At 59.4% G+C, this 53699-nt stretch carries 53 protein-coding genes; 12 read left to right on the top strand and 41 right to left on the bottom strand.

Features of this window, described 5'->3' with window-relative positions:
* The 4 genes from B3797_RS15980 to lrhA all read right to left on the bottom strand — a co-directional run.
* Positions 1-873, bottom strand: an 873-nt coding sequence (locus tag B3797_RS15980) for an NADH-quinone oxidoreductase subunit C (RefSeq protein ID WP_311791576.1), incomplete at its 3' end; no start/stop codon positions are given.
* Positions 874-990: 117 nt separating this feature from the next.
* Positions 991-1668, bottom strand: a complete 678-nt coding sequence (locus B3797_RS15975) for a NuoB/complex I 20 kDa subunit family protein (RefSeq protein WP_033750488.1) — start codon at positions 1666-1668, stop codon at positions 991-993.
* Between the two features lie 15 nt (positions 1669-1683).
* Positions 1684-2121 carry an NADH-quinone oxidoreductase subunit A gene (locus B3797_RS15970; protein WP_311782664.1) on the bottom strand — a complete coding sequence of 146 codons (438 nt, stop codon included), beginning with the start codon at positions 2119-2121 and terminating at the stop codon, positions 1684-1686.
* Positions 2122-2783: 662 nt separating this feature from the next.
* Positions 2784-3707, bottom strand: a complete 924-nt coding sequence (gene lrhA, locus B3797_RS15965) for a transcriptional regulator LrhA (protein WP_033791641.1) — start codon at positions 3705-3707, stop codon at positions 2784-2786.
* Positions 3708-4667: 960 nt separating this feature from the next.
* On the opposite strand from lrhA, the gene B3797_RS15960 reads away from it, so the two are divergent.
* Together B3797_RS15960 and yfbR are read left to right on the top strand one after the other, a co-directional pair.
* Entirely contained in the window at positions 4668-5885 is a 1218-nt protein-coding gene (locus tag B3797_RS15960) for a pyridoxal phosphate-dependent aminotransferase (protein WP_120453076.1), read from the top strand.
* 68 nt (positions 5886-5953) lie between these two features.
* The gene (gene yfbR / locus B3797_RS15955) at positions 5954-6553 is read left to right on the top strand and encodes a 5'-deoxynucleotidase (RefSeq protein ID WP_311782665.1); all 600 of its coding nucleotides are present in this window, start codon (positions 5954-5956) and stop codon (positions 6551-6553) included.
* Positions 6554-6581: 28 nt separating this feature from the next.
* Here the strand turns inward: yfbR and B3797_RS15950 are convergent, their stop codons facing one another.
* From B3797_RS15950 to yfbV, 3 genes are all read right to left on the bottom strand, one after another.
* Positions 6582-7241 (bottom strand): sugar phosphatase, encoded by a 660-nt coding sequence (locus tag B3797_RS15950; RefSeq protein ID WP_311791575.1) that lies wholly within the window; start codon positions 7239-7241, stop codon positions 6582-6584.
* A gap of 12 nt (positions 7242-7253) precedes the next feature.
* Complete coding sequence (locus tag B3797_RS15945) at positions 7254-7748, bottom strand: YfbU family protein (RefSeq protein ID WP_311791574.1); 495 nt, start codon at positions 7746-7748, stop codon at positions 7254-7256.
* Positions 7749-7893: 145 nt separating this feature from the next.
* The gene (yfbV, locus tag B3797_RS15940; RefSeq protein WP_120453069.1) at positions 7894-8346 is read right to left on the bottom strand and encodes a terminus macrodomain insulation protein YfbV; all 453 of its coding nucleotides are present in this window, start codon (positions 8344-8346) and stop codon (positions 7894-7896) included.
* 340 nt (positions 8347-8686) lie between these two features.
* On the opposite strand from yfbV, the gene ackA reads away from it, so the two are divergent.
* The 3 genes from ackA (at position 8687) to gabT (ending at position 13516) form a co-directional block, all read left to right on the top strand.
* Positions 8687-9889, top strand: a complete 1203-nt coding sequence (gene ackA / locus B3797_RS15935; RefSeq protein WP_311782668.1) for an acetate kinase — start codon at positions 8687-8689, stop codon at positions 9887-9889.
* Between the two features lie 66 nt (positions 9890-9955).
* Complete coding sequence (gene pta, locus B3797_RS15930; RefSeq protein WP_311782669.1) at positions 9956-12100, top strand: phosphate acetyltransferase; 2145 nt, start codon at positions 9956-9958, stop codon at positions 12098-12100.
* Between the two features lie 153 nt (positions 12101-12253).
* Positions 12254-13516, top strand: a complete 1263-nt coding sequence (gabT, locus tag B3797_RS15925; protein WP_311791573.1) for a 4-aminobutyrate--2-oxoglutarate transaminase — start codon at positions 12254-12256, stop codon at positions 13514-13516.
* 104 nt (positions 13517-13620) lie between these two features.
* On the opposite strand, the gene yfcD is transcribed toward gabT, so the two are convergent.
* Positions 13621-14139: an NUDIX hydrolase YfcD gene (gene yfcD, locus B3797_RS15920; RefSeq protein WP_311791572.1), complete on the bottom strand. Its 519-nt coding sequence runs from the start codon at positions 14137-14139 to the stop codon at positions 13621-13623.
* Between the two features lie 113 nt (positions 14140-14252).
* Complete coding sequence (yfcF, locus tag B3797_RS15915) at positions 14253-14894, bottom strand: glutathione transferase (RefSeq protein ID WP_311782671.1); 642 nt, start codon at positions 14892-14894, stop codon at positions 14253-14255.
* 172 nt (positions 14895-15066) lie between these two features.
* On the opposite strand from yfcF, the gene B3797_RS15910 reads away from it, so the two are divergent.
* The gene (locus B3797_RS15910) at positions 15067-15987 is read left to right on the top strand and encodes a TIGR01777 family oxidoreductase (RefSeq protein ID WP_311791571.1); all 921 of its coding nucleotides are present in this window, start codon (positions 15067-15069) and stop codon (positions 15985-15987) included.
* A gap of 36 nt (positions 15988-16023) precedes the next feature.
* Here B3797_RS15910 and hisP read toward each other — a convergent pair whose 3' ends face one another.
* From hisP to B3797_RS15835, 15 genes are all read right to left on the bottom strand, one after another.
* Complete coding sequence (gene hisP / locus B3797_RS15905; protein WP_120453059.1) at positions 16024-16797, bottom strand: histidine ABC transporter ATP-binding protein HisP; 774 nt, start codon at positions 16795-16797, stop codon at positions 16024-16026.
* Between the two features lie 8 nt (positions 16798-16805).
* Entirely contained in the window at positions 16806-17522 is a 717-nt protein-coding gene (locus B3797_RS15900; protein ID WP_120453058.1) for an ABC transporter permease, read from the bottom strand.
* The gene (locus B3797_RS15895; RefSeq protein ID WP_311782673.1) at positions 17519-18205 is read right to left on the bottom strand and encodes a histidine ABC transporter permease HisQ; all 687 of its coding nucleotides are present in this window, start codon (positions 18203-18205) and stop codon (positions 17519-17521) included. The genes B3797_RS15900 and B3797_RS15895 overlap by 4 nt, the downstream gene beginning before the upstream one ends.
* A 126-nt stretch (positions 18206-18331) precedes the next feature.
* Positions 18332-19114 (bottom strand): lysine/arginine/ornithine ABC transporter substrate-binding protein ArgT, encoded by a 783-nt coding sequence (gene argT / locus B3797_RS15890; protein WP_311782674.1) that lies wholly within the window; start codon positions 19112-19114, stop codon positions 18332-18334.
* Between the two features lie 270 nt (positions 19115-19384).
* On the bottom strand, positions 19385-19954 hold the full coding sequence (locus B3797_RS15885) for a UbiX family flavin prenyltransferase (protein ID WP_311782675.1): 570 nt from the start codon (positions 19952-19954) through the stop codon (positions 19385-19387).
* A 112-nt stretch (positions 19955-20066) separates the two neighbouring features.
* Positions 20067-21584 carry an amidophosphoribosyltransferase gene (purF, locus tag B3797_RS15880; RefSeq protein WP_120453053.1) on the bottom strand — a complete coding sequence of 506 codons (1518 nt, stop codon included), beginning with the start codon at positions 21582-21584 and terminating at the stop codon, positions 20067-20069.
* Positions 21585-21620: 36 nt separating this feature from the next.
* Positions 21621-22106, bottom strand: a complete 486-nt coding sequence (cvpA, locus tag B3797_RS15875; RefSeq protein ID WP_021509181.1) for a colicin V production protein — start codon at positions 22104-22106, stop codon at positions 21621-21623.
* A gap of 252 nt (positions 22107-22358) precedes the next feature.
* Positions 22359-23138, bottom strand: a complete 780-nt coding sequence (gene dedD / locus B3797_RS15870; protein WP_311782676.1) for a cell division protein DedD — start codon at positions 23136-23138, stop codon at positions 22359-22361.
* Entirely contained in the window at positions 23128-24402 is a 1275-nt protein-coding gene (gene folC / locus B3797_RS15865) for a bifunctional tetrahydrofolate synthase/dihydrofolate synthase (protein ID WP_311791570.1), read from the bottom strand. Before folC ends, dedD begins: the two co-directional genes overlap by 11 nt.
* An 86-nt stretch (positions 24403-24488) precedes the next feature.
* Entirely contained in the window at positions 24489-25400 is a 912-nt protein-coding gene (gene accD, locus B3797_RS15860) for an acetyl-CoA carboxylase, carboxyltransferase subunit beta (protein WP_311782678.1), read from the bottom strand.
* Between the two features lie 150 nt (positions 25401-25550).
* A complete protein-coding gene (locus B3797_RS15855; RefSeq protein ID WP_311791569.1) occupies positions 25551-26213 on the bottom strand; it encodes a DedA family protein in 663 nt (220 codons plus the stop codon).
* 28 nt (positions 26214-26241) lie between these two features.
* On the bottom strand, positions 26242-27045 hold the full coding sequence (gene truA, locus B3797_RS15850; protein ID WP_120453044.1) for a tRNA pseudouridine(38-40) synthase TruA: 804 nt from the start codon (positions 27043-27045) through the stop codon (positions 26242-26244).
* The gene (locus B3797_RS15845) at positions 27045-28055 is read right to left on the bottom strand and encodes an aspartate-semialdehyde dehydrogenase (protein ID WP_311791568.1); all 1011 of its coding nucleotides are present in this window, start codon (positions 28053-28055) and stop codon (positions 27045-27047) included. The genes truA and B3797_RS15845 overlap by 1 nt, the downstream gene beginning before the upstream one ends.
* A gap of 104 nt (positions 28056-28159) precedes the next feature.
* Entirely contained in the window at positions 28160-29293 is a 1134-nt protein-coding gene (gene pdxB / locus B3797_RS15840) for a 4-phosphoerythronate dehydrogenase PdxB (protein WP_311791567.1), read from the bottom strand.
* Between the two features lie 58 nt (positions 29294-29351).
* On the bottom strand, positions 29352-30131 hold the full coding sequence (locus B3797_RS15835; RefSeq protein WP_311791566.1) for an AraC family transcriptional regulator: 780 nt from the start codon (positions 30129-30131) through the stop codon (positions 29352-29354).
* A gap of 94 nt (positions 30132-30225) precedes the next feature.
* On the opposite strand from B3797_RS15835, the gene B3797_RS15830 reads away from it, so the two are divergent.
* Positions 30226-31122, top strand: coding sequence for a DMT family transporter (locus tag B3797_RS15830; protein WP_311791565.1), 897 nt, complete (start codon positions 30226-30228; stop codon positions 31120-31122).
* Between the two features lie 100 nt (positions 31123-31222).
* Positions 31223-32254, top strand: coding sequence for a flagella biosynthesis regulator Flk (gene flk / locus B3797_RS15825; protein WP_311791564.1), 1032 nt, complete (start codon positions 31223-31225; stop codon positions 32252-32254).
* Position 32255: 1 nt separating this feature from the next.
* Here the strand turns inward: flk and B3797_RS15820 are convergent, their stop codons facing one another.
* The gene (locus B3797_RS15820; protein ID WP_311791563.1) at positions 32256-32699 is read right to left on the bottom strand and encodes a rhodanese-like domain-containing protein; all 444 of its coding nucleotides are present in this window, start codon (positions 32697-32699) and stop codon (positions 32256-32258) included.
* An 87-nt stretch (positions 32700-32786) separates the two neighbouring features.
* Between B3797_RS15820 and B3797_RS15815 the strand changes: the two genes are divergently transcribed.
* Positions 32787-34223: a PLP-dependent aminotransferase family protein gene (locus tag B3797_RS15815; protein WP_311791562.1), complete on the top strand. Its 1437-nt coding sequence runs from the start codon at positions 32787-32789 to the stop codon at positions 34221-34223.
* On the opposite strand, the gene B3797_RS15810 is transcribed toward B3797_RS15815, so the two are convergent.
* Both B3797_RS15810 and fabB read right to left on the bottom strand, forming a co-directional pair.
* Positions 34195-35370, bottom strand: a complete 1176-nt coding sequence (locus B3797_RS15810; protein ID WP_311782687.1) for an arabinose transporter — start codon at positions 35368-35370, stop codon at positions 34195-34197. The two genes, B3797_RS15815 and B3797_RS15810, sit on opposite strands and share 29 nt — an antisense overlap.
* A 95-nt stretch (positions 35371-35465) precedes the next feature.
* Positions 35466-36686, bottom strand: coding sequence for a beta-ketoacyl-ACP synthase I (fabB, locus tag B3797_RS15805; protein WP_311791561.1), 1221 nt, complete (start codon positions 36684-36686; stop codon positions 35466-35468).
* Between the two features lie 156 nt (positions 36687-36842).
* On the opposite strand from fabB, the gene mnmC reads away from it, so the two are divergent.
* Complete coding sequence (gene mnmC / locus B3797_RS15800; protein WP_311791560.1) at positions 36843-38855, top strand: bifunctional tRNA (5-methylaminomethyl-2-thiouridine)(34)-methyltransferase MnmD/FAD-dependent 5-carboxymethylaminomethyl-2-thiouridine(34) oxidoreductase MnmC; 2013 nt, start codon at positions 36843-36845, stop codon at positions 38853-38855.
* Positions 38856-38886: 31 nt separating this feature from the next.
* On the opposite strand, the gene B3797_RS15795 is transcribed toward mnmC, so the two are convergent.
* The 6 genes from B3797_RS15795 to prmB are packed head-to-tail and all read right to left on the bottom strand — an operon-like array spanning position 38887 to position 43477.
* A complete protein-coding gene (locus B3797_RS15795) occupies positions 38887-39168 on the bottom strand; it encodes a YfcL family protein (protein WP_311782690.1) in 282 nt (93 codons plus the stop codon).
* 31 nt (positions 39169-39199) lie between these two features.
* A complete protein-coding gene (locus B3797_RS15790; RefSeq protein ID WP_126690023.1) occupies positions 39200-39745 on the bottom strand; it encodes an elongation factor P hydroxylase in 546 nt (181 codons plus the stop codon).
* Between the two features lie 50 nt (positions 39746-39795).
* On the bottom strand, positions 39796-40593 hold the full coding sequence (locus tag B3797_RS15785) for a sulfite exporter TauE/SafE family protein (RefSeq protein WP_311782691.1): 798 nt from the start codon (positions 40591-40593) through the stop codon (positions 39796-39798).
* 9 nt (positions 40594-40602) lie between these two features.
* The gene (gene mepA / locus B3797_RS15780) at positions 40603-41427 is read right to left on the bottom strand and encodes a penicillin-insensitive murein endopeptidase (RefSeq protein ID WP_311782692.1); all 825 of its coding nucleotides are present in this window, start codon (positions 41425-41427) and stop codon (positions 40603-40605) included.
* A gap of 4 nt (positions 41428-41431) precedes the next feature.
* Complete coding sequence (gene aroC / locus B3797_RS15775) at positions 41432-42517, bottom strand: chorismate synthase (protein WP_120453013.1); 1086 nt, start codon at positions 42515-42517, stop codon at positions 41432-41434.
* 27 nt (positions 42518-42544) lie between these two features.
* Positions 42545-43477 carry a 50S ribosomal protein L3 N(5)-glutamine methyltransferase gene (gene prmB / locus B3797_RS15770; protein WP_311791559.1) on the bottom strand — a complete coding sequence of 311 codons (933 nt, stop codon included), beginning with the start codon at positions 43475-43477 and terminating at the stop codon, positions 42545-42547.
* Between the two features lie 160 nt (positions 43478-43637).
* On the opposite strand from prmB, the gene smrB reads away from it, so the two are divergent.
* Complete coding sequence (smrB, locus tag B3797_RS15765) at positions 43638-44186, top strand: endonuclease SmrB (protein WP_081140321.1); 549 nt, start codon at positions 43638-43640, stop codon at positions 44184-44186.
* A gap of 33 nt (positions 44187-44219) precedes the next feature.
* On the opposite strand, the gene sixA is transcribed toward smrB, so the two are convergent.
* The 4 genes from sixA to B3797_RS15745 form a co-directional block, all read right to left on the bottom strand.
* On the bottom strand, positions 44220-44702 hold the full coding sequence (gene sixA / locus B3797_RS15760; protein ID WP_120453009.1) for a phosphohistidine phosphatase SixA: 483 nt from the start codon (positions 44700-44702) through the stop codon (positions 44220-44222).
* A gap of 204 nt (positions 44703-44906) precedes the next feature.
* Positions 44907-47021: a fatty acid oxidation complex subunit alpha FadJ gene (fadJ, locus tag B3797_RS15755; protein ID WP_311791558.1), complete on the bottom strand. Its 2115-nt coding sequence runs from the start codon at positions 47019-47021 to the stop codon at positions 44907-44909.
* Complete coding sequence (fadI, locus tag B3797_RS15750) at positions 47021-48331, bottom strand: acetyl-CoA C-acyltransferase FadI (protein ID WP_311791557.1); 1311 nt, start codon at positions 48329-48331, stop codon at positions 47021-47023. The genes fadJ and fadI overlap by 1 nt, the downstream gene beginning before the upstream one ends.
* Before the next feature lie 160 nt (positions 48332-48491).
* On the bottom strand, positions 48492-48788 hold the full coding sequence (locus B3797_RS15745) for a YfcZ/YiiS family protein (protein WP_311782696.1): 297 nt from the start codon (positions 48786-48788) through the stop codon (positions 48492-48494).
* 360 nt (positions 48789-49148) lie between these two features.
* Between B3797_RS15745 and fadL the strand changes: the two genes are divergently transcribed.
* On the top strand, positions 49149-50420 hold the full coding sequence (fadL, locus tag B3797_RS15740) for a long-chain fatty acid transporter FadL (RefSeq protein WP_271152853.1): 1272 nt from the start codon (positions 49149-49151) through the stop codon (positions 50418-50420).
* A 236-nt stretch (positions 50421-50656) separates the two neighbouring features.
* On the opposite strand, the gene mlaA is transcribed toward fadL, so the two are convergent.
* Genes mlaA through B3797_RS15720 form a run of 4 tightly spaced genes read right to left on the bottom strand, consistent with a single transcriptional unit; the run spans position 50657 to position 53662 of the window.
* A complete protein-coding gene (mlaA, locus tag B3797_RS15735) occupies positions 50657-51421 on the bottom strand; it encodes a phospholipid-binding lipoprotein MlaA (protein WP_311782698.1) in 765 nt (254 codons plus the stop codon).
* A gap of 35 nt (positions 51422-51456) precedes the next feature.
* A complete protein-coding gene (gene ccmI, locus B3797_RS15730; RefSeq protein WP_311791556.1) occupies positions 51457-52668 on the bottom strand; it encodes a c-type cytochrome biogenesis protein CcmI in 1212 nt (403 codons plus the stop codon).
* Entirely contained in the window at positions 52665-53123 is a 459-nt protein-coding gene (locus B3797_RS15725; protein ID WP_120452996.1) for a cytochrome c-type biogenesis protein, read from the bottom strand. The genes ccmI and B3797_RS15725 overlap by 4 nt, the downstream gene beginning before the upstream one ends.
* Complete coding sequence (locus B3797_RS15720) at positions 53120-53662, bottom strand: DsbE family thiol:disulfide interchange protein (RefSeq protein WP_311791578.1); 543 nt, start codon at positions 53660-53662, stop codon at positions 53120-53122. Before B3797_RS15720 ends, B3797_RS15725 begins: the two co-directional genes overlap by 4 nt.
* Positions 53663-53699: the final 37 nt, after the last annotated feature.

Here is a 53699-nt window from a genome sequence, read left to right as displayed (position 1 = left end):
TTCCACCGCCAGCACGTAAGGCATTTCGTTTACGCAGCCGCCGAGGTACTCCACGCGATCGGTATAGGGGATATAGCTGTGCCATGACTGGCGCTCGCCCATCTTCTCCGCGCCGCGGTGGTGATAGCCGATATCCGGCACGCAGTCGACGATCTCTTCGCCGTCCAGCTGCAGAATAATACGGAAAGCACCGTGTGCCGACGGGTGGTTCGGACCCAGGTTGAGGAACATAAAGTCCTCACTGTTGGTGCTGCGCTTCATGCCCCAGTCTTCTGGCTTGAAGGTCAGCGCCTCCATCTCCAGATCTTCTTTCTGTTTGGTAAGCGTGAAGGGGTCGAACTCTGTGGCGCGCGCCGGATAATCTTTACGCAGCGGGTGCCCTTCCCAGGTCTGCGGCATCATGATGCGCGTCAGGTGCGGGTGGCCATCAAAGGTCACGCCGAACATCTCCCAGGTTTCGCGCTCGTACCAGTTGGCGTTCGGGAAGATTTTGGTCAGCGTCGGCAGGTGCAGATCGTTCTCCGACAGCGCCACCTTGAGCATGATGTCGCGGTTACGTTCGATCGACAGAAAATGGTAGAAAACGGAAAAATCCGCGGCGGGCAGACCGGCGCGGTGGGTACGCAAACGCTCATCCATGCCATGCAGGTCATAGAGCATGACGTAAGGTTTTGGCAGTTTACGCAGGAAAGCTACGATCTCCAGCAGCTGCTCGCGCTTTACCCAGACCACGGGAAGGCCCGTACGGGTAGGCTGAACGGTAAAGGCATCCGGCCCAAAACGGTTACGCAGCTCGCCGATCACCGGGTCATCCAGGTGATCCCGGGTTTGCCATGCAGGCTGAGCGAGATCGTGCGTGGTTAAATCTGTCATACGTTACTCACCATTCCGGCCTGTCGCCAGGCACTCAAAAGAAGGCGTCAGGATGGGGCCGCGCATTAAGTTGTGGTGTTTTGCCGCGGCCGTGGAATCCATCCATGTACGGTGTTCTTACACTTCGTCAGGCGTGCGAAGATTCGTGACGGCGATGCGCTCGCCGCGTTTTCTTTCACGTTCCGACTGCATATTGGCGCGATAAACGCCCTGATCGCCAACGACCCACGACAGCGGACGGCGCTCTTTACCGATCGACTCGCGCAGCAGCAGCAGCGCCTGCATATAGGCTTCAGGACGCGGCGGGCAGCCGGGAATATAGACATCCACCGGCAGGAACTTGTCCACGCCCTGCACCACGGAGTAGATGTCGTACATGCCGCCTGAGTTAGCGCAGGCGCCCATGGAGATCACCCACTTCGGCTCCAGCATCTGGTCGTACAAACGCTGAATCACCGGCGCCATTTTGGTAAAGGGCGTACCGGCGATTACCATAAAATCCGCCTGACGCGGCGAGGCGCGCATAACTTCCGCGCCAAAACGCGCCACGTCATGCACGGCGGTAAAGGAGGTGGTCATCTCTACATAGCAGCAGGACAGACCAAAGTTATAGGGCCACAGGGAGTTTTTACGGCCCCAGTTCACCATGTCATGCAGGGCATGCTCGAGCTTGCCCATGTAGACGCTGCGATGAACGTGCTGCTCAAGGGGATCGGCTACGATCTCCTGTTTTTGCAGAGGGTAACGGTCGTTCTCACCACCGTTGGGGTCTATGCGGGTGAGCGTATAGTCCATCAGATTGCCTCGCTTTTACTGCTTATGAGGGTTGGTGTGACCGATCGGGCTGGATTTGACCACCACGCGACGGCGTGCAGGCGCCCAGTCCAGCGCGCCGATACGCACCAGATAGACCAGCCCCGCCAGGAGCACCAAAATGAAAATTGCGGCTTCGACAAAGCCGACCCAGCCGCTTTCACGGATAGAGGTCGACCATGCGTATAGAAAGAGCGCTTCAACGTCGAAGATGACGAAGAACATGGCGACGAGGTAGAACTTCGCCGACAGGCGGATATGGGTGTCGCCAACGGATTCGATACCAGATTCGAACGGCGTCTCTTTATGGCGAGCCTTAGCACGGCCACCTAAGAGCCATCCTCCGGCAAGCATAAAGGCGCAAAGGCCGAACGCGATAATGACAAATATGATAAACGCCCAGTGGTGAGCGACGACTTCGGTGGCTGTTGACATACTCTTTGCTTACTCATCAAAAGTGGCGATGGCATCCTGCGCAGGTCACTTGCAGCAAACGCACCACATCGATTTAAGGGAAGGAAAAAAACCTTATAAATTATGCTGTCATTATCAATTAGGCAGCAATTTTATGGGGTCTTTTACTCCTTTCTATAACCTTTTGTCAACTTTGACAAAAGTATCCAAACATTATTTTACACGCGCATCAAAATTTTAACATATGATGCGCGCGATGCCAGCTAAATCGCTTCAGTCTGTATGGGCTTTTAGAATATAGCTGGAATGCAAATGCATGGATCGTGCATTTATCCGACGTATTCTGGCAGGCTTTAACGAATTTTCCTTCCCCTTATCAGGGTTATTTTTTTGATCCAGGACACAAAACCTGCCTTTTTGTCCCTTTTTTCAGCAAATGTTACACAGATACGGAACAACCCTTTCAAATTTTTAGTGCGGAAATTCCATTCCTTACTTGACTGAAACGCGGTTTTGTTTTTGGAGGGATAAGAGAGAGGCTAGCAGGTAAAGTGGAAGTAAGCGTTCGTTTTAAACGAATAAAAAAAGCCCTTCGGATGCGTAAGCGTAACGAAGGGCTTTTTTATTACAGTTTGACGAACTGGCAACGTGATCAACAAGAAACCGACAATGTTATCTGCCGGTTACTCTTCATCATCGAGCAACAGCGTCCCGTCCGGGTTAGCACTCAGATTATAGGGATCGTTGGTGGACTGCATGGCGTTAAAAATCGCCAGCGCCAGCTCGTTATCGCTGTCAGGATTGCGGCACAGCAGATATTGCGTATCCGGCAGCACAGGCAGGCCTTCCGCCGCGCCCATTACGCGCAGTTCAGGACTCATCATCTCTACCGGACGCGCAGTAACGCCCAGCCCCGCTTTCACCGCGGCGCGTACCGCAGCAAGCGTAGAGGCGACGTAAGAGATACGCCACGGAATGCCCGCCTCGTTGAGGTGATCGATCGCCATATCGCGGTACGGGCTGGGCTCATCCAGCAGCACCAGAGGAATCGCTTCGCCGCGCTGAAAAATATAGTCTGCCGCGCAGTACCACAGCGTCGGCGACGTACGCAGCACCTGATGGGTAAAGCTGCCGGGGCTGGAGGTCGTTACAACCAGATCGACTTCGCCCTGGTTCAGCATCTCCATCATAAAGGGGTTACGCTTAACACGAACGTCGATTGCCAGCTTCGGATAGACCGAGGTCACGCGGTTCAGCAGAAACGGCAGGATGGTGTCAGAGGTATCATCTGAAGCGCCGATGGTCAGTACGCCCTGGATGTTGCTGTACATCAGCGATGTGCAGGCCTCGTCGTTAAAGCGCAGAATTTTCCTGGCGTAGCCTAAAAGCTGAATACCGTGCTCAGTTAATAATTTATTACGTCCATGTCTGGCAAACAGCTCTTTACCTACCAGTTGTTCCAGACGTTGCATCTGCTGGCTGACGGCAGACTGGGTTCGGCACACAGCGGCAGCGGCGGCCGCAAAAGTGTTCAGGTCCGCAACGGCAACAAACGTTCTCAGCAGATCGAGGTCGAGATTCAGTATCGGACGATTTGCATTAGTCATGTTTTCTTCACTTATAAGATTTTTAAAAAACTACTACCCTGGTGTTATTACGCTACTTATCAAAGAGATAAGCGGTAATGATGCTCATTGCCGGCCCTGTGTTAGACCGCCAAAGAAATTCGTGTCAGACGTATACCGACAAACGCGCATCCCGAATAGCGGGAAAGCAGCGTTAAGTAGACAGAAACAACTTCTGGACCGACAGCGCGGGAGCGCAAATGCAGGAAGCTGCGTTGGTGTCTAGGGTTCCGTACCTTCAGAGGACGGAAAAAAGCCAGCTACCGGATTATGAATTGCGTAGCGGCTAAATGCGACAAATAATAAATTATACTTAATCATTTTTACGTTCAAAATGGAAATGATTTTGTGAAAAGCATCGTAATTTTTGACCAGATCGCATTTCAAGTCCATCCTGGCATATCGCTGCGCAATTTTTAACCTCCCTGTTTCTGAAAAGCGAGATAAAGTGCGAAGATAGGCCTTAAATACCTTTTATTGGGTAAGCACTGGACCTTTCGCACAGGGAACTTTTCCGGCTATTTACAGCTATGAACGTGCCCCGGCAGGCCTGTTCGCTTCCGGGTTGGCTTATCCGTCGATCAGGCCGGACGTTTTTTTAAGCATTTATGTAAAATAGCTTAACTATTTCCTTGTTCATCTACCTGCGTTTCGGGTGCGAATCCAGCTTAAAACTTCTTGATCGCTTGTTAGCGCAGCGGACAGCGGGGTTTACAGCTAAAAGCGCGTCTCGTAGAGAAAAATATCGGCTGGAAACTTAAAATCAGTTTTTGTAACCAGCTAATTGCAAAGAAATTATGCATTCCGCTATAGCTGCCGTAAAAAGATGGCAAAGACGCCAAAACCTGCCGCTGCCCTTCTTTTGTCGCCAGGAGGAGAGTACATTGTGCTGGTTTGATTTCTGCGGCAGCAAAAGGATTCTGCCCACAAAGGCGATTAAAAATGACTTTTCAAATTGATAAATCCGGCAAGCTGGAAAACGTCTGTTACGACATTCGCGGGCCGGTACTTAAAGAGGCTAAACGTCTCGAAGAAGAAGGCAACAAAGTCCTCAAGCTTAATATCGGCAACCCCGCCCCTTTCGGCTTCGAAGCGCCGGACGAAATTCTGGTCGATGTGATCCGCAACCTGCCGAGCGCTCAGGGCTACTGCGACTCAAAAGGCCTCTATTCCGCGCGTAAAGCCATTATGCAGCACTACCAGGCGCGCGATATGCGCGACGTCACGGTTGAAGATATCTATATCGGTAACGGCGTTTCAGAACTGATCGTGCAGGCGATGCAGGCACTGCTGAACAGCGGCGACGAGATGCTGGTGCCCGCGCCCGACTATCCGCTCTGGACGGCGGCGGTGTCGCTCTCCAGCGGCAAGGCGGTGCACTATCTGTGCGACGAATCTTCAGACTGGTTCCCGGATCTCGACGATATTCGCAGTAAGATCACGCCACGCACGCGCGGCATCGTCATCATTAACCCGAATAACCCCACCGGCGCGGTTTACAGTAAAGAGCTGCTGCTGGAGATCGTGGAGATCGCGCGTCAGCATAATCTGATCATTTTCGCCGACGAGATTTACGACAAGATCCTGTATGACGAAGCGCAGCACCACTCGATCGCCGCGCTGGCGCCCGATCTGCTGACCATCACCTTTAACGGCCTCTCGAAAACTTACCGCGTGGCGGGTTTCCGTCAGGGCTGGATGGTGCTTAACGGGCCGAAGAAGCACGCCAAAGGCTATATTGAAGGACTGGAGATGCTGGCGTCCATGCGTCTGTGCGCCAACGTGCCGGCGCAGCATGCGATCCAGACTGCGCTGGGCGGCTATCAGAGCATCAGCGAATTTATCGCGCCCGGCGGTCGCCTCTATGAGCAGCGCCAGCGCGCCTGGGAGCTGATCAACGATATTCCCGGCGTCAGCTGCGTGAAGCCGAACGGCGCGCTCTATATGTTCCCGCGTATCGACGCGAAAAAATTCAACATCCACGACGACCAGAAAATGGTGCTGGACTTCCTGCTGCAGGAAAAAGTGCTGCTGGTTCAGGGCTCCGCCTTTAACTGGCCGTGGCCGGATCACGTACGCATCGTCACGCTGCCGCGCGTCGACGATCTGGAGATGGCGATCGGTAAATTTGACCGTTTCCTGCAAGGGTATCGCCAGTAAAACCTGCCGCGTATACTGACAGCATTTGGGGAAGCGCGACGCTTCCCCCGTTGCTGACAGGATAACGCATGACCCGAAGCCACTTTTTCGCCCATCTTTCCCGCCTTAAACTGATCAACCGCTGGCCGCTGATGCGCAACGTGCGCACTGAAAACGTCTCTGAGCACAGTCTGCAGGTCGCGATGGTGGCGCATGCGCTCGCCGTGATTAAAAACAAAAAGTTTAACGGTAACCTTAATGCCGATCGCATTGCGATGCTGGCGCTTTACCATGACGCCAGCGAGGTGCTGACGGGCGATCTGCCGACGCCGGTTAAGTATTACAACGCGCAAATCGCCCATGAGTACAAAAAGATAGAGAAGATCGCCCAGCAGAAGCTGATCGAGATGCTTCCCGAAGAGCTGCAGGAGGTTTACCGTCCGCTGCTTGATGAACATCAGCACAGCGAAGCAGAACAGTCGGTGGTCAAACAGGCGGACGCGCTCTGCGCCTATCTGAAGTGCCTGGAGGAGCTATCCGCAGGCAATAATGAGTTCCTGCTAGCCAAGGCGCGTCTTGAGAAAACCCTGCAGCAGCGCCGTTCGCCGGAAATGGACTATTTCGTCGAGGTGTTTATTCCCAGCTTCAGCCTGTCGCTGGACGAGATCTCGCAGGATTCGCCGCTGTAGCGCGGCGGCTTGACGCCGCCGTCTGGCTTTAGCTTTTCAGGCGCAGGGAAAAGCCGCCCTGGTCGTGCGGTGTAACCTGCAGTGACGCCAGCGAGTTAAGCTGCATCAGAGTTTCCGTCAGGTGCGGCGTATCGGCGGGTGCATTGACCGCGATAACCGCGCAGCGGGCGTTCAGGCCAGAGAGGATCCCGGCTGGCGCGTCCTCCACCACCACGCACTTCTCCGCCGCCAGCCCCAGCTTTTGCGCCCCTAGCAGATAGGGATCCGGCGCTGGCTTGCCCTTCTCGACCTGTTCGGCGGTAATAAAGATCGACGGCATCGGCAGACCCGCGGCTTGATGGCGCGCCTGCGCCACCGGCTTTGTGCCGGACGTTACGATAGCCCAGGGGATTTGCAGCGCATCTAAATGTGTCAGCAGCGCGTGCGCCCCCGGCAGCGCGTGCACGCCGTCGGTGTCCTGCGCTTCAGCTTGCTCCAGCGCGCGAAACTCCGCCTGAATGACCGCCTCCGGCTGACCCGCCATAAAATGGCGCAGCGAGGCGATCGCCTGCTTGCCGTGAATAAAATTCAGAATTTCATCGGCTGCGATGCCGTGTCGCGCTCCCCAGTTGCTCCAAGCCCGCTCTACGGCAGGCAGAGAGTCCACCAGCGTGCCATCCAGATCAAACAAAAAACCGCAATAGGTCACAGGCTACTCCCGTCAGGCGTTAATAATCTGCGCGATTTCAGTCGCGCTCAGGTGATACTGACGCGGACAAGTGTGCCATACCGCTCGCATACGTTGATACTTTTCCCACATCGGCGTCTGCGCATTAAAGCCGTGGGTGCCGGAATCGAAGTGGGTATAACGCCCTTCGGTATTCACCATAAAGCGTACGTAGCCGAGAAAGCGCGCTTCGGTGGCGGCATCAAAGCCGAGGAAAGCGAGCCGACGCTCATCCAGCGAGGCTTTATCGCCAAGATTGGCAAAGGAGACATGCAGCGCATGGTGCATCTCCATAATGTCGATAATGGTACGACAGGTTTCTTCCGTCAGTTCACCGAACTCTTTATCCAGCTCGCGCATCTGCAGCCCGTAGCCGCGCTCGATTATGGTCTGATAACGACGATAGCGCTCGGCGTTATCCGGCTCCAGCATCGCCATAATCTTGTACTGGTTAGAGAGAATCAGACGCTGTGCGTGGGTCATTTCCATCGAAGGCTCCTGGGCCGAATGGCCGCTCAAGAATTAGACGGGAAATGATGGCATAAGGCGGGTGATGCGGGTACGCCCGCATCACTTTTCTTTGATTTGACCCCGGCTGAGCGGCAAATTCTCTCAGCGGGAAAACGGCTGTCGATCAAAGATCGTCAAGGAAGGTGCGATCCAGCTGCTTAAATGCCCGCTTGAGCAGATCGGCAAGCGCCTGATAGGTCGGCTTACCCTCGACCGGCGCAATTGCCTGTCCAGCTTCTTCCAGCCGGGCGCGCACCTCATGGAACCAGTGCAGCAGCGTAGGCGGCAGCGGCGTCACCGAGCGCTTGCCGAGCCACCACAGACCCTGCATCGGCAAGCTACAGGCAAAGAGCGCGGTAGCCACAGCCGGCCCCAGCTGTCCGCCCAGCGCGATTTGCCAGCTCAGCGTAAAAACAGCCAGCGGCGGCATAAAGCGGATCGCAAAACGGGTCACGCTCGATACGCGGTTTTCAGGAAAGACAGGCGCGAGGCGTTTGTCATTCGGCCAGGTCTTCATATAGTGCTGGCCGTTTTGAAAAATACGGAACCAGCCAGTAGTGCCAGAATCATTCGCCATGGCGGACCTCAACTAAAACAGCAAAAAATAAAATTATTTTATAACTACACAACTTTACGTGACATCCTTCAAAAATTTTTGTCTTTAAAGGGGACTCTCGCTATTCTGACCCAGCCTCAATAACGTACTGGAAGCGGGTAAGAAGGTAAACGACAAACGTAACGGCCAGCTTTCGCTAAGCATTTCTCAAAAATTTGCGTAAAATTAACGAAATTTTTTTGCGGAGAAGCAACATTTTGACTACCGCAACGGGGTTATCATTAATCTCCCCCGCTTTCATGGGCTACGCTGATAGTCTGATTGCCTTATTTTTAGCCACTTTTAACAAATAGGTACTTCCATGTCGAGTAAGTTAGTACTGGTTCTGAACTGCGGCAGCTCTTCACTGAAGTTCGCCATCCTGAATGCCGCCAGCGGAGAGGAATACCTGTCCGGTCTGGCTGAATGCTTCCACCTTCCGGAAGCGCGCATTAAATGGAAACTGGACGGAGAAAAACACGAAGCCCCTCTTGGTGCCGGCGCCGCTCACAGCGAAGCCCTGAATTTCATCGTTAAAACTATTCTGGCACAAAAACCAGAGCTTTCGGCACAAATTGCTGCAATTGGTCATCGCATCGTTCACGGCGGTGAGCAACTGACTGAATCCGTTGTTATCACCGATGCTGTGGTGCAGGGGATTAAAGACAACGCCTCTTTCGCGCCGTTGCACAATCCGGCGCACCTGATCGGCATTGAAGAAGCGATGAAAAACTTTCCGCATCTTTCCGATAAAAATGTGGCGGTTTTCGATACGGCGTTCCATCAGACTATGCCGGAAGAGTCTTATCTCTATGCCCTGCCCTACCATCTTTATAAAGAGCATGGCGTTCGCCGCTACGGCGCACACGGCACCAGCCACTACTATGTGACGCACGAAGCGGCCAAAATTCTGAACAAGCCGGTCGACGAGCTGAACATCATTACCTGTCACCTTGGCAACGGCGCGTCAGTCGCGGCGGTGCGCAACGGTAAGTGCGTCGATACCTCAATGGGTCTGACGCCGCTCGAAGGTCTGGTCATGGGCACCCGCAGCGGCGACATCGACCCGGCTATCGTCTTCTATCTGCACGACACGCTGGGCATGAGCGTCGACGCCATCAATAAGCTGCTGACTAAAGAGTCTGGCCTGCTGGGTCTGACCGGCGTCACCAGCGACTGTCGCTACGTTGAAGACAACTACGAAACCAAAGAGGACGCGAAGCGCGCCATGGATGTATTCTGCCATCGTCTGGCAAAATATATCGGCAGCTACAGCGCCATGATGGAAGGCCGACTGGATGCGGTGATCTTTACCGGCGGCATCGGCGAAAACGCGGCGATGGTGCGTGAGCTGTCGCTGAAAAAGCTCGGCCTGCTCGGCTTCGAGGTTGACCACGAGCGCAACCTGGCGGCGCGCTTCGGCAAATCCGGCTTTATCAATAAAGAGGGCACTCGCCCGGCTATTGTGATTCCGACTAACGAAGAGCTGGTGATCGCCCAGGATGCGGCGCGTCTTACCGCCTGATTTTTCCTTCACCGTCAGCTTCGGCTGACGGCGTTGTTTTGACACTACCTAAAGCGAGGTTCAAACGTGTCACGTACAATTATGCTTATTCCTACCGGCACCAGCGTCGGCCTGACCAGCGTCAGCCTCGGCGTGATTCGTGCCATGGAGCGTAAAGGCGTTCGACTCAGCGTCTTTAAACCTATCGCGCAACCGCGCGCTGGCGGCGATAAGCCGGACCAGACTACGATGATCATCCGTAAGAACTCGTCGATTCCCGCTGCCGACCCGCTCAAAATGTCGCGCGTGGAGTCGCTGCTGGGTGCTAACCAGCAGGACGTGCTGATGGAAGAGATCATCGCTCGCTACCATGAAAACACCAAAGATGCGGAGGTGGTGCTGGTAGAAGGTCTGGTACCGACGCGTAAGCATCAGTTCGCCAACGCGCTCAACTATGAGATCGCCAAGACGCTTAACGCCGAAATCGTATTCGTTATGGCGCTTGGCAACGACTCCCCTGCCCAGCTTAAAGAGCGTATCGAACTGACGCAGAGCAGCTTCGGCGGCAGCAAAAACAAAAACATTACCGGCGTCATCATCAACAAGCTGAACGCGCCGGTAGATGAACAGGGACGCACACGCCCCGATCTGTCGGAAATCTTCGACGACTCCACCAAAGCCAGCGTCGCTAATATCGATCCGAAACAGCTGTTCGCCGACAGCCCGCTGCCGGTGCTGGGCTGCGTGCCCTGGAGCTTCGATCTGATCGCCACGCGCGCCATTGATATGTGCCGCCACCTGAATGCCGAAGTGATCAACGAAGGCGAGATCGCTACTCGTCGCGTCAAGTCGGTGACCTTCTGTGCGCGCAGCCTGCCGCATATGCTGGAGCATTTCCGTCCAGGCTCGCTGCTGGTAACCTCAGCAGACCGTCCCGACGTGCTGGTGGCCGCCTGTCTCTCCGCGATGAACGGCGTGGAAATCGGGGCCATTCTGCTGACCGGCGGCTATGAAATTGACAACCGCATCGCGAAGCTGTGCGAGCGCGCCTTCCAGACCGGCCTGCCGGTATTTATGGTGAAAACCAACACCTGGCAAACCTCGCTCAGCCTGCAGAGCTTCAACCTTGAAGTGCCCAGCGACGATACCCAGCGCATTGAAAAAGTGCAGGAGTATGTCGCCAGCTATATTAACGCCGACTGGATCGAGTCGCTGACCGCTACCTCCGAGCGCAGCCGTCGCCTGTCGCCACCGGCCTTCCGCTATCAGCTGACCGAGCTGGCGCGTAAAGCGGGCAAACGCATCGTGCTGCCGGAAGGCGATGAGCCGCGTACCGTTAAAGCCGCCGCAATCTGCGCCGAGCGCGGCATCGCTACCTGCGTGCTGCTGGGCAATCCAGATGAGATCCAGCGCGTTGCCGCCGCACAGGGCGTCGAGCTGGGCAAAGGCATCGAGATCGTGGATCCAGAAGTGGTTCGCAACAACTATGTGCCTCGTCTGGTGGAGCTGCGTAAAAACAAAGGCATGACCGAAGTGGTGGCGCAGGAGCAGCTGGAAGACAACGTGGTGCTCGGCACCATGATGCTGGAGAGCGGCGAAGTCGATGGCCTGGTGTCAGGCGCAGTGCACACCACCGCCAATACCATTCGTCCGCCGCTGCAGCTGATCAAGACCGCGCCGAACAGCTCGCTGGTCTCCTCAGTGTTCTTTATGCTGCTGCCGGAGCAGGTGCTGGTTTACGGCGACTGCGCCATCAACCCGGACCCGACGGCGGAGCAGCTGGCGGAAATCGCCATTCAGTCTGCGGATTCCGCGCATGCCTTCGGCATCGAACCGCGCGTGGCGATGATCTCCTACTCGACCGGTACCTCCGGCGCAGGCAGCGACGTGGAAAAAGTTCGCGAAGCTACGCGCATCGCGCAGGAGAAGCGCCCGGATCTGGTGATCGACGGGCCGCTGCAGTATGACGCGGCGATTATGGAAGATGTGGCCAAATCCAAGGCGCCGAACTCTGCGGTCGCAGGTCGCGCTACGGTCTTTATCTTCCCGGATCTCAACACCGGCAACACCACCTACAAAGCGGTGCAGCGTTCGGCGGATCTGATCTCTATCGGTCCGATGCTGCAGGGTATGCGCAAGCCGGTTAACGACCTGTCGCGCGGCGCGCTGGTCGACGATATCGTCTACACCATCGCCCTGACCGCGATTCAGTCGCAGCAGGCGGAAGGCTAAGGTCTCTCCACACAGGGAGTAATCTTTACCTTTGAGTCCTCTAAAGAGCATGCGCGAGCGTGCTCTTTTTTTATCCCCTTCTCAACTGGCGAAACTCGCCCGCCACGCTAACACTGAAAAGATTCCGTATCAGCGCACCAGCGAGGTTCCGCCATGATCGACAGCGAGTTGCATACCCGTCGCCTGAACGCAACGCCGCGCGGCGTGGGCGTCATGTGCGATTTCTTTGTGGTGAAGGCTGAAAACGCCACGCTCTGGGACAACCACGGACGGGAATATACCGACTTCAGCGCGGGTATCGCCGTCCTTAATACTGGCCACCGCCATCCTGACGTTATCGAGGCGGTCAAGGCGCAGCTCGACTGCTTCACCCATACCGCTTTTCAGATCGTCCCTTATGAAAACTACCTGACGCTGGCGGAGCGGCTAAATCAGCGCGTACCCGTTAACGGTCCGGCCAAAACCGCCTTCTTCTCTACCGGCGCTGAAGCGGTAGAAAACGCGGTAAAAATCGCCCGCGCCGCCACCGGACGTCCCGGCATTATCGCCTTTACCGGAGCTTTTCACGGGCGCACCCTGATGACGCTGTCGCTCACCGGCAAAGTCACGCCCTATAAAGAGGGATTCGGCCCGTTCGCCAGCCCGGTCTACCATGCCCGCTATCCAGACGCGCTGCATGGCGTCAGCGTCGACGATGCGCTGGCGAGCCTGGACGCGCTGTTGCGCAGCGACATTAGCCCACAGCAGGTCGCCGCCATTATCTATGAGCCCATTCAGGGCGAAGGCGGATTCTACGTCGCGCCGCCTGCATTTGTTCAGGCGCTGCGCCAGCTCTGCGACCGACACGGCATTCTGCTTATCGCCGACGAAATCCAGAGCGGTTTCGCGCGCAGCGGCAGGCTGTTCGCCAGCGACTACGTGCCAGAGGCGAAGCCAGATATCGTCACGATGGCGAAAAGCCTGGCGGGCGGCATGGTGCTGTCAGCGGTATCGGGACGCGCAGAGGTAATGGACGCGCCGCAGCCAGGCGGACTGGGCGGTACCTACGCAGGCAGCCCGACCGCAATCGCCGCCGCGCTGGCGGTACTGGATATAATCGACAGAGAACAGCTGTGCGATCGCGCGCTGCGCCTGGGCGACCGGCTGCGCGAAACCCTGCTCGGCGCGGGCTGCCGCGCACTGGCGGAGGTACGTGGACGCGGCTCAATGCTTGCGGCGGAGTTTCATAATGAAGCGGGCAAACCCTGCGCCGCTACGGCGAGCGCCATCCAGCAAAGAGCGCTTGAGCAAGGGCTGCTGCTGCTTACCTGCGGCGTGCATGGCAACGTCATCCGCTTTCTCTATCCGCTGACGATACCCGACGCGCAGTTCAGCGCCGCGCTAAGCCTGCTGGCGACTATTCTGGCAGACTATTAAAAAAGTTTGCGCGGCTTAAAACCGATGCGCGCCCGTTACCCGCGTCTGGAAAGTTGCGCAAAAACAAAAAACGCCCAACAGGGCGTTTTTTTAACAGGTCTAACTTACGCGTCGCCGTTACGTGTCAGCCAGAGCGACAGCGCCTTAAGAGAGTCATCGGTAAACTCATCGCAGCGCGCGGTAATCTCGTCCGCGGTCATCCAGAACACCTCATCCACCTCCTCTTCCTGCATGGCGAACGGGCCGTGGTAAACGCAGCTGAACAGACCGCCCCAGACGCGGACATGCTCATCTTCGAAGTAGAACTTGCCGTGCTCGGCGAAAGGCACATCTGCAATGCCCAGCTCCTCCTCGGCCTCGCGGCGCGCCGATTCCAGCAGATCTTCGCCGCTCTGCACCACGCCGCCTGCGGTGGCGTCCAGCATGCCGGGCATGAAGTCTTTAGTCTCGGTGCGGCGCTGCACCAGAATCTTGCCTGCGCCGTCATGCACCACGATATAAGTGGCGCGATGGCGCATACGCTGCGCGCGCATCTGCGCGCGTGTCGCCTGCGCAATCACTTCATTCTCTTCATTGACGATATCGACCCACTCGATGTCGTCGCCCGCGGTTTGATCCACCATCCGGTAACCCTTTTCTGTTCTGGCGTGCCGTGCGACACGCACCTGATTGCCACGTCGTTGTTATAGTGTGCTGTAAGGTAATCACTTCCGCTCGCCTGAGCAAGCGGCGCAAACTATCGTTGTTTGCCGCTTTCCGCCAGCCAGAGCTGAACCGAGGCGCGCTGCCACTGAAATTCAGCATATTCCCTGAGCTTATCGGGCAGCGCGTCGCCGTGCAGCGCCAGACGATTCAGCATCACCGCCAGATCCGTGTCGGCAACAGACCACTCGCCAAATAAATTCTGCTGGTTATCCGGCAACAGACGCAGACACGCCGCAATCAGTTTCTCCACCGCCTGCGCGGCCGCCGGCGTCAGCGGCGGAAAACGCTCGCCCGCAAACAACACTTCAGTTGGTCGCTCCTGACGGATCGGCATGAAATCGCTGCGCAGCCAGGCCTGCACCTCACGCGCCCGCGCGCGCTTCTCGCGATCGCGCGGATAGAGCCGCTCAAACTCAGGGGCCGGAAAACGTTCTTCCAGATATTCAGCGATAGCAGAGGACTCGCTCAGTACAAACTCGTCAACCTGTAGCGTCGGCACGCGACAGGTCAGCGACAGCGCGCGGTAATCGCTGGCGAACTGCTGATTTTGCGAGAGATCGACGCGTTTAAGCGTAAAGGGCACACCTTTTTCGGTGAGCGCAACGTAAACGGACATGGCGTAAGGACTAAAAAACGATGAATCAGACCACAGGGTGATGGACGGGTAATTCATCTGCTACCTCAACTGGCTTTTCCGGGTAGCCTGATATTTACCGACTTTTTTTCAGCAAAGCAATCTCCTGCTGGTCCGATCTTCTCAAAGCGCGACGCAGTGCAGCAGCGCGCGGCCGCGCTTCTTCTATGCTGAAACAGTGCGTATCAGAAAAATGATAAGGAGACGCGAGATGCACATACTTATGACCGGCGGCACCGGGCTAATCGGCCGCCATCTTATTCCACGTCTGTTAACGCTGGGACATCAGGTCAGCGTTGTTACGCGCGATGTCGCCGCCGCGCGCGAAAAGCTCGACGCGGGCGTCGCGCTCTGGTCAGGACTGGCGCAGCAGCAAAACCTGGACGGCATCGACGCGGTTATCAACCTCGCGGGCGAGCCCATTGCCGACAAGCGCTGGACCGAACAGCAGAAGCAGCTTTTATGCGAAAGCCGATGGCAAATTACCGAACGCATCGCCTCGCTGATTAACGCCAGCCACTCTCCGCCGCGCGTGCTGATTTCCGGCTCGGCGACCGGCTACTACGGCGATACCGGCGAGCTGGTAATGACAGAGGAGGATCAGGGCCAGGAAGAGTTTACCCACAGCCTCTGCGCGCGCTGGGAGCAGCTGGCGCTCAGCGCCCAGAGCGAGCGCACCCGCGTCTGCCTGCTGCGTACCGGCGTGGTGCTGGCCAGCGAAGGGGGCGCGCTAAGCAAAATGAAGCTGCCGTTCAGGCTCGGCGTCGGCGGCCCCATCGGCAGCGGTAAACAGTATCTGCCGTGGATCCATATCGACGATATGGTGAACGCCATCCTCTGGCTGCTGGATCATGACGAACTCAGCGGCCCGTTCAATATGGTGGCACCCTACGCGGTGCGCAACGAGCAGTTCGCTGCCACGCTCGGCCATGTTATGCATCGCCCGGCTTTTATGCGCACGCCCGCCAGCGCCATCAAAATGATGATGGGCGAATCGGCGGTGCTGGTGCTGGGGGGACAGCATGTGCTGCCGAAACGGCTGGAAGCCTCCGGCTTCGGCTTTCGCTGGTATGACTTACAGGAGGCGTTGCAGGATGTGGTCGGGAAACCGACAGGCAAAGGCGCGGCTTAACGGCCGCCTCCTCCGCGTAACGGAGGAGGCGGAAGCCTACTTCAGCGACCCTTTCAGAAACTGCTGCAGGCGCGGGCTTTTCGGGCTGCCAAACAGCGCGTCCGGCGGCCCTTCCTCTTCAATCTTGCCCTGATGCAGAAAGATTACGTGGCTGGAGACATGGCGCGCAAATTCCATCTCATGGGTGACCACCACCATGGTTTTGCCCTCTTCCGCCAGCTTCTGCATGATACGCAGCACTTCGCCCACCAGTTCAGGATCGAGCGCCGAGGTCGGTTCGTCGAACAGCAGCACCTCCGGCTCCATCGCCAGCGCGCGCGCGATAGAGACGCGCTGCTGCTGACCGCCGGAAAGGTGCACCGGATATTTCGCCTGCGCACGTTCGTCGATGCCAACCTTGTTGAGATAGTTGATGGCGCGGGTGCGGGCCTCCGCTTTACTAAGCCCCAGCACCTGGATCGGCGCCTCCATTACGTTCTCCAGCACCGTCATGTGGCTCCACAGGTTAAAGTGCTGGAACACCATGGTCAGGCGGGTGCGTAGCGAACGCAGCTGCTCTTTATTGGCGACCTTGAGCTGACCGTCCGTGTCGCGCACCAGGTTGATCGGCTCGTTGGTGACGGAGATAGTGCCTTCGCTCGGTTTCTCCAGGAAATTAATGCAGCGCAGGAAGGTACTTTTCCCCGAACCAGACGATCCAATGATGCTGATGACATCGCCCGCATCGGCCTGTAAAGAGACGCCTTTTAATACTTCATGGTCACCGTAACGCTTGTGCAGTTCGGTCACGCTTAGTTTGTTATCAGCCATAGTTCCACTCAATGCGATGACGAAGGTTTGATGTGTGCGAGGAAGCGGCGCTCCGCCAGACGGAACAGGCTAATCAACACATAAGAGATAATCAGATAGAGCACCGCCGCAAGGCCGAACGCGGTAAAAGGCTGATAGGTCGCCGAGTTAATATCGCGCGCGATCTTCAGCAGGTCCGGCACCGTTGCGGTAAAGGCGAGCGCCGTAGAGTGCAGCATCAGGATTACTTCATTGCTGTAGGCGGGCAGCGCAGTACGCAGCGCCGACGGCAGGATGATGCAGCGATAGAGCTTGAAGGTCGAGAAGCCGTAAGCGCGCGCCGCCTCGATCTCGCCGTGTGGTACGGCGCGGATCGCCCCGGCGAAAATCTCCGTGGTATAGGCGCAGGTGTTAAGGGTAAACGCCAGCAGCGTACAGTTCAGCCCGCTGCGGAAAAAGGCGTTAAGCAGCTCCGAGCCTTTCACCACTTCCAGCGTATACATGCCGGAGTAGAACACCAGCAGCTGCACATAGAGCGGCGTACCGCGGAACACATAGGTAAAGAGCCAGACCGGCATACTGACAAAGCGGTTCGGCGACACGCGCGCGATCGCCAGCAGCACCGCCAGACAGCCGCCGATGACCACCGACAGGATCAGCAGCCATAAGGTAATGGCGACGCCAGTAAAGCGGTAGCCGTCGGTCCAGAGCAGGGATTTCCAGTACTCCTGAATAATGTCGATCATAGCTCTGCCCTTTTTACGCCGACCGAGTAGCGGCGATTCAGCCACCACAGCACGCCGTTAGACAGCGTGGTAAAGATGAGATAGATAGCGCCCGCGACAATGGCGAAGTAGAACGGCTGCCAGGTACTCTTTCCCGCCAGCTGCGTCGCCTTCACTACATCCTCCAGCCCCAGCAGCGACACCAGCGCCGTGGCTTTAAGGATCACCTGCCAGTTGTTGCCGATGCCCGGCAGCGCATAGCGCATCATGCCGGGGAACAGAATGCGGCGAAACACCTGCGAACCGGTAAAGCCGAACGCCGTAGCGGCTTCGATCTGCCCTTTCGGCACCGCGAGAAACGCGCCGCGAAAAGTTTCAGTAAAGTAGGCACCGTAAATAAACCCGAGCGTGATAATACCGGCCACCATCGGGTCGATATCGAACTGGGCGAGGCCCATAGCATCGGTGAGCGTATTAAGCGCGATCTGCAGACCGTAAAAGATCAGCAGCATCAGCACCAGATCGGGCACGCCGCGAATCAGCGTGGTATAGCCTTCAAACAGCATCGCCAGCGGGCGACTGCGGGAGAGTTTCGCGCCCGCGCCAATCAGGCCGAGCACCACCGCCAGCACGACTGAACTGAGCGCCAGCTCCAGCGTGACCAGGGTGCCTCTAAGAATAACATCGGAATAGCCGTACAACATTTAATCAATCCTGTCGTGGAGAAAGATGAATGTCCTGCCCGCGGGCGCACCAGCGGGCAGTCCTGACCGGGTTTTGCGTTGCGCCGCGCGGCTCAACGAAGAGGGATCAGGCAAAGGTCGACAGGGTTAGTCACCGTACACATTGAAATCAAAATACTTTTTCGCGATCTTATCGTAGGTGCCATCTTTGCGCATCGCTTCGAACGCCTTATCAATAGCCGCTTTCAGTTCGCTGTCATCTTTACGCAACCCCATACCGGTGCCGACGCCGAAAATCTTGTCGTCTTTAACCGCCGGACCGGCGAAGGCGTAATTTTTGCCAACCGGCTGCTTCAGGAAGCCTTCGCTCGCCTGCACTTCATCCTGGAATGCGGCATCGATACGGCCTGCGTTCAGATCCTGATAGACCAGATCCTGGTTAGCGTAAGGCGTAACGTTAACGCCTTTGGGGCGCCAGTTTTGATTGGCGTAGGTTTCCTGAGTAGTGCCCTGCAGCAGGCCGATGTTTTTACCCTTCAGCGACTCGATGGTCGGCTGGATCGGCGAGCCTTTCGGCGCGACGAGACGGGCATTGGCCGCATAGAGTTTGTCGGAGAAACCGATCTCTTCCTGACGTTTGGCGGTAATAGAGAGCGACGAGATGATGGCGTCGATTTTCTTCGCCTTCAGCGAAGGGATCAGCGCATCGAAGTCGCTTTCGACATAGGTGCACTTCGTATTCATGCGTTTGCAGATTTCGTTAGCGAGATCGATATCGAAGCCTACTAACTGTCCTTGCGCGTTTTTCGATTCAAACGGCGGGTAAGTTGGGTCAGTCCCAATGCGAATCGACGACGGCACCGCGGCGAAAACGCTGGCGGCGCTGGTCAGGCCCAGCATGAGAGAAAGAGCCAGAACTCGCTTTTTCATAGATTACCCTCAGTGAAGTGCTTTTTGTTATGGGTGCGTGATGTGTGTTTGCGCTTGTTAAGCCACATATTTCTTGCATATTTCATGCCAGCAATGCAAGCCGTTAGCGCGCCCGGCAAAGCGCCAGCGAGGCGATTCCACCGGGTTTGTGAGGGGAATATATCAGTGATGTAAGAGAGAAAAAGCGACTTTGTTAACTTTTGGTGCATCAAATGCACGAAGAGTGATCGCCCACGCGCATTTGCACTTCAATAGTGCAAAATCTGACGGTCATGCACCGTTCCAGCGCGCAAAAAGATCCTGCGGCAGCGTGATATCGAACTGATCAACCACGCGATTCACCGTCTGATCCACCAGTTCCATGATCGACTGCGGCCGGTGGTAGAAGGCGGGTACCGGCGGCATGATAACCGCACCCAGCTCGGCGGCAGTGGTCATCATGCGCAGATGGCCGATATGCAGCGGAGTTTCACGCACGCCCAAAACCAGCTTGCGCTGCTCTTTCAGCACAACGTCGGCGGCGCGCGTCAGCAGGCTGTCGCTGTAGCTGTGCACGATGCCGGAGAGGGTTTTCATCGAACAGGGAAGGATCGCCATGCCAAGGGTCTTGAACGACCCCGAAGAGATGCTGGCAGCAATATCGCGCACGTCATGCACCACGTCTGCCAGCGCCTGCACTTCGCGCAGCGTATAGTCCGTCTCAAGACTCAGGGTCTGTCGCGCCGCCGGACTCATCACCAGATGGGTTTCCACTTCGCTGACCTGCTGCAACACCTGCAGCAGCCGCACGCCGTAGATAGCGCCGCTTGCGCCTGAGATGCCAATGATGAGTCGTTTCATACTTCTTCCTTGCCGTTTCAGTGAGGCGCTATGATAGCGCGTGCCGGATCGGGAAAACAAACGGGGCGGATTTCTCCGCCCCGTGTTCATCTCATCATAGCTGAGAACGCGATTAACCTTCGTTATGCAGCTCGAGGTTCTCGACTTCGTTCTGACGCTGAAGGGCTTTGGCGTCGTCGTTGCGCAGCGACTGGAGATACTCCAGATACTGCTGATCGACATCTTTAGTGACATAAACGCCGTTAAACACCGAACATTCGAACTGAGCGATATCGGGGTTCTCTTCGCGCACTGCCTCAATCAGGTCATCCAGATCCTGGAAAATCAGCGCGTCAGCTTTAATTAACTGGCAAATCTCTTCCACTTCACGTCCATGAGCGATCAGCTCGGTCGCGCTCGGCATATCAATACCGTAGACGTTCGGGAAACGAATTTCCGGCGCGGCAGAGGCCAGATAGACGCGTTTCGCGCCCGCTTCACGCGCCATCTCGATAATCTGCTCAGAGGTGGTGCCGCGCACAATAGAGTCATCTACCAGCAGCACGTTCTTGTCGCGAAACTCGGCGCGGTTGGCGTTGAGCTTGCGGCGAACGGCGCTGCGGCGCAGCTGCTGGCCCGGCATGATAAAGGTGCGGCCGACGTAGCGGTTTTTCACAAAGCCCTGACGATAGGGTTTGTCGAGAATGCGCGCGATCTCCAGCGCGATATCGGTAGAGGTTTCCGGAATCGGGATCACCACGTCAATATCGAGATCTTCCCACTCGCGGGCAATTTTTTCACCCAGCTTGGTGCCCATGCGCACGCGCGCGCTGTAGACGGAGATCTTATCGAGGAACGAGTCTGGACGAGCAAAATAGACGTACTCGAACAGACACGGATTGCTTTTCGGGTTCTCGGCGCACTGGCGCGTAAACAGCTGGCCCTGCTCGGTAATATAGACGCCCTCGCCCGGCGCGACGTCGCGCAGGAACTCAAAGCCCAGCGTATCAAGCGCCACGCTCTCAGAGGCGACCATATACTCAACGCGGCTGTCCGGCAGCACGCGCTTGCCCAGCACCAGCGGACGGATGCCGTTGGGATCGCGGAAGGCGACCATGCCGTGGCCGATGATCATGGCGACGACGGCGTAAGCGCCGCGCACCTGCTGATGCACCGCCGCCACCGCAGCGAAAATATTGTCCGCTTCCAGCGGGTCGTTCTGAAAACGGTCCAGCTCCTGCGCGAAAATATTAAGCAGGATTTCAGAATCTGAGGTGGTGTTGACGTGGCGACGGCCTTTTTCGAACAGATGCTTGCGCAGCTCGTGCGCGTTGGTCAGGTTGCCGTTATGAGCCAGGGTAATACCGTACGGCGAGTTAACGTAGAACGGCTGCGCTTCAGAGGCGCTGGAGCTGCCTGCGGTTGGGTAGCGAACGTGGCCGATCCCCATATTGCCCTGCAGACGCTGCATGTGGCGAGCTTCAAAGACATCGCTGACGAGGCCGTTCGCCTTACGCAGACGGAAGCACTTCAGCGCATCGATAGTACAAATGCCTGCGGCGTCCTGCCCGCGGTGCTGAAGCACCGTTAACGCATCATAGATCGACTGGTTGACCGGCATAAACCCGGTGATACCAACAATACCGCACATGTTGTCATTTCCTCATTAGCCGCACTCCCGGTGGCGTCACCGGGGTAAAAAACTCGACGTGCTTTTCAGGTAGTCAAAAAACCATCTGATTATATAACTGAACTGGGGAATGAGCTGGGACTGCTGCCAGTCCGGACTTTTGGAAAAGCCGGTGAATGTGTCGAGGAAGAAAAGAATCGCGCTAACGATCAGCACGCCGCGTAACGCCCCGAAACAGACCCCCAACACCCTGTCGGTTCCCGACAGGCCGGTCTTTTCAACCAGCGAGCCGATCACATAGTTGACTATCGCGCCGACAATCAGCGTCGCGACGAACAGCACCGCGATGGCGATACCGTTACGCACCAGTTCGTCGTCAAAACCTGTAAACCAGACTGCAAGGTAGGCGTAGTAATGACTGGCGACAAAAAACGCGCATCCCCAGGTAACGAGAGATAAGGCTTCGCGGACAAACCCTCGAATCAGGCTGACCAGAGCCGAAAAACCAACTACCGCAATAATGACGTAATCAATCCAGATCATGAACTCTTCCAGCGCCAGTGCGTTTGCACCCCTGCATCCAGTTCGGGGCGCATTCTAACAGAAAAAGAAAACGTTTGCGTAGCGCTTTTCCTTTTCACCTTCCATAAAAAGGGCGATGAAAAAAACTTTCCTCGCCCGACGGAGACTCACCCGGACAAGCCGTTGAATCTAAACAAATTATATTAGCCAGCGTCGCTTTAACACTGCGTGCGGCGCCGCCTTTTTATGCAATCGGCGACGCCTGTTGATGCTTTAATGCGCGCTATAGGGCTTCACCACGCCGCCGAGGCCGGAAACGCTCTGCAGCTCCGACAGCGAGCTTTGCAGCTTCGCTTTTGAGGCGTCCGGACCGACATAAATACGGGTGATTTGCCCCTGTACCGGCGTCGATGGTACGGTGAAAGCGCGATAGCCAGACAGACGCAGCTTCGCGACGATCTCATTGACCTTCGCTGCGTTTTTCAGCGCACCGAGCTGCACCACGTAAGCCTGACCGGCAGGCGCGCTCTGCTCCGCTGGCTTCGGCGTTTCCGCAGGTTTCGCCGGTTCACTCTGCTTCGTTTCCACCGGCTTAGACTCAACCGGCTTCGGCTGCTCTACCGGCTTCGGCTGCGTTTTCGGCTGCTCAACGGCTTTCGCTTTCGGCTGTTCGACCGGTCTGGTTTTTGGCTGCTCAACCTGACGCGGCTTCGTCGGCGCGCTCTGATGCACCGGCGGCGGCGTCACTACGCTCGGCTCGCTGTTGCTCTGCGGCGTGGCGTTACCCTGCTCGGCGACAGGATTGCTGGCACCGCTGTTGCCGCCGCTTACCGCGCTGCCCGCGCCCTGCGGCGGCTGAGCAGGCAATGGCTGCGTAACCGGCGGCACCATCTCGCTATCCTGTTGGTCATCGGGCTTCGGCACCAGCGGGATCGCCGCGAACTCCTCTTTATAGTGCTTCTTTTTGCCGTCCAGCAGGCCCGGCAGCACAATCACGCCCACCGCCACCAGAATAATGGTGCCGACCAGGCGGTTCTGAAACTTACTCGCCACGACCTTTCTCCATCTCTGTCGATTCCATGACCTGCGCCACGGTATGGAAAGATCCACATACCAGCACAATGTCCTGCGCCTCGGCCTGCTGACGCGCCGCCTGCCAGGCGCTGTCCACGTTGGCAAAGGCCGTCGCCGCGTCGGCCGGCAGATGCGCCATCAGCTCATCGGCGGTAGCGCCGCGCGGGCCGTCAAGCGGCGCGCAGTACCAGCGGTCGATTTGCGGCGCCAGCGCCTCAAGGGTGCCGGCGATATCTTTATCATGCAGCATTCCCACCACCGCATGCACGCGGCCGCTATTCGGCAGCTGCGCCAGACGCGACGCCAGATAGCTCGCCGCATGGGGGTTATGCGCCACATCGAGGATGACGCGCGGCGATTCGCTTACCGTCTGAAAACGGCCAGGCAGGATCGCCAGCGGCAGATAGTCGCGGATCGTCGCATCGCTGACGTTCAGCCCGGAAGCGCGCAGCGCCGCCAGCGCCGTGGCCGCATTCGGCAGCGGCACCTGCGGCAGCGGCAGATCGTTCAGCTCGCCCTGCGCGTCGCGAAACGCCCAGCTTTCCGGCTGCTGGGTGTAGCACCAGTCGCGGTCGCGCTGCAACAGCCGCGCGCCCTTCTCCGCCGCGACGGCGGCGATGCTGGCGGGCATATCCGGTTCACCGACCACAGCGGGCCTGCCGCCGCGAAAGACGCCCGCTTTCTCGCGGCCGATGCTTTCACGATCCGGGCCGAGCCAGTCGGTATGATCCAGCGCGATGCTGGTTACCACTGCCACGTCGGCGTCAACGATATTGGTGGCGTCCAGGCGACCGCCCAGTCCTACTTCAAGGATCACCACATCCAGCTGCGCCTGTTGAAACAGGTTCAGCGCGGAGAGGGTGCCGAATTCAAAATAGGTCAGGGAAACGTCGCCGCGCCCCGCTTCGATTTTCGCAAAGCTGGCGCTGTGCAGCGCGGGATCAAGCTCTTTGCCCTGTACGCGCACGCGTTCGGTATAGCGCACCAGATGCGGCGAGCTGTAGACCCCGACGCGATAGCCCGCCGCCATCAGCAGCGTCTCAAGCGTGCGGCAGGTGGTGCCTTTGCCGTTGGTACCGGCGACGGTGAACACGAAAGGCGCGGGCTTCAGCAGGTCGAGGCGCTGCGCGACGCAGCGAATGCGATCCAGGCCCAGCTCAATGGTCTGCGAATGCAGATGCTCAAGATAATAAAGCCACGTGGCCAAAGGCGACGTGGCTTGAGGAAGGTGAAGAGTGTCCATATGTCCCGTTTAACAGATTTTGACCCGGTTCAGCCGGTTCGACGGTGCATTGGTGAAAGGCGCGCCGCGCGCGCCTCTCTCTCCTGTCAGGCCTCGTTGCTTTCCGGCTCACCCGCAGGCGCGGTCGGTTCGCCATCATGCAGCGGCGCGGGAAGATTCATCATCTTCGCCAGCAGGCTCGCCAGTTTATAACGCATTTCCGGGCGACGAATAATCATGTCGATCGCGCCCTTCTCAATCAGGAACTCGCTGCGCTGGAAGCCCGGCGGCAGTTTTTCGCGCACGGTCTGCTCGATGACGCGCGGGCCGGCGAAGCCGATAAGCGCCTTCGGCTCGGCGACGTTCAGATCGCCCAGCATCGCGAAGCTGGCAGAGACGCCGCCCATGGTCGGGTCGGTCAGCACCGAAATATAGGGCAGACCGCGCTCCTGCATTTTGGCCAGCGCGGCGCTGGTTTTCGCCATCTGCATCAGCGACATCAGCGCTTCCTGCATACGCGCGCCGCCGCTGGCGGAGAAGCAGATCAGCGGGCAGTTATCTTCCAGCGCCTGCTCAACCGCACGCACGAAGCGCGCGCCAACCACGGAGCCCATAGAGCCGCCCATAAAGGCGAACTCAAACGCCGCTGCGACAACCGGCATACCGTGCAGCTGACCTTTCATCACAATCAGCGCGTCTTTCTCTTCCGTCTCTTTCTGCGCGGCGGCAAGACGATCTTTATACTTCTTGGAGTCGCGGAACTTCAGGATATCCTTCGGCTCCAGCTCGCTGCCCAGCTCGGTCTGCGTGCCCTGGTCGAGCAGGCTGTTGAGGCGCTCGCGGGCGTGCATGCGCATGTGATGGTCGCACTTCGGGCAGACCTCAAGATTACGCTCCAGCTCGGCGCGGTACAGAACCTGACCGCAGCTGTCGCACTTAGTCCAGACCCCTTCAGGGATGCTGGCACGACGTGCAGGCGTAACGTTGCTTTTATTAAGAATGCGTTCAATCCAGCTCATTGAAGACCTTTTTGTTTAAAACTGACCTGGTCCAGTCATCTTATTTGCCGCTGAAAACCGCTTCAGCGGACATGAAATGTCGCTCATTAAACCACAACCAATTCAGACTGTGGATAAAAATCTGGTCTAACCGCGGCGCGACCGCACCCTTTACGGCTGTTTGTGCTGTTTCGCCTGGCGGCGGTGACGCCAGACCTCAATCACGCCGGGCAGTACCGAAACTACAATAATCGCTACGATCAGCAGCTTAAGATTCTGCTGCACCACCGGCAGGTCGCCAAACAGATAGCCCGCGTAGGAGAACAGCAGCACCCACGCCAGCGCGCCGGCCACGTTAAACAGGGCGAAATGGCGATAAGACATATGCCCCATACCGGCAACGAAAGGCGCAAAGGTGCGCACAATCGGCACGAAACGCGCCAGGATAATCGTTTTCCCGCCGTGACGCTCATAAAAACCATGGGTTTTATCGAGATAGCTGCGACGGAAGATGCGAGAGTTCGGGTTGCTGAAAAGCCGCTCGCCGAACAGACGGCCGATAGTATAGTTCACCGCATCGCCCAGCACGGCGGCCACAGCCAGCAGTAGCGCCATCAGGTGGATATTAAGATCGTTGCCCGGCAGCGCCGCCAGCGCGCCCGCTACAAACAGCAGCGAATCGCCCGGCAGGAAAGGCGTAACCACCAGACCGGTTTCACAAAACAGGATCAGGAACAGAATGGCGTAAATCCAGATGCCGTACTGCGCAACCAGCTCGGCCAGATGCACATCAATATGCAGAATAAAATCAACCAAAAAGTGGACGAACTCCATAACGCCTCTCTGAAAATGACCTGCTAAATTAATCCACCAGGAACAAGGGTCCCATGGGCGGTTCGGGTAACGCAAAATGCGACGGATAATCCACCGCAACTAAATAAAGTCCTTCCGCTCTGGCCGTCGCCGCCGCCTGCGTGCGATCTTTCGCCGCCAGCAGCGTCGCCATCCACTCCTCCGGCTGGTTGCCGCAGCCGATCTCCATCAGGCTGCCGACGATATTGCGCACCATGTGATGCACAAAGGCGTTGGCTTTGATGTCGACAATGACAAACGCGCCCTGCCGCGTGACGTTCAGATGCATCAGGTTGCGCCACGGCGTGCGCGACTGGCACTGCACAGCGCGAAACGAGGTAAAGTCGTTTTCGCCCAGCAGGCACTGTCCGGCGCGGTGCATCTTCTCTGCATCCAGCGGATGATAAAAATGCGTCACGCCGCGGCCCAGAATCGCCGGACGCAGCCGCTGGTTGTAGATCAGATAGCGGTAGCGTCGCGCCGTTGCGCTGAAGCGCGCGTGAAACTCATCCGGCACCGCCTTTACCCAGCGCACCGCGATATCTTCCGGCAAATTGGCATTTACGCCCAGCGTCCAGGCGCCGTCGGCGCGCTGCGAAGTGGTTTCGAAATGCACCACCTGTCCGGTGCCGTGTACGCCGGCGTCGGTGCGGCCAGCGCAAAACACGTTTACGTCATGGTTCGCCACTTTCGACAGCGCTTTTTCCAGCTTTTCCTGCACGCTGCGCACTTCCTGCTGGCGCTGCCAGCCGTAATAACGGCTGCCGTCATACTCGACGCCAAGCGCCAGCTTATAGGTCTGACCTTCCGACATTAACAGAGATACTCCTGCACCAGCTTCTCAGCGGTTTTGACTGCCATCAGCGCGCCGCCAAAGCGAATATTGTCCGCCACCGACCAGAACTGCAGCAGTTCAGGAATGCCGTAGTCGTTGCGCACGCAGCCGACGCTGAGCTGCTCATTGCCGGAGGCGTCGCCGACCTGCGTCGGGTAGTCATCTTCGTCGCTCAGGCTTATATCGGCAGCCTGCGCCAGCTCGGCGCGCGCCTCATCCGCCGACAGCGGACGCAGGCTCTCCAGATGCACGATCTGCGCGTTGCCGTAAAAGACCGGCGCCTGCACGCTGCTGACCGCAATCGGCAGGCCTTCGTCCTGCAGCACTTTACGCACCTGATCGACCAGACGACGCTCGCTGGCGACGCTGCCCTCCGCGTCGGCCAGCTGCGGCAGCAGGTTAAACGCCAGCTGACGGCCGAAAAAGTGCTCTTCCGCCGGAACGCCGTTAAGCAGTCGCGCGCTCTCACCCGCCAGGCCGTCTACCGCGCTTTTGCCGTGGCTGGAGGCGGAGATCAGATTCGTGACCTGCAGGCGGCCTAAGCCAGCCGCATCCACCAGCGGTTTGATTGCGCTGAGCAGCTGACTGGTGAGGCTGTCGGCGACGCTTATCAGGTTACGATTGCGGTAGTCCGCCAGCACGTGCGGGTTGACGTCCGGCACCACCAGCGGCACGTCCGGCGACAGCGCGAAGCAGTCGCTGCTGTCGATCACCAGGCAACCGGCACTGGCGGCCTCCTCGGCATAGCGCGCCGACGCGTCGCGCCCGGCGACGAAAAAGGCCAGCTGCGCCTGCGACCAGTCGAAATCCGCCGCGTTCTCAACGCGCAGCGAACGTCCCTCAAAGCGCAGGGTCTCGCCGGCGCTGTTTTCGCTCGCCAGCAAATACAATTCACCAACCGGGAACTGGCGTTCCGCCAGCAGTTCCAGTACAGCGTTCCCTACTGCGCCTGTCGCGCCAAGTAGCGCAATATTCCAGCCGTCAGACATGTTGGTTTACTCCAGACAATGACATAAAAACAGAAGGCGGTGATATTCACCGCCCAGGTTTCGGAATTATCCCTCGCCATATTTGGTACGGCGAGAAGTTTAATTTAGCTATTGTTGAGACGCGCGCAAAACCCCAGGGCATTCAGCAGGCTGACGGTCTCTGCGTCGCTGCAGATCACCTCCAGCGATGACCACTCGCGGCGCTCTTCATACTCTTTGCGCAGGCGGTCAAATTCGCCGGGTTTAGCCGCCACTTTACGGAGCGGCGCGTCGTCGCGGCGCACATCATACACCAGATGCGCCAGACGTTTCAGCGTTGGCTGATCGAGCGGGCCGTTAAGGGTGACGCTGCTGAATTCCGGAGTCGGCAGCAGCTCGCTGAGCGGCACCTGCTGCGGCTGGCCGAGAAAGTCGCACCAGGCTTCAAACACCTGCGTCGTGCCGCGCGCCTTGCCCTCCAGGGTATAACCGGCGATATGGGCCGTACCGATATCCACCTTGTCCAGCAGGTCGAGCGACAGCGCCGGTTCCGGCTCCCAGACATCCAGCACCACGCTGAGATCGGCGCGCATTTTCAGCACCTCCAGCAGCGCGGCGTTATCCACCACCGGCCCGCGACAGGCGTTGATCAGAATGGCGTTGGGCTTCAGCGCCATCAGCAGCGCCGCATCGGCGAGATGCCAGCTTTTATAAGGCCCCTCTTTAAACAGCGGCGTATGGAAAGTCAGGATATCCGCCTCCGCCACCAGCGCGTCAAGAGAATGGAACTCCCCCTCGTCGCCGCGATCGGCGCGCGGCGGATCGCACAGCAGAGTTTTCACGCCCCAGGCTTCCAGCCGCTTTTGCAGTCGTCCGCCCACGTTGCCCACGCCGACGATGCCGACGGTGCGGTCGCGCAGCGAGAATCCGTCGCGCTCCGCCAGCAGCAGCAGCGCAGAAAAGACATACTCCACCACGGCAATGGCATTACAGCCCGGCGCGGCGGAAAAGGCGATGCCCGCCTGTTGCAGCCACTCTTCATCGATATGGTCGGTGCCCGCCGTGGCGGTGCCGACGAATTTGACCGGCTTGCCGGCGAGCAGCGCTTCGTTCACCTGCGTGACCGACCGCACCATCAGGCCGTCGGCATCGTCCAGTTCCTGCTGCGGCAGCGGACGTCCCGGCACCGCCAGCACCCTGCCGGTGCGGCTAAACAGTTCACGCGCATAGGGCATATTTTCATCGACAAGAATCTTCACCACGGCCTTCCTGCTGGTTGCATTATTAAGATGCGCTATTGTGGCACAAACGCGCCTGTTAACCCAGGCGTGCGCGGTAGCGATCGGGCGTGGTGCCCGCCTGCTGCTGGAACATCACAATCAGCGCCGACGCCGAGCTGTAGCCGAGATCGTGCGCAATCGCCTGCACGCTTTTGCCCTGCCCCAGCTGCGCGACGGCGTGCAGAAAACGCAGCCGCTGTCGCCACTCGCTGAAGGACATATGCAGATCCTGCCGACAGCGACGCGCCAGCGTACGCTCGGTGGTAAAGACGCGCGTGGCCCATTCCGCCAGCGTGGTGTTGTCGCCGGGATGCGCCTCCAGCGCCTGCAGCACCGGCGCGAGAAACTTATCCTGCGAACCGGGCAGATAGCTCTCCTGCACCGGCGCCAGCCGCAGCCGATCGCGCAGCACCTCGCACAGCCGCCACTGCTCCGGGCTTTCCGGCTGTTCCAGCCCAAGGCGCGCGAACTCATCCATAATCGCATGTACGATAGCGTCGGCATTCAGCAGGCACGCCTGCCGGGGCAGGCCGTCGCACAGCGAGGCGGCGAGATTAAACGTGCGAAACTGCGCCTGCTGGTGGTTATAGCTGGCGTGCCGCTGGCGCGGCGGGATCCAGATAGGGATGCTGGCAGGCGTTAACAGCCGCTCGCCCTCGACGTTCATCTCCAGTACGTGACGCGTCACGAATATCACCTGCCCCCATTCATGGGTATGCGGCAGATATTCAGTTTTGGCGTTGGTCTGCTCATAGCGCATAAAGTAGTGAAGCCGCAGCGCATCTTCGGGCGGCTGGTATTCAACCTGTAAATTCATTCTGTCCGGTCAGCAACATTTTTTGTCTGGTTTTAACTATCTCCTTAAAAGCAGTCAAAAGTAAACTGAACGCATTACTTCTCAGGAGCCCATCATGAATTTACTTTTTCCGCTGCTGGCGGTGCTGATCTGGTCGGTGAATACCATCGTCAGCAAGCTCTCCGCCGGGAGCATCGATCCCGCCGCTATTTCGTTTTACCGCTGGCTGCTGGCGTTTGTCGTGCTAACGCCTTTCGCGCTGCCGGGCGCGTGGCGGCATCGCCATACTATCCGGGCCAATCTGGGACGGCTGCTGATCCTCGGCCTGCTCGGCATGGTGCTGTATCAGAGCCTGGCCTACTACGCCGCGCACAGCGTCTCGGCGGTCATGATGGGCATTCTCGGCGCGACTATTCCTCTGCTGACCATTCTGCTCAGTCTGGTGGTGCTGCGGCTGGCGCCGACGCGCGGTATTCTTATCGGCGGCCTTCTGTCGTTTGCGGGCCTGGTATGGCTGGTGAGCGAGGGCCATCCTGCGCAGCTGCTGCAGCAGCGTCTCGGCAGCGGCGAACTGATGATGCTGGCCGCCTCGACCTCTTATGCGCTCTACGGCGTGCTGACCCGGCGCTGGGCGATTCCGCTGCCTAACTGGCAGAGCCTCTATGTGCAGATCTGCTTTGGCGTCCTGCTGCTGCTGCCGGGCTTTCTGCGCGCGCCTGAGGTCGCGCTTAACGCGCAAAATATCCCGCTGGTGCTGTTTGCCGGGCTGTTCGCTTCGATTATCGCGCCCTTTCTGTGGATCCTCGGCGTACAGCGCCTGGGCGCCAGCACGACCAGCATCTTTATGAATTTTATCCCGGTCTTTACCGCTATTATCGCGGTGCTGTTCCTGCATGAGCAGCTGCACGCCTATCACTGGATCGGCGGCGCGATGACGCTGACTGGCGTGATCCTTGCGCAGCGTCTGAAAACCCCGCTCAGGCGTCGTCAGGCGGCAGTGACGCATAGCTGAATAAACAGAGGCCCCCGTGTGATTTCCCGGGGGCTTTTGCTATCATGGCGCATCTTTTTTCCGGCGCACCCCACGCTGTTCTGTTTTCAAGGATTCCGCCATGCAACCTCTTAGCGGCCCCGGTGCGCCGATGGGCGATCGTTCTGCTGTCACGCCGTCAACTGGCGCGCCCCGTCCCGGCGCGACGCCTGGCGATCAGCCTCTTTCTCCGGCCCAGCGCACCACGCTGGAGCGCCTGATTGTGCGCATTATGTCATTCAGCACACTAAAAGCGCCTGAACTCTGGGCGGGCGTACAGCGTGAAGTGGGCGTGAAAAGCGAAGCGGAGCTGCAGTCGCGCCATTTTCCGGCGGCGGAGCAGTATCTGAACAACCGCCTGACGCAGGCGGAAAACGGACGCGCCACGCGCCAGCTGCTTACTCAGCTCACCGACCTGCTGCCGCAGGGCAATAATCGTCAGGCGGTAAGTGATTTTATCCGTCAGCAGTTCGGTCAGACTGTGCTGAGTTCGCTGTCGCAGGATCAGCTGCGTCAGGTCCTGACGATGCTGCAAAACGGTCAGATGGCGATCCCGCAGCCGCAGCAGTCGCGCACCACCGACCGTACGATGCTGCCTGCCGAGCATCAGACGCTGAACCAGCAGATCGCCCGACTGGCGGCCGCTACGGGCGAATCCACCGGAAAAATCTGGGCCTCAGCGCTTAAGCTGGTCAACCTCACCAGCGGCGATCCTATCCCGTCGCGCCATTTCCCGCTGCTGACGCAGTATCTGCAGGTGCGCCAGACGCTGAGCCAGCACAGCGCGCCTACTTTGCAGATACTGGAAGTCTCGCTCAAGCAGCCGCTCGATCGCAGCGAACGTCAGCAGCTGGAGGATTACAGCCTGCAGCGTTTTCAGGCGACGCCGCAAACGATCCTGACGCCTGCCCAGACGCAGGATCTGCTCAATCAGCTCTTTGCGCGCCGCGCCGAAAAAAATCAGGAGCAGCCTCTGGCCGACAGCGCGCTGCGCCCGCAGCCGATCTGGGCGCCCTTTATCGCCGCGCTGCCGCAGCCGCTGGCGCAGCGCCCGATGCTGGGGGTGGCTGTCGCGCTGATGGTAGTCGCTCTGCTGCTGTGGCTGCTGCTCTGAGTTAACAGCCGCACTGCGCGCCGGGGGTGGCTGCAGGCCATTCGCCCGGCGCGTCGCCCCAGCCCATCGGATGGCCATCGCGTCGCCAGAAATCCAGCCCGCCGATTAGCTCCTTCACCTGAAAACCCAGCGCCGCCAGCTTGTATGCCGCTTTGGTCGATCCGTTGCAGCCGATGCCGTCGCAGTAGGTGACATAGACTTTGCTGCGATCCAGCCCTGCCGTACTTTCGGCAGTCATGTTGCGATGCGGAAAACTCAGGGCGCCGCAAATATGCCCCGCGCGGTAGGCTTCCGGCGAACGCGCGTCAATCACCACGATATCCGTTACCTGATGAGCCAGATCGTCCGCGACATCCCAGGCGTCGGCGTACCAGGCAAGTTTGTTTTGCAGATAGTCGAGGCTTTGCTGCGGCGACGGCGGCGGGAAACGTAGAACCTGTGACATAGTTATTCTCCTGTTGTGGTATGCGGTCAGTTTACGGCAAAGTGGACTGCTCCCTGAGACCCATATCCACGATGAGATAAGACCATTATGAGTACGCCGCTGCTGACGCTTTTCAGCCATCACGCGCAGGGCGGGCTGCGCGAACGCCTGTGCGCCACGCTGCGCCAGGCGATTGCCGCAGGCCATCTCAGCTTCGGGCAAAAAGTGCCGTCGACGCGCCAGCTGGCGGGCGATCTCGGCCTGTCGCGCGTAACGGTGGAGGCGGCCTATGCGCAGCTGGAAAGCGAGGGGTATCTCAGCCGCGAGGTCGGCCGCGGCACCTTTGTCGCCATCGTGATGCCTCCGCAGACGCCGCGCGCCGCGCCTGCGGAGCTGCCGCGCTTCTCCTCGCGCGGCAGCGCGGTTATCGCTACCGGCGGCTGCCAGGATCCCCCCTTCCCCCACGCTTTCGCCGCCGGTTCGCCGGAGCTGCGCGCGTTTCCACACCGCCTGTGGCGGCGGCTGAGCGCCAGCGTGCAGCGCGCCGAGGGAAGTCAACTGATGGGCTACGGCGATCCGCTCGGTTATCTGCCGCTGCGCAGCGCGGTGGCGGACTATCTGGCGCTGTCGCGCGGAATGCGCTGCCGTCCGGAGCAGGTGATTATTCTGACCAGCTCGCAGCAGGCGTTACAGCTGCTGGCGATGATGTTTCTCGATCCCGGCGATGAGGTGTGGCTGGAGACGCCCGGCTATCCCGGCGCGCGCAACGCCTTTGTGGCGGCTGGCGCGCGCTGCCGCGGCGTGCCGCTGGATAGCGAAGGCGCGCAACTGCAGAGCGGCGCGGCGAAGCTGCTCTACCTGACCCCGTCGCACCACTACCCTGGCGGCGTCGCGATGAGCCTGCCGCGCCGCCTTGCATGGCTGGCGTGGGCGCAGCGCCACGGCAGCTGGATTATTGAGGATGACTATGACAGCGAGTTTCACTATGACGATCGGCCGACGCCCGCCATGCAGGGGCTGGATCGTCATGGCCGGGTGATCGCGCTGGGCACCTTTTCCAAATCGCTTTTTCCCTCGCTGCGGCTGGCGTGGATGGTGGTGCCGCCCGCGCTGGTGGCCCCGCTCGGTCAGGCGCGCAGCGTGATGGATGGGCACAGCGCTCTGCTACCGCAGGCGGTGACGGCAGCCTTTTTGCAGCAGGGACATTTCGCCAGCCACCTGCGGCTGATGCGTCAGCTCTATCGCAGCCGCCGCGACCTGCTGCTGGCGCGGCTGCAGCCCCTTTCGCCCTGGCTGACGCCGACAGCCTCACCCGGTGGGCTGCAGTTAACGGTCAGGCTCAGCGCAGGCGAAGATGAGGCGGCGCTGACCGCGCAGGCGGAAAGAGACGGGTTGACGCTGCCGCGCCTCAGCCCGCTGGCGATCGATACGCCAGCGCAGCCAGGCTGGATCCTTGGGTTTTCCGCGCTGGCGCCCGGCGAAATCGCCTCAGGCTGCGCGAAGCTGGCCGCGCTGTTCAGGCGCGACGGGAAAAGCGCCAGGTAACGACTATGCCCAGCAGCGCGCAGCAGGCGCCCGCCAGGTAGACTGAGCCGTAGCCGAGCGCGGTTGCGATGAGTCCGGCAATCGGCCCGCTGGCGCCGTAGGCAACATCCTGAAAAGCGGAGAAGCCTCCCAGCGCCGTACCGCGCACCTGCGGCGAGACGCGTTTCACTACCTCGACGCCAAGCGCCGGGAAAATCAGCGAGCAGCCGCAGCCGGTCAGCGCAGCGCCGATCAGCGCCATCCAGCCATTGACGGCAAACGCCAGCAGCAGCAGACCCGCCGCCTCCACCAGCAGCGAGATCAGCGCGACGCGGATGCCGCCGTGGCGGTCAGGCGTACCGCCGAAAATCAGGCGCACCAGCACAAAGGCGACGCCGAACGCCGTCAGGGTAAAGCCCGCGTTGCCCCAGTGCTGGACGGCAAAATAGAGCGAAGTGAAGGTGCCGATCACCGCAAAGCCGACGCCCTGCAGCGCCAGCGCCAGGCCCGGCTGGAGCACAGCGCGGATCACGCTGAACAGCGAAGGCCGCTCGCCGCCCATCACCGGCACCGGGCGGATACCGCTGTTGAGCGCCAGCGCCGCCAGCGGCAGCGCCGTGGCGACCGCGCCCAGCAGCGCAAAGCCGCCGTGCTGGTGCAGCAGCAGGCCGAGCGGCGCCCCGGCGGCCAGCGCGCCGTAGATCGCCATGCCGTTCCATGACATCACCAGCCCGGATCGCTTCGCACCGACCAGTCCCAGCCCCCAGGTCAGGTTGCCGGTAAGCAGAAAACTTTCGCCGAAGCCGAGCAGCAGACGCCCCAGCGCCAGCAGCGCGAACTTAATCAGCGCCGGAACCGGCAGCAGCGCGGCGGCAAGATAGGCGACGCCCACCAGCATAATCGCCAGCATCCCCTGCTGCGTGGTGCGCTTCGCGCCGTGCCGATCGGCGCGGCGCCCGGCAAAGCCGCGCGTCAGCAGCGTGGCGAAAAACTGAATGCCGACCGCGACGCCGACCATCACGTTATTCATGCCCAGTTCCTGATGGACGTAGAGCGGAATAACCGGCAGCGCCAGCCCGGCGGTAAGGTAGGTGATAAAGACGGCCAGCGAAGAGCAGGCCAGCGGCAAGGTGGAAGCCGAATGCGGCTCGGTTGCAGTTGTGGTCATGACGGACGTAGCTCCTTGTTATAAACGTCTCTGCTTCTGCCCCACAAAAGAAAAAGGGCCGGTCAGACCGGCCCTTTATAGAACATTTTTAGCGATTACGCCTGGAACTTACGCATTGTCAGGGTCGCGTTGGTGCCACCGAAGCCGAAGCTGTTGGACATCACGGTGGTGAGCGCTTTTTCGGTCGGTTTAGTGACGATGTTCATCCCTTCCGCCGCCGGATCTGGCGTTTCGATATTGATGCTCGGCGCGATAAAGCCGTGTTCCAGCATCAGCAGGGTGTAGATCGCTTCCTGCACGCCCGCCGCGCCCAGCGAGTGCCCGGTCATCGCTTTGGTGGCGGAGATAGCCGGAGTGTTGTCACCGAAGACTTCACGGATTGCGCCCAGCTCTTTCACGTCGCCTACCGGCGTTGAGGTGCCGTGGCTGTTCAGGTAGTCGATCGGCGTATCAACGCCTTGCATCGCCATCTTCATGCAGCGCACTGCGCCTTCGCCTGATGGCGCAACCATGTCCGCGCCGTCAGAGGTCGCGCCGTAGCCGACGATCTCTGCATAGATATGCGCGCCGCGCGCCAGCGCGTGCTCCAGCTCTTCAACCACGACCATGCCGCCGCCGCCCGCGATAACGAAGCCGTCACGCTCGCTGTCATAGGTACGAGACGCTTTTTCCGGCGAGTCGTTATATTTGGTAGAGAGCGCGCCCATTGCGTCGAACTCGCACGCCATTTCCCAGCACAGCTCTTCGCCGCCGCCGGCAAACACGATGTCCTGTTTGCCCAGCTGGATCTGCTCGACCGCATTGCCAATACAGTGCGCGGAAGTCGCACAGGCAGAGCTGATCGAGTAGTTCACGCCGTGGATTTTAAACGGCGTGGCGAGACAGGCGGAGACGCCGGATGCCATCGCTTTGGTTACCACATAAGGGCCGACCGCTTTCAGGCCGCGCGGGCTGCGCATAGCGTCAGCGCCGAATACCTGGAAGCGCGGCGAGCCGCCGCCGGAACCGGCAATCAGACCCACACGCGGGTTGCTCTGATACTGCTCGTCGGTCAGGCCAGAATCTTTGATCGCTTCTTCCATGGAGAGGTAAGCATAGATAGATGCATCACTCATAAAACGCACAACTTTGCGATCGATAAGGCCGGTGGTATCCAGTTTGACGTTACCCCAGACGTGACTACGCATACCGGAATCCTTCATCTCCTGAGAGAAGGTGATGCCGGAACGGCCTTCACGCAGAGAAGCCAGCACTTCCTGCTGGTTATTACCAATGCTGGAAACAATCCCCAGGCCAGTAATCACTGCACGTTTCATTCAGTATTCCTCATTCCACTTCTTTTTGGATTGACGTGCACTCTAGCTTACACTTGTACGCCGAACAAGTCCGATCAGCCATTTCCTTTTGTAAATTTGCGTCATGTGACCCTGGTCGCTAAAATCGCGCCATTGCCTGAAAAATGAGCCTTTACCGTGAAATTCTCCCCGGTTGAACACGCCCAGCTAAGCTGGAATGAACAGGGTACACCTGTTTCCCGAGCCTTTGATGACGTCTATTTTTCCAATGACAACGGTCTTAAAGAGACGCGTTACGTCTTTCTGGGCGGCAACGATCTGCCGGAGCGTTTCACGCGGCATACGCGTGATCTCTTTATCGTGGCGGAAAGCGGCTTCGGCACCGGCCTTAATTTTCTGGCGCTGTGGCAGGCGTTTGATGCTTTTCAGCAGGTGCAGCCTGACGCCGCGCTGCAGCGGCTGCACTTTATCAGCTTTGAAAAATTCCCGCTGACGCAGGCTGATTTAGCAGCGGCGCATCAGCGCTGGCCGGAACTGCAGCCCTGGGCCAGTCAGCTGCAGCGGGAGTGGCCCGTCGCCCTGCCCGGCTGCCAGCGCCTGCTGTTCGACGGCGGCCGCGTCACGCTCGATCTCTGGCTCGGCGATATTAATCCCCTTATTGAAACCTTTGATGACAGCCTCTTTCGCCAGGTAGACGCCTGGTTTCTCGACGGCTTCGCGCCGGCGAAAAATCCCGATATGTGGACGCCGCAGCTGTTCAGCGCGATGGCTAAGCTGGCGCGGCCCGACGCCACTTTCGCCACCTTCACCGCCGCCGGTTTCGTGCGTCGCGGTTTGCAGGAGGCGGGCTTTGAGGTCACGCGGCGCAAGGGCTTCGGCCACAAGCGCGAGATGCTGTGCGGCGTGCTGAAGCAGGCACCGGATCTGCCCGTCGCGCAGCCCTGGTATGCGCGTCCCGCCGCGCAAGGAAGCGAGGCGGCGATCGTCGGCGGCGGCGTAGCGAGCGCGGTGCTGGCGCTCACCCTGCTGCGCCGCGGCTGGCGCGTCACGCTCTACTGCGCCGATGAGGCTGCTGCGCTGGGCGCGTCGGGCAATCGCCAGGGCGCGCTCTATCCGCTGCTGAATCAGCATGACCCGGCGCTGGCGCGCTTCTTTCCCGCCGCCTTTAGCTTTGCGCGTCGGCTGTATGACGCCGCGCCAGTAAGCTATGAGCACCACTGGAGCGGCGTACTGCAGCTCGGCTGGGATGAGAAAAGCGCCGACAAAATAACGCAGATGCTGGCGATGGGGCTGCCCGAGGCGATTGCGCGCGGCGTGAGCCCGGAAGAGGCGGAGGCGCTGGCGCAGGTCGAGCTGGGTGTCGGCGGCATTTTCTATCCGCTCGGCGGCTGGCTCTCCCCCGCCGAACTTACCAGCGGCCTGCTGGCGCATGGCGAAACGCAGGGGCTGCGCATTCACTGGCTGCACCGCCTGACGCAGCTTTCGCAAACGGATGAAGTCTGGACGCTGCGCTTCGCCGACGGTAAAGAGGCGCGGCACCAGAACCTGGTGCTGGCGACCGGCTACCAGCTCAGCGCCCTGCCGCAAAGTGCGCAGCTGCCGACCTATGCGGTTTCTGGCCAGGTGAGCCATGTTCCCAGCACACCGGGTCTGAAGGCGCTGAAAACCGTACTCTGCTACGACGGCTATCTGACGCCGGTCAGCCCGCAGTTCGGCACCCACTGCATCGGCGCCAGCTACCATCGCGGCGATACCGCGACCGTCTATCGTGAAGAGGATCAGCAGCAGAACCGCACGCGGCTGCTCCACTCGTTGCCCGGCTGCGGCTGGGCGGAAAAGGTGGACGTCAGCGCGGGCGAAGCGCGCATCGGCGTGCGCTGCGCCACGCGCGACCATCTGCCGATGGCGGGCGCTATGCCCGACTACGATGCGACGCTGGCAAGCTATGCGGATCTTCCAGAGCAGCGCGCGCGCGGCGAAGCCATCGCCGCGGCCCCGCACTATGCCGGGCTTTTTCTGCTGGGCGCGCTGGGGTCGCGCGGCCTGTGCAGCGCCCCGCTTGCCGCCGAAGTGCTGGCAGCGCAGATGAGCGGCGAACCGCAGCCGCTGGATGGCGCGACGCTGGCCGCGCTCAGCCCGAACCGCTACTGGGTGAGAAAGCTGCTGAAAGGGAAAAAAGCGGGGAAATAGTACCGGGGCGGCATGGCGCCGCCCCGCTGTCTCAGGCGGTCTGGCGCGCCTGCTGGAACAGGTTGTCCCACATGCCGACCACCAGCACCTGATCGCGCGGCGACAGCTCGCCGGCAGCAATGGCGTTTTGCAGGCTGTTGGCGACCTGGATCTGCAACGCTTCCGGCGTATGCTCGCCCGACTGTTCGATTTCCGCGACCGCGAGGGTCAGGTGACCGCGCAGATAGCCGCTGGCGAACAGCTCGTCATCGCTGGCGTGATCGACCATATCGTCAATCAGGGCCAGAATACGCGCTTCAAATTCTGCGATCATCTCAATTCCTCTTTAATAATGTCTGCACTCATCACAGATCGTCTGGCCAGGGAAACTGTGCTGACGTCAGTGCAGGCGTGCCATAAAAGTCCGCCAGAGCGGTGATAAAACGCGCGGGCCGCGCAGGAATGCCATTCTCCAGATAAGAGATAACCTGAGCATGGACCTTGCGCTGAAACGCGATGCGATCGGGTTCACAATCTCCGTCGAGATTGTCACAGCTAACGTTGAACGGGAAGCCCGCCGCGACGCAAAACATCCACTCCAGCGCCTGCGGCTTGATCTCCACGGATTCAAACTGATTTTGCGTCTGAGCGTCGCGTCCGTCCGGGCAGTACCAGTAGCCGAAATCCACCAGCTTGCGCCGCGCCTCGCCAGCAATACACCAGTGAGAAATTTCGTGCAGCGCGCTGGCGTAAAAGCCATGCGCGAACACCACGCGGTTCCACGGCGAACTCTCGTCTGCCGGAAGATAAATGGGTTCGTCGTCGCCTTTAATTAGACGGGTCTGAAACTCGTCGCGAAAGCAGCTATCGAAAATCGTAATCAGTTGTTCGTAATGGTGCGTCGTGTTCATGGTGTCATCGTAAAAACGGCGTCATTATCGCGGCGCCGGGAATGAATGTATTACAGCGCGGCGATCCACGCCAGCAGCGCGCTGCCGTGAGCGTCCCACAGCAGCTTCGCGCTCATTACCGCAGAAACGATCACCACCATCGGGCGGATCAGCTTCTGTCCGCGGCTCAGTACCAGCCGCGCCCCAAGCCGCGCGCCGCAGAAGGCACCAAGCAGCATAATAAAGCCGGTTCCCCAGATCACTTTACCGCCAAACATAAAAAACAGCAGGCTGGCAAAGTTAGAGGTGAAATTCAGAATTTTGGCATGCGCGGTGGCTTTGGCGAGGTTGAAGCCGCACAGGGTAACAAAGGCGAGCGCGTAGAAAGAGCCCGCGCCAGGCCCGAAGAAGCCGTCGTAAAAGCCGACGCAGCCGCCGCCGACCAGCGCATAGGGCAAGCCATAGAGGCGGCGCGCGCGATCTTCTTCGCCGAGACGCGGCATCAGCAGAAACCACAGGCCGATAGCGATTAACAGCAGCGGCAAGACCTGACGCAGCGCATCGGCGTTAAGGTGCTGGATCAGGATGGTACCCAGCACCGCGCCGATAAAGGTCATGGCGATATTGAGCCGCTGTTCGCTCAGTTTTACCGCGCCGCGGCGCACAAAGTAGAGGCTCGCGGAAAAAGAGCCGCCCACTGACTGCAGCTTATTGGTCGCCAGCGCCTGCGCAGGAGAGAGACCGGCCGCCAGCAGTGCGGGTACGGTGAGCAGCCCGCCGCCACCGGCGATGGAGTCAATAAAGGCCGCCAGCACAGCGACCAGAAACAGAATCCCGACGACCATCGGGCTGACGACAAACCACTCCATGGAGATCCCTTATAACAGATGTTTATCCAGCAGCGCCTGACACGCCTGCGGCAGTGGCGGCGGCTCGCGCTTCACAGGCGCGCCGCTGCCCGGTTTCTTCGGCAGGAACCAGCTCTCCAGCTCGGCACCGCAGCCGTCGCCCGGCGGCGGTGCAGGCTGATCTTCACAGCCGATACTGTTGGCCGGACAGCGCAGCCGCACATGCATATGCGCGCGATGAGCGAACCAGGGGCGCACCTTGCGCAGCCAGTCGCGGTCGGCGCCAGCGTCGGCGCAAAGCTGCTTTTTAATCGCCGGATTGACGAAGATGCGCGTAACATCGTTATCTTTCGCCGCCAGTTTGATCAGGCTGTCGATCTCCGGCTGCCAGTGACGCGCCACCACGCTTTTGTCATCCGCCGTCACCAGGTCGAGCGGCTGCGGCTTCAGCAGCTGCTGCGCGCTCCAGCGGGTTTTGGGCAACTGTAGCCAGATATCGACATCGAGCCCGGTCTGATGGCTGGCGTGCCCGCTGCTGAAGCGCCCGCCTGCCGCCATGCCCATATCGCCTATCAGCACGTTGCCGAGCTGCAGGTTGTGCGCCTGCGTGCTGAGACGCTGAATAAACAGGATCAGATCGGGATGGCCGAAATAGCGCCGCTGGTCCTGGCGCATCACCTGATAATTAGGCGCGTTGAGCGGCAACGCCTGCGCGCCGACGATACAGCCGTTAGCGAAGGAGCCAATAGACTGCGCGCTTCCCGGGATCGGCTGCTGAATACGCTGCCACGGCGTCGCGGCCAGCCCTGAGGCGCTGAAGATCAGCGCCGATAAGAGAATAAACAGTGATTTCATGGCGTCACCAGCGCGGTACGGTGCTGTTAACGTCGGCGTTCTGCGCACGATGGCGCAACAGATGATCCATCAGCACGATCGCCATCATCGCTTCGGCGATCGGTACGGCCCGGATCCCTACGCAGGGATCGTGACGTCCTTTGGTGATCATCTCTACCTCTTCGCCGCTGCGCGTAATGGTGTTGCCCGGTACGGTGATGCTGGAGGTCGGCTTCATCGCCAGGTTAGCGCTGATGGTCTGGCCGCTGCTGATGCCGCCGAGGATGCCGCCCGCATGGTTGCTCTGGAAACCGCTGGCGCGGATCTCGTCACGATGCTGGCTGCCGCGCTGGTTCACCACCGCAAAGCCGTCGCCGATCTCCACCCCTTTCACCGCGTTGATGCTCATCAGCGCATGCGCCAGGTCGGCGTCAAGGCGATCAAAAACCGGCTCGCCGAGGCCCGGCGGCACGTTTTCCGCCATTACCGTAACTTTGGCGCCAATAGAGTCGCCCTCTTTCTTCAGGGCGCGCATCAGCTCGTCCAGCGCCTCCAGCTTGCTGGCGTCCGGGCAGAAGAAGGGATTCTCTTCAACGATGCTCCACTCTTTCAGCTCGCACGCCACGTCGCCAATCTGCGCCAGATAGCCACGAACCAGGATGCCATGCTTCATCTGCAGATATTTCTTGGCAATCGCGCCCGCCGCGACGCGCATCGCGGTTTCACGCGCCGATGAGCGGCCGCCGCCGCGATAGTCGCGCAGGCCATACTTTTGCTCATAGGTGTAATCGGCATGACCGGGACGAAACAGATCTTTAATCGCGCCGTAGTCCTGCGAACGCTGGTCGGTATTTTCAATCAGCAGGCCGATCGAGGTGCCGGTGGTGACGCCCTCGAAAACGCCGGACAAAATTTTCACCTGATCCGGCTCGCGGCGCTGCGTAGTATAGCGCGAGGTGCCGGGACGGCGGCGGTCGAGATCGTGCTGGATATCCGCTTCGGTCAGCGGAATGCCAGGCGGCACGCCGTCAACGATGCAGCCCAGCGCGAGACCGTGTGACTCGCCAAAGGTAGTTACGCGAAAAAGTTGTCCGATGCTGTTTCCGGCCATGGTGATTCCTTGTTACGAAGCGTTCGCTCAGTCTTTATAAATAGAAAAGTGATGTTGTGCGTCGACGATCTGCTGGCGCGTCAGCATAAAGACGCCGTCGCCGCCGTTATCGAACTCCAGCCAGGTAAAGGGCACGTCGGGATACTGATCGATCATATGCACCATGCTGTTGCCTACTTCGCAGATCAGCACGCCGTTGTCGCTCAGATAGCCAGGCGCGCAGGCGAGAATGCGGCGCACCAGCTTCAGGCCGTCGCTGCCTGCCGCCAGGCCCAGTTCCGGCTCGTGGCGATATTCGTTCGGCAGATCTTCCATATCTTCCGCATCGACATAGGGCGGATTGGAGACGATCAGATCATATTTCAACGGCGGCAGTTCGCGGAACAGATCGGCGCGGATCGGTGTCACCTGTTGAGTCAGGCCATGCTCCTCAATATTCTGCTCGGCCACCGCCAGCGCGTCATAAGAGATATCCACCGCGTCGACTTCCGCTTCCGGAAAGGCGTATGCGCAGGCGATAGCGATACAGCCGCTGCCGGTACACATATCGAGGATATGACGCGGCGCTTCGGGGATTAATCCGGCAAAGCGGTTTTCAATCAGCTCGCCGATGGGCGAGCGCGGCACCAGCACGCGTTCATCGACAAAAAACTCGTGGCCGCAGAACCAGGCTTTATTGGTGAGGTAGGCTACCGGAATACGCTCGTTGACGCGGCGGATCACGCGCTCAACGATACGATGACGCTCGCTGGCGGTAAGGCGCGCGCTGCGCATATCTTCCGGAATATCCAGCGGCAGCCAGAGCGTGGGCAGGACCAGTTGCACCGCTTCGTCCCAGGGATTGTCGGTGCCGTGACCGTACCAGATCCCGGCGGCGGAAAAACGGCTGACCGCCCAGCGCAACATATCCTGAATGGTGTGCAGTTCGTTGACTGCCTCATCGACGAAAATTTTGTCCACGTAGCCCTCCGCAGGCCCAATTGCTAAATCGGCCGATAGTGTGCCATGAAGCCGGGGAGAATTCAGCGCAGCAAGGTGAAAAAGCTGACAATTAGCGGATCGGGCGGTAAGGTAACGCCATTCGCTGTTTTCCAGCCTTATCAGACAAGATTCGCCTGAAATGAGTAAAAAAAACCCTCTTAATGACGACGACAAAGCGTTGTTTCGCCAGCTAATGAGCGGCACGCGCAAAATAAAGCAGGACACCGTGGTGCATAAACCCGCGGTGAAAAGCCGCGAGCTGCCGCTAAAGCGATTAATTTCCGAACAGGTGGATAACAGCCACTACTTTTCCGACGAGTTTCAGCCGTTGCTGGCAACCGAAGGCGCGACGCGCTATGTACGCGCCGACGTCAGCCATTACGAGCTGAAAAAGCTGCGGCGCGGCGACTATACGCCGGAAATTTTTCTCGACCTGCATGGCTTAACGCAGCAGCAGGCCAAACAGGAGCTGGGCGCGCTGATCGCCGCCTGTCGGCGCGAACATCTGTTCTGCGCCAGCGTCATGACTGGCCACGGCAAACATATACTCAAGCAGCAGACGCCGCTCTGGCTGGCGCAGCACCCTTACGTCATGGCCTTTCATCAGGCGCCGAAAATGTTTGGCGGCGACGCGGCCTTGCTGGTGCTGATTGAGGTTGAGGAGTGGCAACCGCCCGAGCTGCCTTAAGAAGGGATGGGCCGTCTGCGCGGCCCGCGGGCATTATATGGCTTTCGCCAGTTTAGAGGGGCTGACCTGCCACAACAGTTTGCCTTCACAGCTGGCGGGATCGAAATCCACGCAGGCGATGGCAGAAGTGGCGAACATCGGCGGCGCTTCCTGCGGGCAGAGTTCTGAAACCAGATAGCCGACCAGCGGCAGGTGCGAAATCACGATAGCCGACTTCACCCCTTCATTCCCCAGCGCCTGCAGATAGCAGGCCACCAGGCCGGGATCGCCGCCGGGCGTCAGTTCCGGCAAAATATCCTGCCCCTCCGGCAGATTTAACGCTTCGCGTACCGTCGCCAGCGTCTGCTGGGCACGAAGATAGGGACTGACCAGCACACGTTCTACGTCCACCGTCTGGCTGTTAAGCCAGCTCGCCATCTGGCGTGATTCATCACAGCCGCAATGGGTAAGAGGTCGCACCGAATCACTGGCGGCTTCAAGAGCAGCATCGCCGTGACGCATGATAAAAACTTGCATAAAGCACCGCTGTTGTTTGTCGATATCGCCCGGCGCGGAGGCGCCTGACTCTTCATTCTGCGAATGAACGCTGTGTTGTACCCCAATGACTTGAGTATAGTCAACCGGTTGTTTATTAAATAAGCGCTTCTCAGAAACGCGCCGCGCCGCCTGCTTCGACGGCGCTTTTCTAACCCGCTGAATCGGTACGGTTATTCCATTCGGTCAGGAAATGTAAAATTTCCTTTCCTGCTGTTCCATCTTCAGCAGCCCCTCGCAAGGGGCGAAGCGATCGCCATACCGGCCCATTAACGCGCGTAATGTTTGTACAATATTTGCCGCACCGCGCCGGTCCATATAGCGGAACGGGCCGCCGAGAAAAGGCGGAAAGCCGATGCCAAATACCGCGCCGACGTCGCCGTCGCGCGCGTTGCGGATTACCCCTTCATCCAGGCAACGCGCCGCCTCGTTAAGCATCATCATCATGCAGCGCTCGGCGATCTGCTGTTCACTCTGTTTCGCCGCAGGCTGCAGCCCCAGCAGCTGATAGAGCGCAGGATCGGGCTTTTTGCCGCGCTGCCTGCCGCCATACAGATAGAAGCCTTTGCCATTTTTCCGCCCTTTACGATCGTCCTTCAGCACCGCTTCAAACGCGGCGGGCGCGGCGAAGCGTTCGCCATACGCCTGATGCAGAACCGGCGTGATCTTACTGCCGACGTCAATGCCTACCTCGTCCAGCAGCTGAATCGGGCCGATGGGAAAGCCCGCTTTGACCAGCGCGCGATCGATATGCTCAATGGGCTCGCCTTCCAGCAGGCAGCGCATCGCTTCATTTATGTAGGGCGCGAGGATGCGGTTTACATAGAATCCGGCGCGATCCGCCACGACGATGGGCGTTTTGCCCTGCTTTTTCGCCAGCGCGACGGTGGTGGCCAGCGTCTGCTGCGAGGTGCCGCTGTGCGGGATCACCTCTACCAGCACCATTTTTTCCACCGGACTAAAATAGTGCAGCCCGATAACGTTCTCCGGCCGCTGCGCCTGCGCGGCGATATCCGCAATGGGCAGCGACGAGGTATTAGAGGCAAAAATGGTATGCGGCGCACAGTGCGTTTCTACCTCGCGCACCATCTGCTGTTTGAGCGGCAGATCTTCGAATACCGCTTCAATCACCAGATCGCGCTGCGCAAAGCCCTGATAATCGATGCCGCCGGTGATGCGCGCCATCTGCTGCTGGCGCTGCGCCGCGCTGATATGCCGCCGTTTTACCTTTTCGCTCAGTCCATCCCAGCTGGCTTTCAGCGCATGGTTGACGCCCTGCAGGTTGATATCCTTGATGCGTACCGGCAGACCGGCGTTAATCGCCGTTACGCTGGCGATGCCGCCGCCCATCAGGCCGCCGCCCAGCACGCCGATCTCTCTTAGCGCGCGCGGTTCGGCATCTGCCCCCCGCTCTTTTTTCATCGCCGTACTGGCGAAGAACAGGCTGCGCAGCGCGGCGGATTCCGGCGTCATCGCCAGTTCGCCGAACGCGCGCGCCTCAGCCCGGTGTCCCGCCTCACTGCCCTGCTCGATGCCGGTGCGCACCACGTCGATAATGCGCTGCGCGGCCGGATAGTTGCCGTGTGTTTTACGGGCGGTTTCGCGCTGCGCCAGCGCGAAGAACGCATGGCGCGCCAGCGGCGCCTGCATAACGCGGTCGCGCAGCGGCAGTTCGCGGGCAGAGTGCCTGCCTTTCAGCACCCGCGCGACTGCCGTTTCCAGCAGGATCGCCTGGGGTACGGCATCATCCACCAGCCCCAGCCTGCGCGCCTGTTTCGCCCGCAGGGTTTTGCCGGTCAGCATCAGCGGCAGTGCCTGTCGCAGACCCACCAGGCGCGGCAGACGCTGCGTGCCGCCCGATCCGGGCAGCAGCCCCAGCTGTACTTCCGGCAGGCCGAGCCGGGTTTTATCGTCCAGCGTACAGATACGCGCGTCGCAGGCGAGCGCCAGCTCCAGCCCGCCGCCCAGGCAGGCGCCGTGAATCGCCGCCACCACAGGAAACGGCAGCGCCGCGATCGCCGCCATCGCTTCCTGTCCCTGGCGCGCCAGCGCCTCAGCCTCCTGCGCGCTGCGGCAGTCGGCGATCATGCTGATATCGGCGCCGGCGATAAAGTTATCCGGCTTGCCGGAGATGAGCACCAGGCCAGCCAGCTGCGTATTGCGCCGCGCCTCGTCAATGACCGCCGCCAGCTGCTGCGCAAAAGCCGCGCGCAGCGTATTCATTTTTTCGCCCGGCACGTCGATAACGATGACGCCGACCTGATCCTGCCGCATCTGTAAAGAGAAAGCGCTCTGCTCCATTATTCCGCCTCCAGAACCATTGCCGCGCCTAAGCCGCCTGCGGCGCAGGCGGTAACCAGCCCCAGCCCGCCGCCGCGCCGCCGCAGTTCATGCAGCGTTTGGGTGATCATACGCGCGCCAGTGGCGGCAAAAGGATGGCCGTAGGCGATAGAGCCGCCGAGAACGTTAAAACGCTCTTCATTGACCTCGCCCAGCGCATGCGGGCGGTTGAGTTTTTCACGCGCGAAGCGTTCGTCGCTGAAACAGCGCAGATTGCAAAGCGTCTGGGCGGCGAAGGCTTCATGCATATCGATCAGCGTTAAATCGCCAAGCGCGACGCCAGCACGATCCAGCGCCAGCGGCGAGGCGTAGGCGGGACCGAGCAGCATGTCCTGCTGGACGTCAGTGGCGGTAAAAGCGTAGCTGCGCAGGTAGCCCAGCGGCGAGAGGCCCAGTTCACGCGCGCGTCCTTCGCTCATCAGCACCACCGCCGCCGCGCCGTCGGTAAGCGGCGTACTGTTGGCCGCCGTAACGCTGCCGTGCTGGCGGTCAAACGCCGGACGCAGTCGCGTATAGTCTTCGATTTTCGCCGCCATGCGCACGTTATTGTCCTGCTCAATCGGCGCTTTCCACGGCGGCGCGAAGGCGGGCATCACCTCCTGCTGCAGTACGCCGGACTGCCAGGCGCTGGCGGCGCGCTGGTGCGACCGTAGCGCCAGCTCGTCCTGCGCGGCGCGCGTTATGCCGTGTGTTTTCGCCATCTGCTCCGCCGTATCGCCCATGCGCAAACCGGTGGAGTACTCGGCGACGGCAGGCGGCACCGGCAGCAGATCGCGCGGCCGCAGCCGACGCAGGATCTGCATCTTCTGGCCGACGCTGCGCGCCTTACTGAGGTCGAGCAGCGCGCGCGCCAGGGTTTTGCTGACGCCAATCGGCAGCACCGATGAGGAGTCCGCGCCCCCTGCGATACCCGCTCTGATGGTGCCCGCCATCAGGCTCTCCGCCACGTTGGCGACCGCCTGAAAGCTGGTGGCGCAGGCGCGGCTGACGCTGTAGGCGTCGGTGTGCACGCTCAGCCCGCTGCTGAGAACAATCTCCCGCGCGATATTGGGCGCTTCCGGCATCTGGATAACCTGCCCAAAGACTATCTGCTCTATTACCTCGACCGGCAGTTCGCTGCGCGCCATCAGTTCGCTTACTACCATCCGGCCGAGCTCCACGGCGGGAATGCCGTGAAAACCTGTTGCCTGGCGCAGGAACGGCGTGCGAAGTCCATGAGTGATGGCGATGCGATCGCCCGCACGCGTCAGCAACGGCTGCGCTTTGCTCATCTTTTCACCTGTGAAAGTTGACCGGGCATCATTGCCCTGAGAGGTCTGACCTGATCCACAGTGTTAACGACAAGCGGGCGTGCCGCCAATCAGGAAAGAAAAAAAGTGCGAGGGGAAACACGAAAATGAAAAACGCCGTTTAGCAACGGCGTTCAGAGGCTTAGCGCAGGCCCAGCTGAAAAATTAAAGTTTCGGCCTGGCAGGCGAAGGTGAAACTGATATCAAGCTGTACGCCGTTGTCGCGCTCATCGAAACGGGCGTCAATCTGGCAGGGATCGGATTCAACCTGCTGCGCTTTTTTCGTCAGGCTCGCCAGTTTCGCTTCGGCTTCGCTACGCTGCGCAAACCATTCTGACCAGGTGGCAGTACAGTCGCTGTTATCCATCACGGTGCCGACATCCACGCAACAGCAGGCGGCAGTTTCATTAGCGCTGCATTTATTCATGGTATTGGTCATTGTTTTCTCCTGGGAATAAAGCGGTTAGCGATCTGGATTAACGCCCGGAATTTTACGCCCGCCGCTAAAAATGCGCCATGAGAGTCTCGCTAAGTGACGAATATCACAATAAAATTTGATCCAAAACAAATTAGAGTCGCTATGCTGCTTTCAACCCCGCCCGTTTTGTTAAGCGGATCGAAATTTTGCAGATCAATTCAGAAATATTTTAAAAACAATATTGCAACATCTACACAGGTCAGACCTATACTTGCCGCACTGGTCTGATTTGTCAGCTTCTGGTCAGTCCCTACAATCCGCCGACCCTTGTTACGCCATGTAACAATTACAGTTAATAATAATTCATATGAGGTTGTGGTCATGAGCCATAAAAACCTGTTCGCAAAGTCAGCCGTGGCGGCTGCAGTGGCGCTTGTCTCTTCACACGTATACGCAGCGGGCTTTCAGCTTAACGAATTTTCCTCTGCTGGTCTGGGGCGCGCCTACTCTGGTGAAGGCGCGATGGGCGACACTGCCGCATCGGCCAGCCGCAACCCGGCGACGATGGCGTTGATGGATCGTCCGGCGTTCTCTATCGGCGCGGTTTTTATCGATCCCGATGTCGATATTTCCGGCAACAGCTCGTCCGGCCGCAGCCTCGACGCCAGCAATATCGCACCGACGCAGTGGATCCCCAATCTTCACTATGTGCAGCCAATTAACGATCAGTGGTGGGTCGGCGCATCCGCAACCTCAAACTATGGTCTGGCGACAGAATTCAACGATGACTATACGGCGGGCGGCTACGGCGGCAAAACCGATCTGATGACCGCCAACTTTAACCTCAGCACCGCTTATCGTCTTAACGAGCATTTCAGCTTCGGCGTCGGTTTTGATGCCGTTTACGCACGCGCCAAGATTGAGCGCTACGCGGGCGAATCCGGCGCGGCGCTGGGCATTCCCGCCGATACTCAGGTCGCTCATCTGAAGGGCGACGAGTGGGGCTACGGCTGGAACGCAGGCATTCTGTATGAAGTGGATAAAAACAACCGCTTTGGCTTTACCTATCGTTCGGAAGTTAAAGTCGATTTCGACGGCGATTATAAGAGCAGCCTGCCTACCGCCATTAATCGCCTCAACTTAGGGCTGCCTTACGCCACCGGCGGCTCGACCATTCCGGGCGCGCTGACGCTAAACCTGCCTGAAATGTGGGAAGTGTCCGGCTGGCATAAAGTGGCGCCGCAGTGGGCGGTACACTACAGCCTGGCCTATACCAGCTGGAGCCAGTTCCAGGAGCTGAAGGCCACCGGTTCAAGCGGTCAGACGCTGTTCTATAAAGATGAGAGCTTTAAGGATGCCTACCGCATCGCGCTGGGCACCACCTATTACTATGACGATAACTGGACCTTCCGCACCGGTATCGCCTTTGATGACAGCCCGGTTCCGGCTGACAAGCGTTCTATCTCTATTCCGGACCAGGATCGTCTCTGGCTGAGCGCGGGCGCCTCTTACGCCTTTACGCAGGATGCCTCAGTGGATGTGGGCGTCTCTTATATGCATGGCCAGCACGTCACGGTGCAAGAAGGCCCTTATACCTTTAACTCTGTAGGTAAAGCCTGGCTGTACGGCGCGAACTTCAACTATAAGTTCTGATAGCGGAAGTGAGTGAAAATGGCGACCTCTGGGTCGCCATTTTCACTCAGGCAGGGAGCCCACGCGAGTGGCATGGGCCGATCGCAAAGACGCAAAAAGCGGCATCCATGCCAGCTCGGCCCGCGCCTTCCCTGGCGCGGGACGCTTTGCTCCTCTGCCCATGCCACTCGCGTTTTACGTTCGGTGCACGCAAAAAAATGGCGACCCTGAGGTCGCCATTGCATCTGTTGCCGCCGTTACTGCGCGTCGATATCTTTTAAATCGTCCTGAATCGCGCTGGCGTTCGGGTTCTCTTCCGGCTTCAGCCGACCGCCGTTCGCCAGAAAATCATGACGCTGGAAATAGGCGTTGCGAATAAAGGCGTAGGGATCCGACTGCTGCTTCAGCAGCGCATCGGAGTCGAGCAGCTGCGCGCGCGTCTCCACCCCTTCCAGCGTCCACTTAGCGACAGACATCGGCCAGGTCAGCCAGCCGAGCACCGGATAGAGCGTATCCACGTAGTCGCCGCCATCTTCGCGAATGGTAAAGCTGCCGTAGGCCGGCAGCTCGACGTAAGGCCCATAGCCGACGCCGTAGTGGCCGAGCGTGCTGCCGAAACGGTGCGGCACTTCACGCGCCAGCTCCGGGTTCGCCTTGCCCGCGACGTCGATAAAACCGCCCAGACCCAGTATCGAGTTCAGGAAGAAACGGGTGAAGTGAATGCCCGCCTGGCGCGGCTCGCCGACCAGAATCGAGTTCACCATACTCGCCGGCTCTTCGAGGTTGCCGAGGAAATTGCTTAAACCGGTACGCGCCGGTACCGGCACGTAATCGCGCCACGCCACCGCGACAGGGCGCAGCACATATGGGTCCAGCACGTTGTAGTTAAAGTTAAACATCGTGCGGTTAAAGCCTTCAAGCGGATCGCTGCGCTGCGCAGGCGCCTCGCTGTCCGGCTTTGAGCTGGCGCATCCAGCCAGCATGACACTGGCCAGGACCAGGCTGGTCAGGCGGTAAGCCATTGTTATCTCCCTGTGCGGTTTAATGATGTATCGCTTCAGGGCTGCTGTTGATTAATCTCCACAGCCATGTGCTGATGACCGTCCCAGGGCGTTAACGCGCTCAGACCAAACCAGTCGCCCGATTGCGGACTGGCGCTGCCGTCGCGGGAGATACGCACCCGAACCTGTACCTGATGCTGCGCCGAAAGCAGGCGCTCCGGCATCATGGCGTTGCTGTCATCCAGCGTAAGCGATAACGGAAAGTGGCTCAGCGGCAAGCGCTTAACGGCCACAGGCACCGGTGAAACACCGTCAGAAACAGAAATATACATTACTCCGCCCGGCGGTAACATTTTTTCTGCCTCCGGCGTCAACGTCACCGTCAGCGCCAGTTGCGTATTCTGCTGGCCCGCGTCGGTTTTTGCTTGTTCAATGCTGCGCTCGATCATCGCGCGGCGTCGATCCTCTGCCGGGATCTGTTTCAGCATAGCCTGCCACGCGCTGATAGCCTGGTCATACTGCTGCTGTTCATAGGCGTTAAAGGCCAGCAGGCCGAGCGTACGCAGATTATTGCCGTCATCTTTCAGCATATCGCGCAGCATCAGGCCTGCCTGACGGTTATCCTGCGGATCGCTGGAGCGCGTCAGTACTTCAGCATAGTCCTGTTTCAGCGTGAGGTTATTGGGCGCGAGCTGCAGCGCATGCTCAAACGCCTGGCTGGCGCTGGCGGCGTTGTTCAGCACCATGCCGAGACGTCCCAGCATGGTCCAGTCGTTAAGGTTGTCCGGCTGCGACTGCAGCGCGGTGCGCAGGCCGAGCTGCAGACGCGCCAGCTCCTCCATAGTCAGCGGTTTCGCCTGCGGATCCATCACCCGCGCACGCAGCGCCGGATAATCCTGCTGCACCTGCATCCAGCCAGCAACCTGCGCCAGCCCGCCGCTTTTCAGATACATGCCGAGCGACACGGCGATAAGCACCACGACGCCGGGCAGCAGCCCCAGACGGCTGCTGGCGCGCGACGGCGCGGCGCCCTGCTGCGGAATATCGGTCAGCAGCGTCTGCTGCAGCTCGCTGACCATCGTGGCGCGCTCGCCGATAACGCCCTGCGCCTCATCCTCTTCCAGCTCGCGCAGGCGCTGATGATAAAAATCGGTATTAAGGCGATCGCGATCGGCCTCGCTCGCCTGGCGCTGACGCCATCCGGCACCGAGAAACAGGGCGCTGGCGGCCGCCAGCAGAATAATAATGCTTAGCCACAAAGCGGTCATTTCAGCTTCCCGTCGCGTTTAAGTATCGCCGCAAGGCGCTGTTGATCGGTATCATCCAGCTCGCTGCGCGTTTTACGCTGGCGGCTGCGCAGGATAATAGTCAGGCCGCCCAGCAGCGCGAACAGCGCCGGGCCGACCCAGAGGATCAGCGTCGACGGCGTCACCGGTGGCTCATAGGTAACGAAATTGCCGTAGCGCGCCACCATATAGTCGATAATCTGCTGGCGGCTCTGGCCCTGCTTCATCAGCTCATAGACCTTGAGGCGCATATCCGCTGCGATCATCGCGTTCGAGTCGGCAATGCTGTTGTTCTGGCATTTGGGGCAGCGCAGCGAGCCGGTCAAATCGCGATACTGCTCTTCCTGCGCCACGGAGTCGAACTGGTATGTATCGATCGCCGCCCACAGGCTGAAGCTAAACAGCAGACCGCAAAGAATCAGAAGAACGCGTTTCATACGCCCTCCTTGCTGTATTTCCGCCACAGCGGCAGCACTTCCTGCTGCCAGACGCGCGCGTTCAGGTCGCCCGCGTGGCGATAGCGGATAATGCCGTTGCCGTCGATGAGAAAGGTTTCCGGCGCGCCGTAGACGCCGAGATCCAGCCCCAGCATGCCGTCGCCGTCATAAAGGCTGAGCGCGTAAGGATTACCCAGCGAGTTAAGCCAGGCGACCGCTTTAGTGCGATCGTCTTTATAGTTCAGCCCCACCACGCGGATACCCTGCTCCGCCAGCGTGTTCAGATACTGATGCTCCGCGCGGCAGGTCGGGCACCATGTCGCCCAGACGTTCAGCAGGATCGGTTTGCCGTCGTTCAGGATCTTCTGGTCGTAGATCTTGCCGGGCCGATCGAGCGCTTCCAGCTTAAACAGCGGCACCGGCTTGCCGATCAGCGCCGATTCAAGACGCGTCGGATCGTCACCGCTGGCGTTGCGCGACAGCTGCCAGAGCAGCGCCGCCGCCAGCAGTAAAAAGAGAATCAGCGGAATAAAGAGGATTTTTTTGTTCCTGCCCGTTCCTCCAGCGCGGCTTTTT

This window comes from Pantoea sp. UBA5923 (genome assembly GCF_002431095.1).
GTDB lineage: Bacteria > Pseudomonadota > Gammaproteobacteria > Enterobacterales > Enterobacteriaceae > Pantoea > Pantoea piersonii.
Note: the sequence above shows the minus strand (reverse complement) of the source record. Positions and strands in the feature narration are given on the sequence as shown.

Coding starts and splice junctions, on each gene's coding strand:
- B3797_RS15945 (WP_311791574.1), bottom strand. CDS start 7,748: ATGGAAATGACCCACGCACAGCGTCTGATTCTCTCTAACCAGTACAAG.
- truA (WP_120453044.1), bottom strand. CDS start 27,045: ATGTCGGAAGGTCAGACCTATAAGCTGGCGCTTGGCGTCGAGTATGAC.
- B3797_RS15795 (WP_311782690.1), bottom strand. CDS start 39,168: ATGATCGCAGAATTTGAAGCGCGTATTCTGGCCCTGATTGACGATATG.
- B3797_RS15785 (WP_311782691.1), bottom strand. CDS start 40,593: ATGGAGTGGTTTGTCGTCAGCCCGATGGTCGTCGGGATTCTGTTTCTG.
- mepA (WP_311782692.1), bottom strand. CDS start 41,427: ATGAAATCACTGTTTATTCTCTTATCGGCGCTGATCTTCAGCGCCTCA.
- fadJ (WP_311791558.1), bottom strand. CDS start 47,021: ATGGAGCAGAGCGCTTTCTCTTTACAGATGCGGCAGGATCAGGTCGGC.
- aroC (WP_120453013.1), bottom strand. CDS start 42,517: ATGGCCGGAAACAGCATCGGACAACTTTTTCGCGTAACTACCTTTGGC.
- B3797_RS15885 (WP_311782675.1), bottom strand. CDS start 19,954: ATGAAACGACTCATCATTGGCATCTCAGGCGCAAGCGGCGCTATCTAC.
- B3797_RS15820 (WP_311791563.1), bottom strand. CDS start 32,699: ATGTCACAGGTTCTACGTTTCCCGCCGCCGTCGCCGCAGCAAAGCCTC.
- B3797_RS15830 (WP_311791565.1), top strand. CDS start 30,226: ATGAATTTACTTTTTCCGCTGCTGGCGGTGCTGATCTGGTCGGTGAAT.
- hisP (WP_120453059.1), bottom strand. CDS start 16,797: ATGGCTGATAACAAACTAAGCGTGACCGAACTGCACAAGCGTTACGGT.
- B3797_RS15895 (WP_311782673.1), bottom strand. CDS start 18,205: ATGTTGTACGGCTATTCCGATGTTATTCTTAGAGGCACCCTGGTCACG.
- ccmI (WP_311791556.1), bottom strand. CDS start 52,668: ATGACCGCTTTGTGGCTAAGCATTATTATTCTGCTGGCGGCCGCCAGC.
- B3797_RS15975 (WP_033750488.1), bottom strand. CDS start 1,668: ATGGACTATACGCTCACCCGCATAGACCCCAACGGTGGTGAGAACGAC.
- yfcD (WP_311791572.1), bottom strand. CDS start 14,139: ATGGTGGATCAAACCGCGGGCGACGACATCGAGTGGGTCGATATCGTC.
- B3797_RS15900 (WP_120453058.1), bottom strand. CDS start 17,522: ATGATCGACATTATTCAGGAGTACTGGAAATCCCTGCTCTGGACCGAC.
- B3797_RS15810 (WP_311782687.1), bottom strand. CDS start 35,370: ATGACCACAACTGCAACCGAGCCGCATTCGGCTTCCACCTTGCCGCTG.
- sixA (WP_120453009.1), bottom strand. CDS start 44,702: ATGCAAGTTTTTATCATGCGTCACGGCGATGCTGCTCTTGAAGCCGCC.
- B3797_RS15745 (WP_311782696.1), bottom strand. CDS start 48,788: ATGACCAATACCATGAATAAATGCAGCGCTAATGAAACTGCCGCCTGC.
- B3797_RS15835 (WP_311791566.1), bottom strand. CDS start 30,131: ATGAATTTACAGGTTGAATACCAGCCGCCCGAAGATGCGCTGCGGCTT.
- fadL (WP_271152853.1), top strand. CDS start 49,149: ATGAGCCATAAAAACCTGTTCGCAAAGTCAGCCGTGGCGGCTGCAGTG.
- argT (WP_311782674.1), bottom strand. CDS start 19,114: ATGAAAAAGCGAGTTCTGGCTCTTTCTCTCATGCTGGGCCTGACCAGC.
- ackA (WP_311782668.1), top strand. CDS start 8,687: ATGTCGAGTAAGTTAGTACTGGTTCTGAACTGCGGCAGCTCTTCACTG.
- gabT (WP_311791573.1), top strand. CDS start 12,254: ATGATCGACAGCGAGTTGCATACCCGTCGCCTGAACGCAACGCCGCGC.
- B3797_RS15790 (WP_126690023.1), bottom strand. CDS start 39,745: ATGAACACGACGCACCATTACGAACAACTGATTACGATTTTCGATAGC.
- lrhA (WP_033791641.1), bottom strand. CDS start 3,707: ATGACTAATGCAAATCGTCCGATACTGAATCTCGACCTCGATCTGCTG.
- flk (WP_311791564.1), top strand. CDS start 31,223: ATGCAACCTCTTAGCGGCCCCGGTGCGCCGATGGGCGATCGTTCTGCT.
- fadI (WP_311791557.1), bottom strand. CDS start 48,331: ATGAGCAAAGCGCAGCCGTTGCTGACGCGTGCGGGCGATCGCATCGCC.
- B3797_RS15960 (WP_120453076.1), top strand. CDS start 4,668: ATGACTTTTCAAATTGATAAATCCGGCAAGCTGGAAAACGTCTGTTAC.
- mlaA (WP_311782698.1), bottom strand. CDS start 51,421: ATGGCTTACCGCCTGACCAGCCTGGTCCTGGCCAGTGTCATGCTGGCT.
- folC (WP_311791570.1), bottom strand. CDS start 24,402: ATGGACACTCTTCACCTTCCTCAAGCCACGTCGCCTTTGGCCACGTGG.
- B3797_RS15910 (WP_311791571.1), top strand. CDS start 15,067: ATGCACATACTTATGACCGGCGGCACCGGGCTAATCGGCCGCCATCTT.
- smrB (WP_081140321.1), top strand. CDS start 43,638: ATGAGTAAAAAAAACCCTCTTAATGACGACGACAAAGCGTTGTTTCGC.
- purF (WP_120453053.1), bottom strand. CDS start 21,584: ATGTGCGGTATTGTTGGTATCACCGGGTTTATGCCGGTCAACCAGTCG.
- B3797_RS15855 (WP_311791569.1), bottom strand. CDS start 26,213: ATGGAGTTCGTCCACTTTTTGGTTGATTTTATTCTGCATATTGATGTG.
- B3797_RS15815 (WP_311791562.1), top strand. CDS start 32,787: ATGAGTACGCCGCTGCTGACGCTTTTCAGCCATCACGCGCAGGGCGGG.
- yfbV (WP_120453069.1), bottom strand. CDS start 8,346: ATGGCGAATGATTCTGGCACTACTGGCTGGTTCCGTATTTTTCAAAAC.
- B3797_RS15970 (WP_311782664.1), bottom strand. CDS start 2,121: ATGTCAACAGCCACCGAAGTCGTCGCTCACCACTGGGCGTTTATCATA.
- B3797_RS15725 (WP_120452996.1), bottom strand. CDS start 53,123: ATGAAACGCGTTCTTCTGATTCTTTGCGGTCTGCTGTTTAGCTTCAGC.
- yfcF (WP_311782671.1), bottom strand. CDS start 14,894: ATGAATTACCCGTCCATCACCCTGTGGTCTGATTCATCGTTTTTTAGT.
- cvpA (WP_021509181.1), bottom strand. CDS start 22,106: ATGATCTGGATTGATTACGTCATTATTGCGGTAGTTGGTTTTTCGGCT.
- accD (WP_311782678.1), bottom strand. CDS start 25,400: ATGAGCTGGATTGAACGCATTCTTAATAAAAGCAACGTTACGCCTGCA.
- B3797_RS15845 (WP_311791568.1), bottom strand. CDS start 28,055: ATGTCTGACGGCTGGAATATTGCGCTACTTGGCGCGACAGGCGCAGTA.
- yfbR (WP_311782665.1), top strand. CDS start 5,954: ATGACCCGAAGCCACTTTTTCGCCCATCTTTCCCGCCTTAAACTGATC.
- fabB (WP_311791561.1), bottom strand. CDS start 36,686: ATGAAACGTGCAGTGATTACTGGCCTGGGGATTGTTTCCAGCATTGGT.